Source organism: Bradyrhizobium cedriense (assembly GCF_054602315.1).
In genome coordinates, this window is record NZ_JBTSWB010000001.1 from 619,678 (window position 1) to 677,348 (window position 57,671).

A 57,671-nucleotide genomic window follows, 5' to 3' on the forward strand; every position below is an offset into this window, starting at 1 on the left:
TGGCTTGAAAAAGCGTATCATCACGACCGGCGGCTCGCAGAACCCGGACCAGATCATCGCACAGGCAGGAGCTGCCGCCAACGGCACCATGCATCTGACCACGTTCCTGCCCTGGTTCCCCGACAAGACGCCGAACCCGGAAGCGACCAACTATTTCGTCTCCGAATGGAAAAAGCGCGGTTTCGCCTTCGCCGGCTGCACCGAGAGTTTTCGCGGTTATGATGGCATCCGCACCGTGGCCGCTGCGATCGAGAAGGCCGGCAAGGCCGATCCCGCGGCGATCAAGGCCGCGCTCTGGCAGATCAACATCAAGGGGCTCAACGGCGACATCGTGTTCCGCAAGTCCGGCCCCGAGGGCAAGGAGAGCGGGCAGAGCCAGCCGAACGTCTATCTCATCGAGATCAACGACGGCAAGATCGAGATGAAGACGCTTTGACAAGCATGATCCGGAAAAGCGTGAAGCGGTTTTCCGATCAGATCATGCTCGAACAGTAGCGTCGTTTGGGCGAGGGCGGCACACTGCCGCTCTCGCCGGATCGCGGGTCATACGGGAACGGCTTTGAGCGAATTCCTCCAGCATCTGATCAACATGCTCGTGCTCGGCGGCACCTATGCGCTGCTCGGCATCGGGCTGACGCTGATCTTCGGCATCATGAACGTCGTCAACTTCACGCACGGCGTGCTCTACACGTTCGGCGCCTACGTCATGTTCATCGTGGTGCAACAGCTCGGGCTGAATTTCTTCCTCGCATTGCCTGTTGCAGTGCTGGCGGGATGGCTGCTTGGCGCAGCGATCGAGCTGACCCTGCTGCGACCCTTACGCGGCTCCGACATCGACACCACGATGCTGGTGATGATCGGTGCCTGGATCGCGATGCAGTCGAGCACGCTGTGGATCTGGGGCGGCGTCGCCAAATCGGTGGCAACGCCGTTTCCGGAGGCGCCGCTGGTGCTCGGACCGGTGTCCGTATCCTGGCTGCGCCTGTTCGTTCTCGCCGCCGCGGCGCTGCTGATCCTGGTGACGTATCTGCTGATCAACAAGACGAGCCTCGGCCGCGCCATGCGGGCGACGTTCCAGGACCGGGATACGGCCTCGCTGATGGGCGTCAACGTCGACCTGATCTATACCTCGACCTTCGCGATCGGCTCCAGCCTTGCCGCCGCCGCAGGCGCTCTGCTCGGGCCGGTCTACGTCATCTTCCCGCAAATGGGCGATCTCGCCGCCGTCAAGGCCTTCGCCATCGTCATCCTGGGCGGGCTCGGCAACATCACGGGCGCGGTGATCGGCGGCTTCATCCTCGCGCTCGCCGAGGAGCTTGGGGCCGGTTACGTCTCCTCGGGCTATCGGGACGCCATGGGCTTTCTGATCATCATCGCGGTCCTGATCTTCAGGCCGACCGGCCTGTTCGCGCGCGCGGAGCGCGTCGGATGAAGATCATCATCACCCTTCTTTCGGTCGCAGCCCTTGCCTCGGTGCCGCTCTGGCTGCGCGATCCCTATCTCCTGAATGCGCTGATTACGACGGGAATCTTCGTCATCGGTGCGATGAGCCTCAATTTGCTACTCGGTTTCACCGGCCAGCTCAGCCTCGGTCACATCGCCTTCTTCGGCATCGGAGCCTATGTCAGTGCGCTGACGTCGCTCGGCTTCGATATCGGCCTGCCCGGAGGCGTGCGCCTGGTTCACGAACCCTGGCCGCCGATCGCAGGCTTCGTGCTTGCGATTATCCTTGCCGGATTGTGTGGCTATTTCGTCGGGCTGCTCTCGTTCCGCGTCCGCGGCGCCTATTTCGTCATCGTCACGATCTCCTTTGCCGAGGTGGTCCGGCTGGTCGCGCTGAACTGGGTCGAGCTGACGCAAGGCCCGCTCGCGCTGACCAGTATTCCCTCGATCGCGCTGCCTTTGCCGGGCTTTGGCGAGCTGACGCTGCGCACCAAGCTGCAGAACTATTATCTCGTGCTGGTCGTGGCGCTCGTCGCCTATCTCCTGATCGCGCGTCTCGTTCACTCGCATTTCGGTCGAGCCATGCGCGGGCTGATGGAGAACGAGACGCTCGCTGTCTCCGTCGGCATCGACGTGACCAGGACGCTGACGCTCGCGGCGGTGATCTCCGCCGCGATCGCGGGTGCGGCCGGTAGCCTCTATGCGCATTACATCCGCATCATCGATCCCGAAGTGTTTGCCTTCATCAACACCGTCACCATGGTGATCATGGTCGTGAGTGGCGGCAAGGGTTCGCTCGCCGGCCCTGTCGTCGGCGGTCTGATCTTCGGGCTGTTGCCGGTCGCGCTGCGTCCCGTCATGGCGCCAGAGGCGCAATGGATCGCCTATGGCGGCGTGCTGATCGCGATCCTGTTCGTGCTGCCGCGCGGCATCGTTCCCTCGCTGGTGCAGCGATTTGCCAGACGGCGAAGTGCCACGGCGGAGCGTCCGCCGGTGGCTCTCGCCGACACCGGTGCCAAGGAGCCGGCGTGATGACAGCGCGCAGCATTGCCATGACCATCGAGCAGGTTGCGGTCCGCTTCGGCGGGCTGGTTGCGATCTCCGACATGAGCTTCACCGTCGGTGAGGGCGAGATCGTCAGCCTGATCGGTCCGAACGGGGCCGGCAAGACCACCGCCTTCAACGTGATGACAGGTTTCCTGACGCCGAGCGCGGGCCGGGTCATCTATCAGGGCACCACGCTCACCGGGTTGAAGCCGCACGAGATCGCCGATCTCGGCCTGATCCGCACGTTCCAGCGCACCAGCGTTTTCCCCAACGACACCGTCTACGACAATCTCCTGATCGGGCTGCATCGCCAGGGCAAGGTACGGTTGCTCGATGCGATCCTCGGGCTGCCCGGCGCGCGCGCCTCGGAGCGCCGACTCCGGCAGCGGGCGGGTGAGCTGCTGGAATGGGTTGGGCTCGAACGCCGCGCGCACGATGCAGCGGGCTCGCTGTCCTACGGCGAGCAGCGGCTGGTCGGCGTCGCCCTGGCTCTCGCGGCAGAACCCTCGATGCTGCTGCTCGACGAGCCGGTCTCGGGCATGAATGCCTCGGAGACGCATCGGTTCGTCGAACTGATCCGCAGTATCCGCGACCGCGGCATCACGATCCTCCTCGTCGAGCACGATATGCCGATGGTGATGACGGTTTCGGATCGCATCGTTGTGCTCAATTACGGCCGCATCATCGCGGAAGGGACACCGGAGGTGATCCGCAACGATCCCGCGGTGATCGAGGCCTATCTCGGACATGGAGCTGCCCGTGCTTGAGATCCGCGATATGGTGTGCGGCTACGGCGGCGTCACCGCGCTGCGCGGCATTTCGCTGGACGTGAAGGCCGGCCAACTGGTCGCCCTGATCGGCGCCAATGGCGCCGGCAAGAGCACGACGTTACGCGCGATTTCCGGGCTCGTGCCGCCGCGCTCCGGGCACATGCGCTTCGAGGGTATCGACATCACCGGCGCCGGGCCTCCGCGCGTGCTGGCGAGCGGGATCGCGCATTGTCCGGAAGGAAGGCGGGTGTTCCCGCACATGAGCGTCGAGGAGAATCTCGACATGGGGGCTTACCTCCGCCGCGGTTCGGCCGAGATCGCCGCCGATCGCGACCGCATCTACGCGGAGTTTCCGCGGCTCGCCGAGCGGCGCCGGCAGGCCGCGGGCACGCTGTCCGGCGGTGAGCAGCAGATGCTGGCGATCGGGCGTGCGCTGATGTCGCGACCGCGGCTCATCATGTTCGACGAGCCGTCGCTCGGGCTCGCGCCAAACATCGTCGAGCGCACCTTTGCGATCATCCGCGGCATCCGCGATGCCGGCACCACGGTGCTGCTGGTCGAGCAGAACGCCTTCGCCGCGCTCGAGATGTGCGACCACGCCTATCTGCTCGAGAATGGCCGTATCGTGCTGTCCGGCGCCGGCGCGGAGCTGATTGAGAACGAGCATGTGCGGAAGGCCTATCTCGGTGGATGATGGGGCCGGATGGACTCCGGTCTGCGACCTCGGCCGGCTGAAGGCAGAAGCGATCGTCCGCGTCGCCGGGCGCGACCTGCTCGTGATCTGGAACGAGGGCAACGTTGTCGCCTGCGATCGTGCGTGCCCGCACGAACAGGCGGATTTGGCTCGAGGGCAGGTGACGGCGGGGCGGCTCCGTTGCCCCCGCCACGCGGCGTCATTCGATTTGCGCGATGGCGCAATCACTATGGGATGGCCGAGCCCGCCATTGCGGCTCTATCCGGCGCGGATCACGGGCGGGCAAGTCTGGATTGAGATGCAGGAGCGGCAGCCGGGGCGATGATGGCATCATGCCCCTGTTTTGCCCGACAAGTCAAAGCGGTGGCGGGATTGATCTGCCGTCGGACATTTGCCTTTTGAAAACAACGGCATCTCTACTGTGCATGGGGTTGTTTTCGCACTTTTTAGTCCAGCAACCGCCGGGCGGCGTCGACCAGCATGCCGTTCGGCCGGCGCAGTGCCTCGAGAATGGTGAAATGGTCGGCGCCTTCGACCGAGATGAGCCCGCCCGGAGCTCCGGCCGCCGCGCGCTTCTCGTGGAAATCGATTGAATCGTTCACGAGAGCCGGCAGCTCGCTGCTGCCATAGGCAATGTCGAGCCGCTTCTGCGTCACGGGCAGACGAAGCGGTGACAGCGTGGCGACCTCCTCATCCGTCAGCTTCAGTGCGTTGTTCAACCCGGTATCGCGGATCGGCGCGAGATCATAGACGCCTGATATCGCCAGTCCGGCATGGACCCGTGGATGGTCCAGCGCCATCGCAACGAGGTGCGCGCCGGCGGACCAGCCCGACAGCACGACCGGCCCGGCGATGCCGTAGGAGGTGCCGTGCGCAGAGAGCCAGTCGAGTGCGAGCGGGACTTCGGCGACGATATCGGTCAGGGACACTTCGGGCGCCAGCGAATAGCCGGGAATCGCAACCGACCAGCCATGTGCAGCGACGCCTTCGACCAGCATGGCGAACAATTCGCGCGAATTGCGCTGCCAATAGCCGCCATGCAGGAACACCAGGCAGGGCGCATCAGGCCTTGCGGCCGGGTAGAGGTCGATCTTGTTGTTGACCCGCTGGCCGTAAGGCAGATCGAGATGGGATCTCAGCGTGCCCCGCAGCCGGCCCGAAGCTTCATTCCGCTCCGCGATCAAGGCCGCGCTGTTCTTGACGGCCGCGTTGTTGTCATAGGCAGCATCGCGCTCGGCCTGGGACAGCTCGGACCACTGGGTCCGTGGATCGAGCGGCCGAGCTGTCGAATGAGCATTCTCAACCATAGACTCTCCAATGCGACCCTGGATGGCACCTTTGTCCGATCGGACACCCTTATTAATTACTGCTTCCTCTTGTCTGCAACACTTTGTTGCAGGTGTTGTTGCAGGTGTTGGCGCAGCTTCGCGCTGCGCTCCAGCCGGGGTCAGTTCATCATCGCGAGCGTCGGTCGCTGGCTTTCGCTGGACTCGATGATGCCCGGGAGATCGGTCGGCTGGCTGGCGATCATGGCTGACATCTGCCAGAACAGGTGAGCGAGGCGGGAGAACACCAGCCGCTCCCGTTGGGCGGCAACGGTGCCATCGGGGATCGTCACGGTTTCCAGGCCGACGATCTTCCTGGAGTCCGGCCATATCGTCATCGACTGCGCGATCACCGAATAGCAGCGTGGGGCGTCTTCGCTCTCGTCCGGCGCCGGTGGCAAGCCGGGATATTGCACGGGCGCTGCATAGAACTTGTAGGCGCCGTAGCCGAGTTGCAGCAGGATCTTTTCGGAGACTGCCGCTTCGGCAGCGAAGGACACCAGCCGCGCTTCGCTCAGCAGACCCGGTTCAATCGCGCTGAGGTCTCGGCCGCGCAGCGCCGAGCAGAAGGCGAGTTCACGATTGTGCTCGCGAAGCAGATTGGCGAGCGGTTGCTGCTGCTGCGCGGTGTCGGTGAGAAGGATGATGGTTTTCAGCATCTGGGATGTCCGTCAGGGGAACAAATGGCGCGCGGTCATGACCGCGTCGTCGGAGGCATGGGCGGCGAAGAAATCGTTGGCGATGCGCTGTCCCGGCGCGATCTCCAGGATACGGTAGCGGGCCTGCGCTGCGGCCTCGCGAGCGGCGCCGACGTCGTCCTGCCAGGCGCAGAGCGACAACTCGAGCCGGCCGTAGCCGCCGCAATCGGCAGCATAGGCGCCGGTGACGGCCTCCACGGTCGCGGCAAGCGCGCCCGCATCACTGGCCGTGATATCGCGCAGGATCACGGCGATGCCGTTGCCGGTCTCGGCTTTCGACGTCATCACCATGAAAGCGTCGCGGGCGCCGGTGCGTCCGGCCCGACGGGCCGTGCGCACCATGCCTGCAAAGCCGGGATCGGGGCCGAGCTCGAGCGTCGTGGTCTGCTGGTCATGCAGGATCGTCGCGCGCATCGCGCCGAGGTCGCCCTTCAGCGCGTGATAGGAGCGCGGCAGCCATACGGTGTCGAGCGGCACCTGTGACGAGGTCAGGCTCCAGGCCTGGTCGAGCAGATAGCCCTCCCAGATTGCAGGATGGCAGGCGGCGAGCTGTTGCCAGGTGCGGAGCAACTGTTCCGCGCGACTGCTGCGGCCGAGATAGAGCGTGCGCGCGGACATCTCCCAGCGATTCCACTTGTGGAGCGCGACATCGCAACCGAGAAACGACGGCAGCAGTGGTGCTTCGCGCAGCACGGCACCAGCTTCGACAAACAGCAGGGGCTCTCGATATCTGTTCCACATCCGCATCATGAACTCCGCCTTCTCGAAACAGAGAAGGCGGTCGCTGAGCTGGGTCTCGATCGCTTCGATATGGCAATCGAGCCGCAAGCGTTCGAGCGACTGGCGGAGACCGAGAGACGAGGTCTCGTCGGCGCCGCGCGGATAGCAGGAGACGATCCGCGGCCGGAGAGCGGAGGCATTTGCCGCGGTAAGGAACTTCGACCAGCCGATGCCGCCCCACCACATCTCATGCGGACCGTCCGCGCCGCAGGGGCCGACGGTGCCGAACTCGGTCAGCTTGGACTTGAGAAAGTCGAAGCCCGGATTTTCGCTGAAGGGAATGACGACGGCGCAGCCAGGATTGAGCGAGCGGTAGAGCAGCTCGGCCGCAGCTCCGCTCGGCGGCTCCCTGAGGATGACGACACCGTTCCGCCGGTCGTTGCCGACGTCGTCGAGCGCGGGCGCACCGTACTGGCTGACCAGCCAGTCCAGGCGCTCGCGCTGGGCCCGGCCGAGCCTCACGCCGCCGGATTGCAGCAGCCGATCAAGATTTGCGTGCGTCTCGTCCGTCAATTCCGTGCCCCTCACGTCGCCAGCCCTGGACTTCAACGTCCCAAGCGGCGGGATCAGGCGCACTATTTGAAACTGGAGCCGAGCGGCGTGATTGCGACGGAGTAGACCGCGATGGCCATCGTCATAGGAGCGACCGGAATCAGCAGGCAGCCATCGTCGCTCTCGGCGCGATAATGCGCGCCGTTCCGCTGCAGGCCGGCATAGACGAGGCTATCGGCCGCGATGCCCGCGACATCCTGGCTCTCGGCAGCGCTGCGAACGTCTTCGCCTTGCTGCATGGTCACGCCATGAAGAAGGCCGTCCGGCGCGAATTTCCCCAGCGGCAGCGCGATCGTGGCGATGCCCATGGTGCGCGACAGGGGAATGCGCAGGCGCAGCTCGCCGAGCCCGGTGCGATGAACGGTCACGTTCTCCAGCATCGCATCGCCCCCCGCGCGGAACAGGCCAACCTGGACCGGGCCGCAGGGCCGTTCCTCAAAGACGTCGGCCGGCAGGCGGTTGGCGCCGAACAGCACATAGAGATAGCCATAGGAGGGTGACAGGCCGGCAAAGCTGCCAGCGAGCCACATCGGCGGTGCGGCTGCGGTGCAAGCGGCGGAGAGGCCGCGGGCGGTGATCTGGTCGCGTACGAACCTTTGGTCGAGCAGCGGCGCGAGTGCGTGGGTACCGAGATTGACGTCGTGCTTCAACGTGCCGAGCAGTGCCAGCTCGTCATCGTCTGGCAGCAACAGCAGTCGCGCCAGCGTCGCCGCACACCAGCGCGCGGCGATATCGGGCGCGGCGTGGAGATCGAGACCAAAATCGCGCGCGACGTCGCCTGCGCTCTGCGCGAAAGCCTGTACGCCGGCCTGGATCTCTGCGGCAAGCGCGATTTGCTCCGCGGGACGCGGATTGATCTCGCGCAGAACCACGCCGCCGTCGTAATCTCGAACCGAGCCATCGGCGGAGCAGCAGACCTGCTCCAGCAAGGCCACGTTGCGGATCAGCATGCGCTTGACATGCGGCGTGACCACGAGGTCGGAGACGAAGCCCTCCGCGCTGTCCTGCTCGGCGAGATCGTCGAAGGCATCGTCGAGCGACATCAGATAGGCGCCGTGGATGCGGATATCGATGCCTTCAAGGTCGAAGATTCGGCGCAGTGCCTTCTGCACGCTGCCGGAATAGCCGAGATCGACGAGTACGAGATCGGTGCAGTCGTCGAGGCCGGGCATGGCTTGGCGGAGATAGACGAGCAGCCGGGCCCGCAGGCCGGCGGCGAGCGCAGCGATTTCAGCCGGATCCATCAATCCGGGAAGCGCCTCGGCGAGCTCTTCACCGGAGGCGATACCGCCGGGGCAGGCGGCAAAGAACGCCGCGACCTTCGGCGGCATGATCTTCACCATGTCGCTGAAGGTCGGCGCGTCGATCCTGAAGACCTTGCCGAGGAGATCGACCAGCGGCTGCATCGTATCTGCCGAGGCGATCAGGCTGACCCTGCGGTTGATCTCGACATAGGCCGACGATAGATCGTGCAGGTCCTGCCAGACCCGGTGCGACAGGAAGCCGTCGCGGCCGAGGAAGCCGAGAGCGACCTTCCGGCCGTGGACTGCGACCTCTTCGCATCGCCTTGCGACGAAGGCATCGAATGCCGTCAGCGCCGGACCAAGCACGTTGACACCCAGATTGAAGGCCGGCGATCTCTCGGCGCTGCGCGCGGCGACCATGCGCCGCAAGGTGCGTGCGCCGTTGTCGAGCCGCGACGGCGCCCCTTGGCACAGCAGCTCGAACATCGCCGTCTCGCGCTGAAACTTCGACGCGAGCTGGGCGGTGGCCTGCGGATAGTAACGCGGACGAATGCCGTGCCGTCTGGCTCCCTCGATGTCGGCCTTGTCATTGTCGCCGACGTGAAAGGATGCGCCGGCGTCGATGCCCTCGTGGACGAGGTATTTCGCGAACAGCAGCTCGCTCTTGCTGCTGCCGTGGTCGCAGGAGGCGTAGAGAAAGTCCCAGGTCAGTCCGGGGCGACACGCTTGCAGCAGTCGCGCCAGCCGATCGGAATCCCAATAGGTGTCGGAGATGAAACCGACGCGGTGGCCGGCGCGAACCATGTCCATGTATTGCCGAAGCATGTCTGGATTGGCGCGGCAGAGATCGAGTTCCGCAGCGAACTCTGATTCGACCAGGAGGCTCAGATCGCGGCGCGTGAGGCCGAACAGGTTGAACGGAAAACAGGAATAGATTTCGTCGATGTGAACTTCGCTCGTGCCGCGCTTGTCCTTGGCGGTCCTGCGCGCTCGCGCTTCAGCCTGAATGCGATGCTGAACGAAACTCGCAGAAACATTCGGACGAGTTCTTGAAATGTCGGATAGCTCGTAAGTCCTTTCAAATACACCATCTGGCGTGGTGCAGGCACGAAGCAGAAATGTATCGAAAACATCGAACGACCAAGCAGAAGCAGTTTGCGCGCGGCGCTCTGCGCCCGCCGTAGCGACAGCCATGAAAATTCCCCCGCCAATCAGAGCGATTAACGTGCGCACGCGCGAGTTCAGGCGCGACGACGGCGAAAAAAGTCCATCCATGATTCAAAATCGCACTCGTTGCGACTGACAGAATGAAAAAAACCGCTAGGTTCAAACAGGTGATTCGGAAAAAACTGCCGAGTGCGGAAGTAGTCCCGCATTGCTTCACACGCGGAAACAATTGCTGCTTCATGCGCGGCACGCGTGTCGCGTTCGAACACCTAGTGCCGCGTAGTGTCAGCGTTTTCTCCCGGATGCATCTGTTCAGGATGGATGATCAGTCATGGCCCGAGACGATGTGACGATTGCAGGTTCGACGCGCGGGTGTTGCACTTCCTCGGCAATTATTGCCCGATGCCCGGCAAAAGATACCTGGTAACGTCTTGAAAAAACACAAAAAAGCGCCGCCTGAATTGTTCTCGCCCTGCGTTCAACGCCTGGAAGCCATGTGGCATGTGCGCCGCCGGCATAGCGGGTTGGAGATTGCGGGATGAGTTACGCTGCTGATGTCTGGGCTCCCGCCGGGGCCGGGATCACGACGACGGTGCCGCCTGACGAAGCCGTGCCGCTCGCGCCAGACAGCGTTACGGTCGCAGCCAACGTCGTCCTCGATGAGGACAGCGAACTCCTGGACAGACTTGCGGCAAACGATGAGGCTGCGTTCCGCATGCTGGTCGAGCGTCATATCGATCGCGCCTATGCGATAGCCCTGCGCATCGTCGGCAATGCGGCGGATGCCGAGGACGTCGTGCAGGACACCATGCTGAAGATCTGGAGCCATCGCGGCCGCTGGCAGCACGGCCGCGCCAAATTCTCGACCTGGCTCTATCGTGTCGTTTCCAATGGCTGCATCGATCTGCGCCGCAAGCCGCGCACCGAGAATGTCGAGACGGTGCCGGAAGTCGCCGACGGACAGCCCGACGCCGCAAGTGTCATCGAGCGCAACGAATTGAACGGCATGCTGGAGTTCGCGATGGAACGTCTGCCCGAGCAGCAGCGCATTGCGGTGATCCTGTCCTACCATGAGAGCATGAGCAACGGCGAGATCGCTCAGGTGATGGACACTACGGTGGCCGCAGTGGAGTCCTTGCTCAAGCGCGGCCGCCAGCAGCTTCGCCAGCTCCTGCGCAAGCACGAGCACGACATCCGAACCGCGTTTACCGACTGCTAACCATAAAACCGGCCCCTCCAAGGTTTCGCGCCTGATTTGCTCTCGCTCCGTCGTTTGAGCGAACGGACGGGGCTGCGGTCCGCGTCGTCGTAAGTCGATCTCCACGAAGCGGCACGCCGTGTCCGTCAATACAGGAGCTTTCAATGCCCGCAATCAACACCAACACTGCCGCCAACGCCGCGGTCCGCTACCTCAACATCAACTCCGCGCAGGAAACCAGCTCGCTATCGAAGTTGTCGAGCGGCTCGCGCATCACGTCGGCATCCGATGACGCCGCCGGCCTCGCGATCTCCACGCGTATCTCCTCGGACGTCACCACACTGCAGCAGGCGGCGACCAACGCCTCGCAGGCCACCGCCATCCTGCAGACCGCGGACGGTGGCGCGTCGAACATCTCGGACATTCTCGCCCGTATGAAGTCGCTGGCGTCCGAATCCGCGTCGGGCACCACGACCGACTCCAGCCGCGCCTATATCCAATCTGAATTCTCGCAGCTCAACTCCGAAATCGACTCGATCGCGACCGGCACCCGCTATTCCGGCCAGAGCTTGCTCGACGGATCCAGCGTGTTCTCGTCCGGCGTATCCGTGCTGGTCGGCTCTGACGGCTCCGACACGATCACCATCACGCTGGCCAGCCTGACGGCGTCCTCGCTCGCTGTCTCCTCGCTCGACGTCAGCACCCAGTCCGGCGCGACATCGGCGCTCGACGCCCTCGATACCGCGATCGACACCGTGTCTGCCGCGCGCGCCTCGATCGGCGCTCAGGAATCGCGGTTCAACTTCTCGTCGGATTCGATCTCGACCCAGACGCAGAACCTCCAGGCGGCAAACTCCGCGATCAGGGACGTGGATATCGCGGCCGAGCAATCCAAGCTGTCTTCGGCCGAGGTGAAGACACAGGCTGCCGTGTCGGCCCTTGCTGCTGCCAATCAGATGCCCCAGTACCTGCTCAAGCTCCTGGGCTGATGATCAACCGAGCGGGCCGGCATAAGGCCGGCCCGCTTCCGATCAGGGAATAGTCAACCAAGTGGCCAGCGTCAGCTCAACCAGCAGCGCAAGCTCGGGTGTCACCGTCACCACGAGCGGGACGACCAATTCGAGCAGTATCGACTGGTCAGCGCTGATCCAGTCCGCCGTGGACGCGAAGACCGCGCAGGCGGACACGATCTCGACCACCATCACGAACAACGAGGCCAAGATCTCGGCCTATCAGACGCTTCAGAGCGATCTGCAGACGCTGTATTCGGGCTTGTCGTCACTGTCCACCGCGGTGGTCAATTCGCTCTCCACCAGCGCATTCGCAACGCGCGCGGCGAGCATCAGCTCGACCGGAGACGTGAGTGCCTCCTCGGCGCTCTCCATGACGATCAAGAACGGAGCTGCGATCGGAGACCACACGCTGACGATTGGTCAGCTCGCCACTGCACACAAGGTTTCCGGCACTGCGCAATCGAGCCAGACCGATGAGCTCGGTTACTCCGGCACGTTTACCATTGGTCTGGAGGGCGGCAGCACGGCCGATATCACCGTTACCGACACGATGTCGCTCCAGGATGTCGTCGATGCCATCAATGCGCAGACCTCGACGACGAATGTCCAGGCCTCGATCGTGCAGGTGTCGAGCACGTCGTATCAGATGGTGTTGACGGGCACGGAGGATGCCGCCGACATCGCTTATTCGAGCGCGTCCGGCGACGATATCATGAACGAGCTCGGCGTGACCGACAGCTCGGGCAGCTTCACCAACGTGATCCAGGAGGCGCAGTCGGCCGAGTTCACGCTCGACGGCATCGCCATGAGTCGCGACACCAACGACATCTCAGACGTCCTGAGCGGGGTCACCTTCAGCCTGCTCCAGGCAACCCCGGACGGAACGTCTCTGAACATCAGCATAGAGACCGACACCAGCCAGATCCAGTCGGCGCTGGAGACGTTCGTCACCAACTACAATGCGTTTCGCGACGAGGTCATCGCTCAGCAGGCGACGGCAACCGACGGCACGGCGGATTCCACTGCCGTGCTGTTCGGCGACGGAACCATGCGCAACATCATGGATGCGCTTCAAAATGCTCTGAACACGACCGTGAATGGCATGACCATGGCCGATCTCGGTCTTTCCTTCAACGAAAAGAACGAGCTCGAGCTGGATACCAGCACGCTGTCGGATATCCTGAGCACGAATTTGAGCGGCGTGACCACGCTGCTCTCGGCGCAGACGACGACGTCGTCGAGCCAGCTCAGCGTGGTCAACACCGGAACGTCGCCGCAATCCTTGACCCTTGATCTGGCGGTCGATGCCGATGGCAACCTCACCTCGGCGTCGGTCGGCGGCGACACCTCGCTATTCACCATCAGCGGCACCACGATCATCGGTGCTTCCGGCTCGATCTACGCCGGCATGGCCTTCACCTATAGCGGGTCGACGTCGCAGTCGATCGCGGTCACGTCGACCTCGGGCATTGCAACGCAGCTCTATAAGATCGCGAAGGACAGCTCGTCGTCAACCGGGGCGCTGCAGACGCAGATCGATCGTCTGACGACCCGCGACGATGAGCTTCAGCAGCGGGTCGACGACATCAACAGCGCGGCCTCCACGCTGCAGTCGCGGCTGGAGACGCAATACGCGAAGTACCAGGCGGCGATCGAGAGCGCCAACAGCACGCTCGACTATCTCAAGGCCCTGCTCAATTCCAGCTCGAGTGATTGATGATGCATAATCCGACGGCATACTTGGCCAATCAGGCCTATCGGGGAACGGCAACGAATGTGCCGCCGCTCAAGGCGGTGTCGTTGCTGCTTGGCGGCACCATCACCTGCCTCCAGAAATCGCTGAACGCCCAGGAGGGACGGCGCTTCGAGGAGGCGCACGAGCACCTCATGACGGCGACAGCGATCCTGCGCGGGCTGAGTCACAATCTCGACTTTGCCAAGGGCGGGGCGGTGGCGGAGCGGATGTTCCGGACCTACAACGCGTTGATCCTTGCGAGCCTCAAGGCCTACGGCCGGCCGCACGCCCACGAGAGTTTTCGGCGAATCATCGTCGCGCTGACCGAGTTGCGGGAGGCCTGGGAGTTCGTCGATGCCACCTTGCGGAGCAGTAAGGCCGGTCCATCCGATTCGGCCCGCGCGGGCTGAAGCGGGTGCGCCTCCGCAAGGGGGAGGGGGCGTCGAGGGACGTTGTTCGGCCAATTTCCGTATGCCTACGGTAGCTTTTGGCGCCCGAAGCCGCTGAAATCCAGTTTCCGCCTCGCTTGCAATGCTTTATGACGGCCTGATTGAGGCAGGACCGGCAGGCGATGGACGTCACCGAGTTTGAGGAACTGATCGACCGGCTGGGCGAGGATCTCTCCCTCTGGCCCGACGATCGGCGCTTGCTTGCCGAAGAGCTGCTGGCGCACTCGTCGGCTGCGCAAGCCGTGTTGGAAGAGGCGCGCACCTTGCGCCAGGCGCTCGCCTCGCCCGTGGTCCGCGCGCCCAAAGGACTCGCCGACCGCATCGTCGCCGCCGCCGCGAAAATGAAAGGCGACACCGCCGAGCCGCGCACGGAAGGCGAGACGGCGGAGAGCTGAAGAGCTTCCTTTCCATCCTCGCATATTCCGATCGCCCGTGGGCGATGAAGCCCCAGGATTGTCGTGGCCGGGCCCTGACCCGGCGATCCATGTCTTGCTTCGCGCGACAAGGAACATGGATGCCCGAGACAAGTCCGGGCGTGACGACGTCTCGGAGCGGGGCTCGATCACCGCAGCGGATCAGCACGAGACCATCGTATCACTAGCGCGGACACGGCAGATTTTGCCGTGTCGAAAGCCGTTTTCGCGCGAGTGAATCTGCGCCTGAATCCGTGCGCCCACCCGTTTCATCAGCACACAGATTTCAAGCTCCGCCGACGACATCTCGTCGAGGCGGCGCGGGAAAGCCGGAGTTTCTGATGACCGTTTCCGCAACGAGTTCTGCGTCGACAGCCGCCACGACGACATCGTCGTCGTCGAGCACGTCGTCCAACTCGACGCTGACATCCAGCGACTTTCTGACGCTGCTCGTCAGCGAGCTCCAGAACCAGAACCCGCTGGATGCGACCTCGACTACCGATCTCGTCAATCAGCTCACGTCCTACGCGAATTTCACCTCCCAGCAGTCGATCAACTCCAATCTCAGTTCGCTCGCGAGCTCGTTCTCGAGCCTGGTGACGCTGAACTCGGTGAACTACATCGGCCACACCGTCGAGGCGAAGACGGACACCTCGACCCTGACCAACGGCTCGGCGACCTTCGGCTACTCGCTATCCTCGGCCGCGTCCGACGTGTCGATCAGCATTCAGGATTCCGCCGGCAACACGGTGTGGACCGGCACCGGAACCGGCAATGCCGGATCGAACAGTTTCACCTGGGACGGCAAGGACTCCAGCGGCAACCAGCTCTCCGACGGCGGCCAGTACACGATCTCCGTGACCGCGACGAATTCCACCGGCAATTCGGTCCTCAACTACACGACCGTGACCGGCACCGTGACGGGCATCGACACCTCGACCTCAACACCCTCGCTCACGGTCAACGGAATTTCCGTCAGCGCAGCCAACATCATCGGCGTCACATCCTGACTTCTTCCGGAGTTCCATCATGAGTCTCAGCGGTGCATTATCCTCGGCGATCTCGGCGCTCAGTGCGCAGAGCCGGTCCCTGTCGATGATCAGCGACAACATCGCCAATTCCGACACGACCGCCTACAAGACGACGTCCGGGATGTTCGACGCGCTCGTGACGGCGTCGAGCAACACGACCTCTTATGCCTCGGGCGGCGTCACCATCTCGGGCCGCGCCAACATAACTCAGCAGGGCCTGCTGGCCGCGACTTCCAACGCCACAGACGTCGCGATTCAGGGCTCCGGCTTCTTCGTTGTGACCGACGCCAAGTCGGGCGGAACCGTCGCCTACACTCGCAACGGTGCCTTCACCACCGACAACGCCGGCTATCTTCAGAACAACGGCTATTACCTGGAGGGTTGGCGCACCGACGCGGACGGCAACGTCGTCGGCAACGAATCGGCAGGCAATCTCGAGCCCATCAACACCCAGGTCGCCTCGACCAGCGGCAGCGCCACCACCAAGTCCACGATCGCCGCCAATTTGCCATCGGACGCCGCGACGGGCGACACCTATACCAGCTCGATGACGGTCTACGATTCGCTTGGCGCCGCAAATTCGATGCAGATCACCTGGTCCAAGACCGGCACCAACACCTGGAGCGCGAGCTTCGCCAACCCGACCTCGGCCTCGGACACGACGACCGCGACCGGTACGGCTTCCGGCACGATCGACATCACCTTCAACAGCGATGGCTCGCTGGCCAGCACCAGCCCGGACCCGGCGACCGTCTCGATTACCGGCTGGACCGACGGCGCGGCCGACAGCATCATCACCCTGTCGCTCGGCACCGCCGGAAAGACCGACGGACTGACCCAATACGCGTCCGGCGAGACCACGCCGTCCGTCAACGTCACCAGCATCGACTCGGATGGTCTGTCCTACGGCAAGCTGTCCAGCATCTCGATCGGCAAGAACGGCGTGGTCAATGCGACCTATTCCAACGGCGAGACGATCGCGATCTACAAGATCGCGGTGGCGACGTTCGCCGACCCTAATGGGCTCGCCGCTTCGAGCAACGGGATCTATTCGGCGACCGTGACGTCGGGAAATGCCTCCTTGCAGGGCTCCGGCGAGAACGGGGCGGGCACGATCTACGGCAGCGAGCTGGAATCCTCCACCACCGACACCAGCAGCCAGTTCTCGAGCATGATCTCGGCACAGCAGGCCTATTCAGCGGCCTCCCAGGTGATCTCGACCGTCAACGAGATGTACGACACCCTGATTTCGGCGATGAGGTGAGTGATGCGCAGTGAGGAAGCCAGGGCGGCGGGAGAGGCGTTGCTGCGTCGGCTGCAACGGCTGGTCGGGCGGGCAGCGACCGTCGACGGCCGCGACCGCAAGCAATTGCTCGCACTTATCGACGACGTCGGAATGACCCGTCTTGGCCTGTTGCGGGAATGCGCGGAGGTCGAGGACGAGATGAGGCAAGCAACTGTCAGGAAGACCGCGATCGGCGCATACCTGCGCAGCTCGCTGGTCGGACGCGGCAAACGGAATAGCTAGAAGGCGATGACCATGACTGTAGCCAAAGCCACGAGGACGAGCGCCGTAATCGGCGACACACGGATCAAGTCGCTGATCGCGCTCATCGACGTCCTGACCGCGCTGGTCGCCGAGGAGAACATGGAGCTCGCCAAGGGCCTGCCGGCCTCGCGCCTGAAGCAGGTCGACGAGAAGAACCGCCTGGCTGAAACGTTCGAACGCACCGTTGCCGAGTGTGCGGCGGGCACAACCAGCTTGAACGTACCGGACCGGATTCTGCGCGAGCAGCTCATGGAGCGAATCCTGAAGCTGCGCGCCGCGATGGACGAGAATCTGGTGCGCCTGCGCGCTGCGATCGAGGCCAGCAATCGTCGCATCGAGGCCGTCATGCAGGCGATCCGCGAGCAGATTGCGACGGTGTCGCCCTATGGCGCCTCCGGCCGGGTTTCCGCACGCCCCGTCTCCAGCGGCACCAGCCGCAGCGCCTGACGAAAGGTCCGCCGTGTCACTCAACATCGCACGATCGGTCGCCTTCAGCGGGCTGTCGGCCACGTCGGTGCAGATCAGCGTGACGTCGTCGAACATCTCGAACGCGGACACGACGGGGTACACCAAGAAGACTGCGAGTCAGTCGAGCAGCGTCACCAACGGCGTCGGCACCGGCGTCACGGTGACCGGCATCACCTCGACGGTCGACAAGCTGCTGCTGAAGTCACTGGTCGGGGCGATCTCCGACCTCGGCTCGGCCGAGACGACCAACAGCTATCTGACCTCGCTCGAAAGGCTCTACGGCTCGACCAGCAGCACCGATGGTAACTCCACGGGAACCTCGCTTGCGAACAGCGTTGCCGCGCTGGAATCGGCCTTGTTGTCGCTGGAGAACTCGCCGAGCAGCGCCTCCCTGCAATCCAACGTCGTCGGTACACTCGACGACGTCGCGAGCCAGTTGCGGGAGACATCGAGCGGGATCCAGAAGCTCCGCGGCAACGCCGATCAGGACATCGCGTCCTCGATCGACGAGGTCAACGTCGACCTGCAGCAGATCGCGGACCTGAACGCGCAAATCAAGCAAACGGCGGCAGCCGGCCAGTCCACCGCGGACCTGGAAGACCAGCGCAACACCGCGCTCCAGGACCTCGCCTCCAAGATGAACGTCAGCTACTTCACCGCGTCGAACGGCGATCTCCAGATCTACACCACGTCCGGCCAGGCGCTGGTCGACAGTTCCGCCCACGCGATCAGCTATACGACCGCCTCCAGCGTCACGGCATCGACGACCTACACTGCCGGTTCCTCCACCAGCGGCTTCAGTGCCATCACGGTGAACGGGGTCGACATCACCTCCCAGATCACCGGCGGTGATATCGGCGCGCTCATTACGCTTCGCGACGAGACGCTGCCGGCTGCACAGTCCCAGCTCGACCAGCTGGCGCAGCAGCTCGCCTCCGCAATGAACAGCGTCTCGAACGGCGCGTCCTCGGTGCCGGCGCCGACGAGCCTGACCGGCACGACCAGTGTCACCCACGGCACGGCGCTCTCGGCCAGCGGCACGGTGCGTATTGCGGTCACCGACCAGGGCGGCAGTCTGGTCTCCTACAGCGATCTCGATCTGTCGTCCTATTCCACGGTCGGCGATCTCGTCACCGCCGTCAACGGCATCTCTGGATTATCGGCCTCGGTCGATTCGGAGGGCCATTTCTCGATCACGGCGACCGCTGCCGGCAACGGCGTCGCGATCAACGAGATGACGAGCTCGGTGGGAAGCACCAACGAAGGATTCTCGGAGTATTTCGGGCTCAACGACCTCGTGACCGGAACGAGCGCGTCGGATATCGCCGTCGATAGCAAGATTCTGTCCGGAACGAGGGAGTTGCAGCTGGCGACGCTGGATTCGTCGTCGAGCCTGACCGTTGGCAGCACGGTGCTGTCGTCGGGTTCGGCCACGGTGATCAATACTTTCTACGATGCGCTCACGAACGCACGGACATTTGCCTCGACGGGTGGGCTTGCCGCGACCACCGGTTCCCTTGCCGATTACGCATCCACCATCGTGGCCGATGTCGCGAGCAAATCCTCGCAGGCCTCCACCAGCTACACGGCCAAGGAGACCGCGCAGTCGACCTACGCGAACTCGCTGTCGTCGCAATCGGGAGTCAACCTCGACGAGGAATCGGCGACGCTAAGCACGCTCCAGAACAAATATGCGGCGGCCTCTGCGCTGATCGAGACCATCAACTCCATGTACTCGGCATTGCTCTCCGCGGTACAGTCGGCATAGGAGGGGATTGGAGCATGGTGGCGATGCGGGTCGCGACCTTCGCGCAGTCGAGCAAGATGATCTCCGACGCGCTGCGCGTGCAGGCGGTCATGGCGGAGAAGCAGGTCCAGGAATCGTCGGGCATCATCTCGAGCGATCTCGGCGGCTACGGCTCGGACGCACAGCACGTCGTCAACCTCCAGGTCTCTGTAACGCGCGCGCAGTCCTATATCGATGCCGCGACGCTCGCCGGCAGCAAGGTGCAGGTGATGTACTCGGCGGTCGGTTCGATGACCGACATCATCACTCAACTTCGGTCCCAGCTCAGCGCGGCCTCGACCGGGAGCTCGACCGAGACGGACTCGGTGATCAGCTCCGCCCGGCAGATGCTCGAGCAGATGGCGTCGATCATGAACACGCAATATGACGGCCAATACGTCTTTGCCGGCGGCAAGACGGACACGGCCCCGGTCGATCTTACGGGCTTTTCGTCTGGAACGGGGTCCCTTACCACCGCGGACACCAGCTATTACGGGGGTGACGACGAGATTGCCTCGGTGCGTGTCGCCGCTGGTGAAGCCGTTTCCTATGGTGTCACCGCCGACAATTCGGCGTTCGAAAAGGTGATGCGTGCGCTGAAATTCGTCGCCAACAGCACCTCGCTATCATCCGCGGACATCTCCAGCGCGCTCGATCTCGCGAGCGCGGCGCTCGATGACACAGCTGCCGTGCAGGCGAAGCTTTCCATGGCGGCGTCCTCGATCGAGACGGCGAGCGCCCGCCAGACCGACTACAAGAGCTACGCCGAGACGTTGTCGAGCGATCTCACCAGCGTCGACGTCGCCGCTATTACCGCGGAGCTCTCGACCTACGAGTCGCAACTCACCGCGTCCTATTCAGCGCTGGGCAAGATCCTGAGCTTGAATCTGGCGAGCTATTTGAAATAAGTGCTCGACTGCAATGAAGCCGTCGTCTCTTCGACGGACAATTTAGCGTATGGGATGTTTGTTTCACCCGGTCGCTTAGCTCCCCAATATTCTATCCGGGGAATTTAATGTGCAAATTGAAGTGTTATTATCAGTCCGGTACGGCTCCTCGGCAGATCTACTTCCTGGTGTGCCGCAGGCAAAAGTCCGCTCTTTCGCTTCGGCTGTTCCCGCATGGATTCAACGTCGTGTGGACGCCGGCGGCTCGGCTTTTCGTTCGGTTCAAATATGAGAAAGATTTTTATTGTACGGTTAATATCTAAAACCCGTTGTCAATTACTGCCGATCACGTAAGCTAACTCATCCAAGTTCGTTCGGCTGGAGGACGCGATGTTGGATTTAATTCTCAGCAAGTACGACGTCATTTCGGATGAGCAGCAGCTGGCTCAGCTGGTCGCGGAATTGGTAAGCATTGGCGAGAAGGAACGGATCCTGAGAGAACGGAGTGCCGATCGGGAGGCTTGTCGGTACCTCTTGGATGCTCATCGGTCGATCGAGAAAGCGAGCCTTTTTCGAGAGCAGGGATCGAACATATTTCCGCAAGGAGGGAGCAAGGAAGGTCAGCTGGCAGCATAACTGACCCGATTGTCTTCCATACGAGCTTGGTCGGCTGGTGTGCGCCTGCCTGAACGGGAGCTGCAGCATCGCAGGCTGGGCGATTTTTCAACTTCGTAGGCGCGGTCGTCCATCGGTCGAGTGCCGCGAGAATGGTGCACCGGACTGCGCTGTCTCCGTCCGTCCATACGGGCAGACAGAACTGGATCATATTGGCTGGGCCGTGCTGGAAAGATCGTCGGCAGAGATGGTGTTGAGACCGGCTCCGGATGCGGTGTTCGCGCTGCTGGACGGTCGATCGGTGCTTTTCAGCGAAGCCGGCCAGCAGGTCTTTGAGCTGGACCGAGTAGGGGCGTTTGTTTGGTGCAAGTTGGCGCAGGGCGCTTCTTTGGAGACTGTCTATGAGGAGCTTGGCAAGCTAGGCATTGACGAGACAGCGGCGCGCCAGTTCACGCGACAGCTTGTAGATGCCTGGACCGATCGAGGGTTGATCGAAGTCGATTGGCGGATGCCGATTGATTGTGCCTTCTCGGCGCTTCTGGGCGGGCACAAAATAGCCGTCCGGACTGCAAACCGGGATCTCCTGAGTCGGCTGCTTTCGCCATTCTGTGTCGCGGACCAGGGCACCGCCGGCGACGGCGACATTGCAATCGAGGCAATGATGCTGGACGAGGAAGTGTTTCTGCGAGGGGAGGATTCCAGCATCTCCAGATGTGGAATCGAGGCGCTGGCCCCCACGATCAAAGCTCACATCACCGAACGGCTCATTCGGAGTCATCGCGGGGTCTTCGCTCTTCATGCCGCCACTCTCGTGACAGACGGCGTGGGCCTGCTGTTATGCGGCCAACCGGGAGCTGGAAAGTCTACCCTCACACTGCAGCTGGTGGACGGCGGATTTCGGTATGCCGGCGACGATGTTGCGCTGGTTGGAACTGACGGAACGATCTGCGGAGTTCCGTTTGCACTCACTCTCAAGGAAGGATCGTGGGACTTGCTCTCGCGACTGCATGGCGGCCGGTACGAGACGACGCATTGCCGCTCCGACGGCGTTCGGGTGCGGTACGTACCCATTCCGGATGCGCAAGACCAGTGCGTTTCCGCAGGCTGGATCATCTTCTTGAACCGGGTCGCTGCAGGTCCGGCTGAACTCACCGCGATAGATCAATTGGACTCGATGAAACGGCTCATCGAGAACTCGTTTGCTGCTGACGGAAGACTTTCGCAGGCCGGCTTCCTTGCTCTCAAGCGGATTGTCCTGGGCGCGCGATCGTTTCGCCTCACCTACTGCGAAGCGGTCGAGGCCCGGCGTTTGTTGATGGATTTGTGCAATGGCAAGGCATAGCGCCGCGCTGACGAGCCTCTGCAGTTGCCTGCGAGGCATGCCGCCTGTCGATGTCGAGTGGACGTCCGTAATCGGGCTCGCAAACCAGACTCTGACGACGCCTGCGCTCATCGACTTTGTCGACCAATTTGCATCGATGCTGCCGGAAGACGTCCGCACGTATATCAGCCAGATCCATCGCCGAAACGTGCTGCGCAACAATCGGCTTCTCGCTCAACTCGAAGAAGCTGTCGTTGCGATGAACGGCCAGGGAATTACGCCGATCGTGCTCAAGGGGGCGTCGACACTGGCGACGGCGCCCGAGGAGCGGCGAGGCGTCCGGATAATGTCCGATCTGGATATCATGGTGAAGCCAGACGAGGCCAGAACGGCAGTCGCCGCTCTATGTGCAATTGGCTACGGCATTGGCGACCAGGCCACTCCCGGGAGCCAGAGATGGCACGTCGAACTGAGTCGGTCGCAGGATGTCGGGACCATCGACCTGCAGCAGGCGGCCCCGGGTCCTGCGTACCTCTACCAGAGCTTGGGGCCTGCGCTGAACCACTGCGTCCCTGCGCCGCTGGGTCGGGGACGCGTTTATATTCCCACGCCGACCTACCAAGCGCTCATCTTGATCATCCATGATCAGTTTCAAGACTATGGTTACTGGCTCGGCGAACTCGACTTGCGGCACCTTGTCGAATTACGCGATCTGAACAATTCCGCCGAGGGCCTCGATTGGAGCAAGCTTGCCTCTCTTGTCTCGGGCGAGTTGATGACAAACGCGGTCGAGACCCAGATGCTCGCTCTCGCCGAGTTGCTTGGCGTCGAGATTCCGCATGGATTTCGTCCCCGGCTGGTTCCGCGCCTGCAATTCAAGCGACAGTTGATGCAAGCGCGCTTTCCAGCCACGCGTCTGCCCCTTCTCGCAATGACGGTTCTGGATCTCAAAAATTATCGGAGGGTGACGACCACTGCGGCCGTGCAAGACAGCGCGCGCCGTGGATTGTGGTCGATGCCGAGAGCGGAGACCTTACGGTTTCTTGTGAGTGCGGCTACCGGCAGTCGTGCGGGAAAGGTCTAGGGCCGGCGACGGTTAGGCCGGCGTCTGCGAGAGAGGGGCGTGACCTTCGCGAAATCGGGCAGAGCTAGGAATGCTCTTGACCACCAGCATTCCGGTCGGACGTGTCGCCATTCTCGCGGATCCTGAACTCCTCCAGCGTGTGTCCTGATCGGAGGGCGGCTACCAGCCAGCGGGGCTGCTTACCACGTCCCGACCAAGTCTCTGTCGGCTGAAGTGGGTTGTAGTATTTGGGTGCGACCTTCGGGTACTTGCGGCGGGGCGGCTGGCCTGTCCCCGCCTCAGCCGCCCCGCTTTCAATTCCACCGAACTGATCTGGCTGATTCAGTTGCGCAAGACGTTTTTCCAGTTCCCGCTTTTCGGCGGTGATCTTTTCGGCGAGAATCTTTGTCAGCTCCTCGTGGAGGAGCCAAAGTTCCTCGAAATCCATGGCTTCGAGATCTTGCCTGCGCATAGCATTCTCGTCACCGTTCGACTGACCCGTTATCCATCTGTCCATTCTTCACATCCAGCGATGAATGAATGACCGAGCGCAGCCAGTACACAAATTGACGCCCCAATAAATATATTATATATTAACTAGTAATTATTGCGATGATTATTTTTAAATAAGTCTCGGCGGGCGGAGGAGCCTGCTGAAGGCGTGTAGGGGAGAAATTGTCTTGATAGAGTGCCCTCTTGAACGTCTTCAGGATTCAATGAGCCGGCTTATCGTTCCCTCGACGGCTCTGCTGGACATCCAGGCCCTGGGGGCCCAGATCGAGCTCAGACGGCGTGCGCTGAGGGATATCGAGGTCATCCGCTCCCGTTTGCGGATATGGGGCGGCTATACGGCAATCGGGCTGCCCAGACGACGAAAGGAGCGCCCCGCGCGCCAGGCCTGCCCGTCCAGTCTGCGGCGTGGCAAGTTGTTTAAGCGGCCCGCCTGATCTCTTCCGTTCGCGTCCAGCTTGTCGCGCGAGCGGATTCCCGGCTACAATTCCAACGTGTGATGCTCGCTGTTCGCGGTTAGATCCTGCGGATAGCCCGTTTTTCCGTCTTGATTGGGAACCACGACCCAGTTATCTGGAGCGCGAGTTTCATTTCGGTTCCCCACATTTTTTGGGATAATTCGACATTCTTTTCTTGATTAACATCGACAGGGAGCAATATTAGATGGGCTCGACTACACGGTGAGAGCATGTCAGCTAAAAAACTCGAACTAGAATCAATGTCCCTTGACGATCTCTGGTCGCTTCATGAGGAAATTAGCGGGATTTTGTCTGACCGGATCAAAGCAGAAAAACACGAGCTGGAGAAGCGCCTGGCAGCTCTCGGGGGCGGGATGGCTGTTTTGGCGGACGCGAGCGTGGCAGGCGTGTCTTCAACCGGCAAGCCGAGACGCAAGTATCCCCGGGTGCTGCCGAAATATCGGAATCCGCAGACGTCCGAGACTTGGTCAGGGCGTGGCAAGCGGCCGAGATGGTTGGTTGCCGCAATGAAGTCTGGCCGAAGAATTGAGGAGTTTCGCATTGGCGAAGCGAGCGCGAAGCTTCGTCAGCGCACGTGACTGGATTTGCTCGATTGGCAGGTTTGTGGCGGCCAACGAAACGGCGTAGCCCATAGATCTGTGCGTCAATAGGCGTTGCGTCCTAGCAGCACCTCAAGGGGGGTTCGCAGCAGGATTGCGAGATCCAGTCGAAGGCTCCAGTTGTCGATGTACCAGAGATCATACTGAACACGTGCTTCGATCATGGCCGCTGTTGGCGTTGGCCCGCGGCAGCCATGGACTTGAGCCCACCCGGTCAATCCTGGCCTGACCCGGTGGCGAAAGGCGTATTTTCGCACCAGCTTGTCAAATTCTCCGTCATGAGCCAAGGCATGAGGACGCGGGCCCACCAGCGACATGGTGCCGTCGAGAACATTCAGCAGCTGCGGCAGTTCATCGAAACTTGTCCGGCGCAGCCATTTGCCGACGCGGGTGACGCGCTGATCGGCGCGCTTGGCTTGTGGGATCACGGGCCCGTCCTCTAGCACATGCATGGTGCGGAATTTGCGGATCGAGAAGATCCGACCGTTGAAGCCACAGCGTTGTTGCCGAAAGAATATCGGGCCGGGAGAATCCAGCTTGATTGCGGCTGCGGCTAGCGCAAGCAGGGGGGAGAGCATGGCCAAGGCGAGGCCCGCGCCGATGAGGTCAATCGTCCGCTTGGTCGCGCATTCCAGCGGCGTAAGGGGACCACGCTGGAGCTCCACACAAACGGCACTTCCAAGACTCCGCGCAGGATGTCGAAGCAATTCGGATGTTGTTCCGACCGGCACGAACATGATCGGCAACGGCAATACTCGCAAATCGGCAATGAAGGCTCGCAGTTCGGGCCATCGCTCCGGGGCAGCTTCCAACACCACCTGGTCGAGCTGGCAATTGCGAATGTAGTGAATCACGCGGACCGCGAGCCGCCTTCGACTGGCAGGACCGAAGCCAAATGGAGGCAAGCTGAAGCGTCCCTTCACGCAGTAACCGTGCATTGACAGGGTTTCGGACAACCCGGCGCCCTTCGACAATGGTTGATCGCTGATGACGACAATGTTCGTACTGGCGAACTTTCTGCCGCTCAGGCCCCTTCCGAGCAGCGCCTTGACTCCCCACCGCTCGGCCATAAGCAAACCGAGGCTCAAGACAGCGAAAAGCAGCGTTGCCTGCTGAGAAATCCCCACGCGAAATTCAAAGCCGTGCACCGCCCAAATGAAGACCAGCAAAGACCCCCAAGCCATACAGACGGCGCGCATCTGGTTTCGGAGGACGAGGAGCTCAACCGGCTGATAAAGCCCATGGATCTTCAGCAGGCAGACAAGACAAGCTGCGCTGACCAGCGCCAGGCCAAGCGCGTCACTCAGTTCCGCAGCGGTTTGCCCGTGCTGAGCTCGGCACAGCAATGTAGAAACGACGCTCGCAAATAGAATGATCGCAATATCGGCACAGAGCGCCACGTATTCGACTGCGTCATAACGGAAGGGCCATTTGTGCTGTCGGGATACCGCCGGCTCGAGGCTGATGCGCTCTGTGACGTCTAGATCAGGGAAATGTCGGTTCACGAAATTCATGGTCGTGGCCCTGCAATTCAATATTTAATTATTAGTTAATTAATAGAATAAATTCAAGTTAAAAATCTGTTTTCAGCGCGTCTGTTATCGCCGGATCAATAACGCCCGTGACACCAAGGACCTCCGGTCTTTGGTTTATCGTGAACCCTGTCGGGAGTTCGATGTGCGCACTTGGTCGAGATACGTCGGATCCTGCTTCGCAATCAGGTCCTCCAGATAGGTCCTCCCGTCAGCCGAAGCCAACCGGTAGGCGGACACGAGCGCTGGCCTGAGCGCGGGCCGAAGCGTAACGACGAGGCTCACGTCGCGTTTGATCAGGTCGCGAAGTTCGGCATCCCCTACCACGGCATCTGTAGCGAGCGCGACGGACAGGCGTAACGGAAGCAGATCCCAATCATTGGGCGCGGTATAGTATGACATCTTGAGCAGCGCTGCCGTGCTGGACTGGGATGAACTGCGTTTGGACGCCGTCGCGAGCATCAGCCAAAGGTCGCCGCGAAGCGGCGAAGATCGCAATGCATGAGCAAACTCGTTCGCAGTCGTTGGAAGATCCGCCTTTTGCTCGTCCGCGGCCTGGGCCGAATTACCGCTGGGCCTCGATATCCACGAGCCCTCACGTGTTGCTGCAACCGAAACCGGTTTCGAGATCCCGTTCGGCCATGCTGCTGCGGTCGACACGGCTGTCGAAAGAGAGAGCCGACCGCCGAGATACCACTCGGGAAAGATCATCCATAGTGCCTGCATATTCAGCGTGATCCCAAGCGCGACAAGGGCAACGCGGGGCCAAACGGTGACAAACGCCGACGCGAACTTTGGGCTTGGCGCCGGAACTGGATCGGCTGCACGGTCGGAGGCCTCTTTCGATTCCCAGGATAGAGCGTCATGGCCGGCGGAGCCGATGCTTTGTCCGAACGCCAGCCCGAAAAGCACGGCGACCGAGAGCGATGCGCCCAGACCCAGGACTCCATGGTCGGCAAAGGCGAGGATCGTCAGTGCTATTGAAGCTCCGGCTCCCAGGGCTGGGTACACGTAGTCGTAGGCTCGCGAAAGAGAGCGCTTGATCAGAATACAAGCGCCCAGCATTGCAATGACCACGAGGCCGCAGAAAAAGGGCCATCCCATGTCGATGACGATGGCGGCGGCGGCGGTTGGCCGCTCTCGCGAGGCGCCGTTTCCGGCGTCCCGGTAGATCGGCAAGAGGATCGACGAAGCGCCCGCACCGGAGCCGGCCGGCCTGACGTCCTGTAGTATTCGTTCTGTTGCGATCTGACTGCTCGACGACAAGGCAATCGTCGGGTCGGTGTCCGTCCTGAACGGAATGATCGTTACGGTGCCGATGAAGATGATGGCCACGGTCGCGAGAACGCCAGCGGTACCCCACAGACCCAAGAACCACCTGCGGATAGCGAAAATCGAGAGCAACAGCCCTGATCCGAGCAGAGCGGCAATGATGGCGGCGGAGTCGGCTCGAATGAGCAGGGCCGCCGCGCAGACAAACATTGCGATGATCCCGGCGAACAGTGCAGGGAGCGGGGCTGGCGCAATTGCTCCTGGCCGACTGTGTCGCCGTATCTGATCGATCGCGCGTATCGCCGTCGCGCAGGAGAGCAACATGCCCAGCACTGCGACGGTTGAGCCGTCGGACCCGGCGAGACCTGGCGCTTTCTGGCCGAACCACATAGCCGTAGCAATAGTGACTATCGACAGCAGGATATGCAGGATTTGCGCTGCACGGCGGCGGTCAAGCGCGAGGACGGCAGTAACGAGCGCAGCACAGAGGACGGCGCAGTACTGTGCGAGCGAGACCATGGTCGCCCGGGTGTCGACTGTGATGATTTCGGCGAGGGGCTCGTTCAGGGCCGCCGATGCAGCTGTCCAGATGGGATTGCCCAGTGTGCCCATAGGCATCGGCACTGCCTGCATGGCCATCCAGAGCGCCGGAGCGGCAAGCACGGCGACGAGCCCGGGGCGAAGCAGCTTGGCGAACCCGAGGGGGACGGGCATCGCCGCCAACATCAGCGTCGCCGTCGCAAGCACGAAGGCTGCCAATACCCAGCTCTGCAAGCTATCCGGTATTGTGAGCGCCGCGGCGACCGCCGCTAGCTCGGCCCACATGGCAAGACGGAAAATCATGTAAACACCATGCTGTGGTCCGGCCACTCCGCTGATGCATTCGCCGGAGAACGTGCGTGCCGCTAAGAGAGAGCCTCAAGAGCCAGAAAGACCGTAACGAATGTAGTGACTGTCATGATAGTAGTAGCTGCGATGACCGTCATATCGAGCCATTGCTTTGGTATCCGTCTTGCTGAGAACTGCCCCAATCAGCGCTTCGTGAATGTTGGGAGCCGTATGCAGTGCGTGCTGCACCACATCGATTTTGGTCCGGCCCCATTCGACGACGAGGATGTAGCAATCTATCAGCGACGAGGTGGCTCGCACATCAACCAGCGGGGTCAGCGGAGGAAGGTCGACGATGACGTAGTCATAGTCGGCCCGCAAACGGTCGAACAGCTTGCTTATCGCGTCGGCACAGAGAATTTCGCTGGTGTGAAGCAAAGGCCCCCGCCGCACGGCGGGTAGAAATGCAAGATTGGTGGTCGGATCCCGCCAGATCGCCTCGGACAGCGATCGGGTGCCGTTTGCAACTTCGATGATTCCGCTGGCCGCTCTGGGGGCGAGGATGGAAGACAGTGAGGGATTCCTGAGGTCGCAATCGACTATGATGACTTTTTTGCCGGTGTGTCCGATCAATTGTGCGAGCGAGGCGGCGATCGTCGTCTTTCCCTCGTTGGGCAGGGCCGAGGTAATACCGACGACCTGCGAGGAGATTTTCGCCGGGTTGTGGTCGATTGCCAGCTTGATGGAACGGATTGCCTCGGTATATCGAGAAAGTGGCATCCCGACCACGGTCCGATGGATTGCGGTTGAGGGCGAAACTATCCGTTGCTGAACATCGTCATCGGTCTTCTGGGGACGAAGTGCCGGCTTCGGGGACTTGCGGGCCGGCAACAACGGGACCAAGGACAGGCAAGGCAGTTCGAGCACGGTTTCCACCTGTGAAGAGGTACGAAAGACGCGGTCCATGAGGTCTCTGAGGAGCGCCAAGCCGATGCCGAGCGCGAGACCGCCGACGATGCCGAGCGCCAGCACCAGCCTCGACTTTGGCTTGCTCTTGCTCGACGGTGGCGAGGCGGGGAAAAGCACCCGCGTCTCCGAGATGGGAAATGTTTCCTGCTGTGCGGAGCTCATGTAGCGCTGCAGGAAGGTCTCGTACAAGCTACGCAAGCCCTTTGCCCGGCTCTCGAGATCCTTGATGGTCAGCTCGGCATAGTTGACTGAGCGGGATTGCGTGACGGCCTTGGACAGTTGCTTCTCGATTTCTTCCTGACGCTGCTTGGCGAGTTCGAATTCGCTGCGGCTGACTTCCGCAAGTCTCCTGATCTCCTCGAGAATGGAGACCCGAAACTCCCGCGCGCGGTTCCGGACATTGACGACCGCCAAGTGATCGCGACCGACCCTCGCCGTCAATTCGGCCTCGCGTCGGGTGAGTTCCAGATACTGTTGACGTAAGCCCGTAATGATCGTGCTGTTCAGCCCATCGCTGCCGATGGCATCCAGATCGACCATCGTGGACGAGTTCCTCGGGGCGGAGGCAAGGAGGCTTTCATAGCGAGCCAGCTTGGCTGTCGCCTCGGAGGTCTGGGCACGGGAGAGGGCCAGTCGATTGTTGATTTCCGTGATCTGCTGCTCGTCGATGGGTTTTCCATCCAAAGACACGATATTGTTCTGGGTCTTGTAGACGTCGACGGCCCGCTGTGCCGCGAGGGCCTGGTCCCCGAGATCGCGCAGCCTGTCCTGCAGCCAACTCGTCGCCTTGCGATTGGCGTCGAATTTTGCATTGAGCTGATCTGCGACATAGGTGTTGGCTATTGCATTGACGATCTCCGCGGCCCGGACTGAGCTTCTCGAACTGAAGCTGATGTCAATGACGGTGCTGTACCCCACGCGCAAAGCGGAAAGCCGGCTGAGAAATGCGTCTACGACGCCGTCTGGGATAGCGTCCGATGGTTGGTCATGCTTGTCGGATGGCGCATCTTTCTTCGATCCAATCGAGGCCCATGACCGAATTCGTTGCGAGACCGACTGCAGGGTTAGCCCTGAGGCAATGAAGTCCGGATCGTCCATGAGTTTCAGCTGGTTGATTACGGCGACCGCCGTGGCCCTCGATCTCACGAGTTGAAGTTGGGTCTCGATTTGATTGAGATCGAAAGGCGGCTCGGCCAGGAGTGACTGTTGCTGGACAAATTGGGCCCTTGGATTGGCCAACAATATCTGAACCTGCGCCGTGTAGGTTGGAGACGCCACCCGGAGATAGATCAGGCTGGCTGCAATGACGAGTGCAGCAGTGACAAGGATTACGAGATATTGACGTCGTAGAAGCCCGATCCCGAGATGAATGATGTCGGTGATCCCGCCGCCGTCCGTCTGGGCGGGCTGGGCCAAGTTCACCGGCAGCCGTAGTCTATCCGTGTCTTTGAGATTGTTCTGGAGCATCACGTACCTGTCCCGACGGTGGGTCACGTTGCGGCCGCCTGCTCGCAGGCCGGCATTCAAGCGGGCCGAGCGAGCAGTTGGAGATTATATACATTATAAAAATCTTCTTGCCAAATTAAATAGAGCATATATTAATCTGTTGGTGGATAAAACAGCGAGTCGGCGACCGTTTCGGAATTAATTGTAGGAAAAACATAAGTATATCAGGTCGTTAATCCCGGACCGCCGGTTCCGTCGAAAGTAATGAGGGTGTTTGGGGTGGGGTTTTGGAAGGGGCGGAGGAATAATTCAGTCGCATTATGGCCACCTCATCGAAACCGGGTCTGTATTTAGGCTGACAAGAGAGTACTCAATGCTGGAGCTGCGATCCTTGGCGATCCCTGATGTCAAAGTAATTCGCACAGACCGGTTTTCCGACGCCCGCGGTTACTTCTCCGAGACCTTCCAGCGATCGGCTTTCGCGGAGAAGGGAATTCTCCATGACTTCGTTCAGGATAATCAATCCAGCTCGGATCGTATCGGCACGGTGCGCGGCTTGCATTTCCAGCGACCGCCTTTCGCGCAGGCGAAGCTGATACGGGTGTTGAGCGGCGCCATTCTCGACATCGCAGTGGATCTCCGGCGTTCATCGCCCAGCTTCGGCAAGCACATCGCCATCCAGTTGGACAGCGAAAGCGGAGAACAGGTGTTCATTCCGAAGGGGTTCGCGCATGGCTTCTGTACACTGCAGCCCAAGACGGTGGTCCTGTACAAGGTGGATCAGGTCTATGCCCCGAGCCATGACGGCGGCATCCATTGGGCTGATCCAGCACTAAAGATTGAGTGGCCCGTGACGCCCTCAGAGGCTCGGTTGTCGCCGAAGGACCAGCTCCTTCCTGCGCTCAACCAGCTTGGTTGCGTTTTCGACTAGTGGAGACGAGTAGATGCGTATCCTGGTGACCGGCGGAGCGGGCTTTATCGGTTCTGCGGTGTGTCGTCGTTTGGTGCTGCAGACCGGCGCGGCGGTGATCAACGTCGACAAGTTGACCTACGCAGCCAATCTGGCATCGCTCGCGAGCCTCGAGAGACTGGAGCCCTATGCGTTCCTGCAGTCCGACATCTGCGATCGCGAGGTTATGGATGTCGTGTTTGCCGACTACGAGCCGGATGCGGTCATACATCTGGCGGCCGAAAGCCACGTCGACCGCTCGATCAACGGGCCCGGCGCCTTCGTCAATACCAATATAGTCGGTACCTACACTCTATTGGAGGCTGCCAGGACCTACTACGAAGGACTGCCGCTTCCGAGGCGGAAGAGATTCCGCTTCGTCCACGTATCGACAGACGAAGTTTACGGTTCATTGGGAAAAGACGACTTTTTCCGCGAGGACACGCCCTACCGGCCGAGCTCGCCGTATTCGGCGAGCAAGGCCGCATCGGACCACCTCGCACTTGCATGGTTTCGAACCTACGGTTTGCCCGTCATCGTATCGAACTGCTCGAACAACTACGGGCCATACCAGTTTCCGGAAAAGCTCATTCCGCTGTCGATCCTCAATGCGATCGACCGCAAGCCTCTACCGGTCTATGGCGACGGCAGGAATATTCGCGACTGGCTCCACGTCGACGATCACGCCGCCGGCCTGATCAGACTGCTGCACGAAGGCAAACCGGGCGAGAAGTACAATTTCGGCGGAGATGCCGAGCGCTCCAATCTGGATGTCGTCACCTGGGTTTGCGACGTGCTGGATCGACTATCTCCATGTGCCGGAGCAAGACGGTCTCTCATCACGTTCGTGCCGGATCGTCCGGGACATGATGCGCGCTACGCAATCGATGCCTCGAAGGCGCGTCGCGAACTCGGCTGGGAACCGACGAGGACCTTCGAGCAGGGGTTGGCCGAAACGGTCGGATGGTATCTCGAAAATCGTGCATGGTGGGAGCGCACTCGCCGCGGTGTCTATGATGGCACGCGTCTCGGTCTCCTGGCCTCCCAACACTGAGGTGAAGATGACAGATCGCCCCATCCTGATTGCCGGACGCAATGGTCAAGTGGCAAGGTGCATCCGTGATCTGGCTGCAATGCGCGGTCTGCCCGCGGTGTCTCTCGGACGCCCAGAACTCGATCTAGACAGCCGCGACGGCATCGACAAGCTCATCGCGTCAATCGCGCCCTCCGCAATCGTCAACGCGGCCGCATATACAGCGGTAGATCGGGCCGAATCTGAACCAGCGAAAGCGTTCAGCGTCAATCGAGATGGCGCGGCAACGCTGGCTGATATCGCCTGGCAGATGAATATTCCACTCATTCATCTCTCGACCGATTACGTGTTCGACGGTACGAAGCCCGATGCATACGACGAGAGTGACATCCCCGCACCGTTGAACGTCTATGGCGCGTCCAAGCTGGCCGGCGAAGCTGCCGTATTGGCCGCGCACCCGCTCGCGACGGTGATCAGATGCTCGTGGCTTTACAGCCCCTACGGCAGCAACTTCGTTCGAACGATGCTGCGGCTATGTGAGACGCAGCAGGTCGTTAGGGTTGTCCGAGACCAGCATGGCAATCCGACCTATGCATTCGACGTCGCGGAGGCCGTCCTTCGGATCGCGGAACGGTCGGCAGCGAATGATCGCAGGGCCACGGCTGGCATCTTCCATCTCGCCGGCCAAGGCGAAACGAGCTGGCACGATTTTGCGCAGGCGATCTTCTGCGAGCGTTCTCGTCATGGTGTCCGGATTCCGGCGCTCGAGTCGATCACGACCGAGGAGTTTCCAACTGCTGCGCGCCGGCCTCGGAACTCGCGCTTGGACTCATCCAAGGCCGAACGCGTGTTCGGAATTCGACTGGCGCCTTGGCGCCATTCGCTCAAAGTTTGTCTGGAGCAGCTGCTCGAAGGAGAAACCGATGCTGAAGGGAATCGTGCTGGCGGGCGGCAGCGGAACGCGCCTCTATCCGATCACGCGCGTGGTCAGCAAACAGTTGCTCCCGATCTATGACAAGCCGATGATCTATTATCCCTTGTCGACGCTGATGTTGGCAGGGATTCGCGAGATTCTGATCATTACCACGCCCTCGGACAGGTGCCAGTTCGAGCGGCTGCTGGGCGACGGCAGCCAATGGGGCATTCGACTGAGCTACGCGGAACAAACCCGCCCCGCCGGTCTCGCGGACGCCTTCATCGTTGGTGCCGATTTCATAGGAACTGATCGGGTTGCGATGGTGCTTGGAGACAATATCTTCTTCGGCGATGGCCTGAGCGAGTTGCTTGCCAGGGCAGCAGGACGCGAGGAAGGCGCAACCGTTTTTGCCTATCACGTGCGGGATCCAGAACGATATGGCGTGGTCGCGTTCGATGAGGCGGATCGCCCAGTATCGATCGAGGAAAAACCCAAGCGGCCAGCTTCGAACTGGGCAATTACGGGCTTGTATTTCTTCGACAATCGCGTCGTCCGCCACGCTCGTCGCGTCGAGCCATCATCGCGCGGCGAACTCGAGATTACCGATCTTCAAATGCGTTACCTTTCGGCAAATGCGCTCCACGTTGAGCGCATGGGGCGGGGGTTTGCCTGGCTGGACACCGGCACGGTGGAGTCTCTCATCGATGCAGGGACGTTCGTGCAGACCCTGGAAAAGCGACAGGGAATGAAGATCGCGTGTCTCGAGGAGGTCGCCTTCAGGCTCGGCTTCATCAATCGTGATCAACTTGTCGCGCTGGCCCAGCCTCTGGAGAAGAGCGGCTACGGCAAATATCTGACCGAGATCACTGCGCTTCCGCAATTCGCCTCGCAATAAGGGCTGCTCAGCCGATAGCAGAATCTTGGTCGACGATTCAGATAAAAAATTGACCGCGCATTTAAATTGATTTAAAATATATATCGACGATACATTTAATTGGTGCGGCCATGCTGGATCAAAAGGCGAGCCTCTTCGGCCGGGCAGCTCGGACCGCTCCCCCGACGATCCGTCAGAGTTGCGCTGCGGTACGCCGCGCCTCTTCTCAGTGTCCATCCAGTCGCGATTGGCCGCTCTGTTCTCCAGATCAGCAGGCCTGCTGGCGTGGTGGGGCCTCGGCGACTCGCGCTTCGATCGGAGGCGACGATGTGTTTGCGTAAGGGACAGATCGCCTGTTTCCGGCCAACACCTACAACTCAACGAGCTATGGCGTTGACGTTGTGTTCAGGCCGCAGCCAGCGGCATAGGAGGACTTAGGATGCATGCCGAACTCTATACCGATGGAATCGAGGAAATTACCGTCAGCGGAAGCATCGTCCGCGTCGATCTGGTCAGTCTTTCCCCGACCGAGCGTGACGCCAACAATGCCCCCAAGCGAGTGTTCTCTCAGCGGCTGATCTTCTCGGTCGAATCCTTCGCCAATTCGGTCGATGTGATGCAGAAGGCGCTTCAAGGCCTGGTTGACGCAGGCGCGATCCGGCGGAATCAGCCATCTGAGGCGCACAACGCTGCGTCGGGGGTGCGCGATGCGCTCGCGCCGAACACACGGTCTTTGAATGTCTCTTCAAATTTCCGCTGAGATCGATGCCGTCGACGGCGCGAAGGACCGGGACGCGGATGCGGCTGGATCGGCGGCGCAGACGGCGTTGGAGTGCCTGTCCAAGATTTCCAGTCATCATGGCATCGATCTGCCGGTCGAGCGCTTGAAGCATGCCTACGCCGTCGCTGGCCCGCTCTCGTTGAATTTGCTGTTGCGCATGGCAAATGATTCCGGCCTGCGCGCGAGAAGCACGAAATTGGATTGGGGCGCCCTGGTTCGTCTTGGAGAAGCCTATCCGGCGCTGGCTCGGCTCGCCAATGGCAACTGGATCGTTGTTCTTGGTCCGGGGCTGGGAGCTGATGGCAGCGAGATCGTCCGCGTCTTCGACCCGCTTGCTGACCGCAAGGACGAAGTCTTGGTCGTCGATCGGGACCGGTTCTGTGCTCAATGGGCCGGTGAAGCGATCCTGATCAAGCGCGAGCAGTCGACGAAGGATGATCAGAGAAGCTTCGGCCTCCGGTGGTTCGTACCGGAATTGCTTCGCCAATGGCGGCTGTTCAGGGACGTGGCGATCGCTGCCATCCTGCTCTATGCGTTGGGCCTGGTCATCCCGATCTTCTTCCAGCTCGTCATCGACAAAGTGCTGGTTCACGAGAGCTTCACCACGCTCTATGTGCTCGCGGCAGGGGCGGCCGTAGCGCTCGTCTTTGACGCGATATTCGGCTTTCTGCGGCGCTACCTGCTGCTCTATGCGACCAACAAGGTCGACATTCGCGTTGCGACAAAGACGTTTGGTCATCTCCTCGGTCTGCCCGTCACGTTTTTCGAGCATATGGCGGCAGGTGTGCTCGTCAAGCACATGCAGCAAGCGGCGCGGATTCGCGAGTTTCTGACCGGACGACTGTTCTTGACCACGCTTGACGCGCTTTCGTTGTTCGTCTTCCTGCCGGTACTTGCGCTCTACAGCGTCAAATTGACCCTCATGGTTCTGGCGTTCACAGCGGCCAGTGCGGCTGTCGTCGGCCTGCTGATGGGTCCTTTCCGGCGGCGTCTTTACGATCTTTACCAGGCGGAGGGTGCGCGGCAGGCGCTGCTCGTCGAAACAGTTCACGGTATGCGCACTGTGAAGTCGCTCGGCATGGAGCCGCTGCAGGGCGGGATCTGGGATAGCCGCTGTGCGCAGTCGGTGACCATGCGATTTGGCGTCGAGAAGATTTCGGCAGGGGCCCAGGCACTCACCGGGTTTCTCGAGAAGATCATGACACTTGGGATCATCGCCGTCGGAGCGCTCGATGTCTTTGCCGGAGAGATGACAATCGGCGCGCTGGTCGCCTTCAATATGCTGGCCGGAAGAGTGTCCGGACCGCTGGTCCAGCTCGTGACCATGGTGCATGAGTACCAGGAAGTCGCTCTTGCCGTGAAGATGCTCGGCGAAGTGATGAGCCAGAAGCCCGAGCGCGACGGCAGGAAAGATGGGCTGCGGCCCGACCTCGCGGGAAAGATCGAGTTCGAGAGCGTTTCGTTTCGCTACGGAGCCGAGGGCTCGCCGGCCCTTGATGACGTCTCCCTTACCATCGAGCCAGGTTCGATATTCGGGATCGTGGGCAGGAGCGGCTCCGGCAAGACAACGCTCACGAGGCTGATTTCGGGCATGTATCCGGTGCAGCAGGGGCTGCTGCGCATCGACGGGTATGATTCGAGGGAGCTCGACCTGGCGCATCTGCGCCGAAGCCTTGGAATCGTCCTACAGGATAATTTCCTGTTTCGCGGAACGGTCCGTGACAATATCGCCTGCGTGAAACGTGACGCGACCTTTGCCGAGATCGTCGCGGCGGCGCAGCTTGCAGGCGCCGACGAGTTCATCGAGCGACTACCCCGCGGCTTCGACACCATGCTGGAGGAAGACGCCTCGAATCTGTCCGGCGGCCAGAAGCAGCGGCTCGCGATCGCGAGGGCCCTGATCGTCAATCCGCGGATCGTGATTTTCGATGAAGCGACGAGCGCCCTCGACTCCGAAAGCGAAATGATCATCAGGCGCAATCTCCGCCGTTTGGCGGCAGGGCGTACCGTCATCATCGTCTCGCATCGGCTCTCGATGCTGACCGAAGCAACCCAGATCCTGGTGATGGACCGCGGCCGGATCGTCGACCTGGATCGCCACGATCACCTCCTGTCGAAATGCACCATCTACAGGCATTTGTGGAACCAACAGATGAAGCAGACTGCATGAAGCAGACAAGGCCATCACCCGCGGATGCGAAACCGGACGGTCTGGTCGTGGCCAGAACGGTCGGGCGACGGCGAAAGCCCGGGCCGTTGCCGGGACGAGCGCGGGTGATCGCCGAATTCCAGCGCGATGCCACGGAGGTGGAGCAGCAGACGCCGCCGCGGCTGGCGCGTCTTACTCTCTACGGCATACTTGCACTAATCGCCTTTGCGGTGACTTGGGCGTCCGTCTCGCAAGTGGAGATGATCGTTACGGCGCAGGGAAAACTGACCACGACGCGCCCCAACCTCGTCGTGCAGCCGTTGGAAACGTCGGTCATACGCGAGATCCACGTCAAGGCCGGTGATCGCGTTAACCGCGGCGACGTTCTGGTGACCCTCGATCCGACGTTCTCGCAGGCGGACTTCGATCAGCTGCGCGGCAGGCTGGCTGGATTCGAAGCATCGATCGATCGCCTGGGCGCAGAACTGAACGGAACGGAGTATACGGTCAAGGAGCCCACGAACGCGGACCAGATCCTGCAGGGCAAGATGTTCCTGCAGAGGAGGGCTGCCTACGAGGCGCAGATCCAGAACTACGGCACGCAGATCGCCTCCGCACAAGCCAATCTCAGGACGGCGCAGAACGAAGAGGCGGTTCTCCTGCAACGGCTCGACACGATGCGTTCAATAGAGGCCATGCGCTCCGCACTGATGGACAAGGAGGTCGGTTCGAGGCTGAACTTCCTGCTTTCTCGCGATGCACGGCTCGAGGTCGAGAGCAATCTGGCGCGTGTTCGTGGCCATATCGCCGACAGTGCGCATCGGCTGGACAAGGCCAACGCTGACCAGAAGGTCTTCGCCGAGGAATTTCGTCGCACCAGCTATCAGGAACTGGTGGAGACGCTGCCGAAGCGGAATAGCGCGGCAGAGGAAATGAAGAAAGCCGAGCTTCGTCGACAGTTGATCGTCCTGCAGGCGCCAGCCGATGCCGTGGTGCTGGAAATTGCAAACCGCACGGTCGGCTCGGTGGTTCGTGAAGCGGAAACACTGTTCGTGCTGGTTCCGCGCGACGTGCCTCTTCAGGCGGAGGTCAATGTCGAGGGGCGGGATATCGGTCAGGTGTCGCTTGGACAACCGGTCCGCATCAAGTTCGAAGCGTTTCCCTTCCAGAAGTACGGAACCGCCACGGGAGAAGTCCGCGTCATCAGTCAGGACACGTTCTCTCCGGATCCGAAAGCCGAAGGTGCGCGCCGCGCGCCAGCTCCCTATTACCGCGTACTGGTCGATTTGTCCGACACGCACCTTCGGCTGCCGCCTGAGCGTACTCAGCTGATCCCGGGCATGGCAGTGACGGCCGAATTGAAGGTCGGCAAGCGTACGGTGATTTCCTACTTCCTCTATCCATTGCTGCGCGGACTGGATGAAGGCATCCGAGAATACTGACCCGGCTTGAGATGGCGATTGAACATGATCATTAGTTCGAATCTTGGGGTGAAGCTCGTGGTGCCCACAGCTGCGAGTAAGCTCTCGCAAAATGCTCCATTGGTGAATTACGCGCTCAACGGGCTGGAACGTTGTTGGCTGCCTGAGCACCGCCGGTGGTCGCATATCTACCACCTCGATGGACGCTCTTCGCCTAACGAGTCGGTCCCGAGCAGCGACGTATTCTACACCCTCAACGTTCTTCTCGGGATGTCCCGCGTTGCCGAAATTCCAGATGGCATCGATATCCCCGAGATATTCCGTCGCAACGTCCTGCAACTCACGAAGCTTCCCGTACGAAAGTATGCCTTTGGTATGGCGCTATGGTGCGCCGCCGAGCTGGGGCTGGAAATGCCGGAGCCGGTCAAATGCGAGCTCAGATCCATTCTTGCCGATGAAGGCCAATGGAAGAGCTTCCGTGCGCAGGATCTTGGCATGCTGCTCACGGGCGTCGTTGCCCAGGCGAGAGCGGGTGAGAACGAGTGGTGGCACTACGCCAGGCCGCTTTATCGCTTCCTGACGGAGCGCTTTCACAGCGAATCGGGATTGTTCTTCGATGCGCCGTTTGGCCTTCGTCGCCGTTTCTCGTCGTTTGCAACGCAGACCTATCTCTCGATCGCCTGTTATCACTATGGTGAATTCGCCGGCGATGCGTCCGCGCTCGTTATGGCCGATACATGCGTGCGCAATCTTATGGCGCTTCAGGGCCCACAAGGCGAATGGCCGTGGTTTTTCGACGCGTTGAGCGGCCGCGTCGTTGATTTCTACGAAGTCTATTCAGTCCATCAGTATGGCATGGCTCCGGCGCTGCTGGAGTGGGCCGAGCGTTTCGGGCAGATGCAATCGCGGGACGCCTTGATCAAGGGATTCAACTGGGTTCTCGGCCATAACCAGCTGGGCCGTGCCATGCTGGTACCTGAACTGAGTCTGACCCTGCGCTCGCAGGTTCGAAAGGGTGAACTGGCAACAAGGTTCCCGCGCGTGTTGCGTGCAGTCAAGAACGCCTGGCTGAGCAACGAGGAGCGGCTCATCGATGGCGCCAATGTGGAGCTGCGGCTTGAGTGTCGCAGCTACGAACTAGGTTGGATCCTGTGGTCGTTCGGCCGGCGTACCGACTTGCCGGAGCTGACCCACAATGCTGCCTTCCGCGGCGCCTGACGGAATGGTCGTTTCGCTATCGATTCCAAGCGACCGCTCGCTGGCCTCGTAGATGCGAGAGCATCGTCAGTGCACGGTGCGTTCGGACCGCACACAATACCGCAATGGCCTTGAGGCGGACTCGGGTACCATGCAGCCGCTCGCTGCTCAGCACGGTCACGGCGTTTGGCACGAGTGATGCGAAAACCAGCAGCGCCTGGGCGGTCCAGCGCAACTGCCAAGCAGGTCTACCTTCCGCCATCTTGCGATAATGCGCGATATGCCGATCCCATTTGGTGTAGAGCTCCTGGAGAGAGCCCCGAGCCGGATGGAAGACCACCATCTCAGGCGCGTATCGAAATTGAAGTCCGGCGCGCAGCGCACGCTGTCCCCACTCCATGTCTTCGGCTACGTCAATGCCGGCAAAAGGGCCGACGCGATCGAAGTCTCGGCGAAACACCGCCATATTGCCGGTGCCTGAATAGCCGTGGCGCTCGATATAGAGCTTGAAGCGGTAAGCGAACACGCTCTCGTAGGCCGCGATGGCGTCAAGCTCTGCATTGTCCGGTCGCCAGATGCGGACGTCGCCCCCGAGAACCGTGCCCGCCGGCGACGAGTAGCACCGCTCCATCACGCTGCTCAACCAGTCCGGATGAGCTCTGCAATCGGCGTCGATGAAGGCGAGGATCTCGCCTTTGGCAGCGGCAACACCTGCGTTTCGCGCCGGCCCTGGACCGGGATGCGGTTCGTATTTCAGGCTGACGTCAGGATGGCCGGCAACCACGTCGACCGGGGAAACCGCAGAGCCGTTGTCCACCACGATGACCTCGAACAGGTCCCGGGCGAGGGTCTGTGCATCCAGGCTTCTCAAACAGGTCTCCAGCGCACCGGCCTGGTTGAGGTGGGGAATAATGACCGAGATCATTCGAAATAATCCTATTTAATTCAGGCTGGAATGCTGCGTGGCGCAAGCGCGGCGTTACGCATTCTGCCGTGCGACAAGGCCAATTTAATCCTTGCAATTAAATATTAGCAGATTATTATTGTTATTATAATCTTAAATGCAGCTTAAACCAAGTTGGATTTTCGGAGTTCGTTTCAAATGCGTGCATCGTTCCTGGCGTGTCCTGTCGACCTGCTGACGATGGCAGAGACTGTCGAGTTGGCGCGAAGCGCCATACGTAGCCGCCGACGGCTACAGCATGTCGCGTTAAACGTCGCCAAGTTCGTCAATATGCGATCCGATCCTGTACTCGCCGCCGACGTCGCCAACAGTGACATTGTCGGCATCGACGGCATGGGGATTCTTTGGGGCGCTCGAGCATTGGGGCTTCCAGCGACCTCGCGAGTGGCCGGCGTCGATCTTCTGGCGGAGTTGCTCGCGGAATGTGCGCGGGAAGGCTTCAAACCGTATTTCCTAGGAGCCACCCCCGCCGTACTGCAGCAGGCTGTGCAACGCGCGAGCGAGCGGCATCCCTCACTCGTCTTCGCCGGTTGGCATGACGGCTACTTCAAACCCGAGCAGGAGAATGACGTCGTTCGGGACATCCAGTCCAGCGCGGCCGATTGTCTCTTCATCGGCATGCCGACACCACGGAAGGAGCGCTTTCTCGCCGCTCATCGTGACGCTCTCGGCGTACCGTTCATCATGGGCGTGGGTGGCGCATTCGATGTTCTTGCGGGCACTGTGCGGCGCGCACCGGTGCAGATCCAGAGACTGGGCCTCGAATGGCTGTACCGCGTTTATCAGGAGCCCCGGCGGATGTGGCGGCGATACGCCGCGACCAACGCGCTGTTTGCGGGCATCCTGGCGCAAGCGCTCATCAAGCAGGCGATTCGTCACACGCTTCACGGACCCGGCACCGTGCCGCCTGGCCCGCGTCGGATTGGAGGGTGAGACGTGCACAAGCATTTCTTCATCCTTCTGGGTACCCGGCCCGAAGCAATCAAGCTCTTCCCAGTCATCAACCGCCTCAAGGCCGAGCAAGGTAAAGACATCTCCGTCACGATCTGCGCGACAGCACAGCATCGACAGCTGCTTGATCAGGTCCTCAAGCTCGCCAAAGTGGTCCCGGATTTCGATCTGAACGTCATGACGGCCAATCAGACGCTGGATGATCTGACCGCTCGGCTGCTCGGACAGATTGGCGAACTCCTCGAGAAAGTGAAGCCGACCAGGGTCATCGTCCAGGGCGACACGGCGACCGCCATGGCTGGCGCACTGGCGTCCTACTATCACCGGATACCGGTCTCTCACATCGAGGCGGGACTGCGCAGTGGCGACATCTTTTCCCCGTGGCCCGAAGAGGTGAACCGCAAGATCGTCGGCTCGATCGCCGATCAGCATTTTGCCCCGACAGAGCGCGCGGCACGCGCGTTGCGCTCGGAGAACGTCTCGCATGACCGCATCCACGTCACGGGAAACACGGTGGTGGATGCTCTCATCCTGGCGAAAGCCATGGTCGAATCCGATCCCGGACTCTCGTGCCGCTGGGACGGCATCAAGAAGCGCCACGGTAACCGGCGCATCATCCTGGTGACTTGCCATCGTCGGGAGAACTTCGGCGGCGGCGTCGTCAACATCGTGAACGCGCTGGAAACGATCCTGCGCAGGGAAGACGTTGCCGTGGTGCTCCCTGTGCATCCAAATCCGAATGTTCGCGACCTGTTTGCGTCCCGGTTGGCGGATCACCCGAGGGTCGTCCTCATCTCCCCCCAGGAATACACGGACTTCGTGAGCCTGCTCTCGCTATCGCACCTGGTTCTGACCGATTCGGGCGGCGTCCAGGAGGAGGCCCCCACTTTCGGCAAACCGGTCCTGGTGATGCGCGATACGACCGAGCGCCCCGAGGGGGTGGAGGCCGGGACGGCGCGCCTCGTCGGTGCGAACCACGACAAGATCGTTGCGGAGACATTTCGCCTGCTCGACGATGACGAGACTTATGCGGCCATGGCCCGTTCGCACAACCCGTTTGGCGACGGGCACGCGAGCGAGCGTATCGTGAAGGTTCTTCTCGATGCCTGAATTCCAGAAGATCAACGTCATTGGACTTGGTTATATCGGACTGCCGACCGCGGCGCTGATTGCGAGCCGGGGTCTTCAGGTGCTCGGTATCGACACCAACGAACGCATCGTCGATACGGTTGCATCCGGAAAAATTCACATTGCGGAGCCCGATCTCGATGGCCTGGTTTCCAAGGTCGTGTCGAGCGGTGCCCTGACGACGTCGACCAAACCACAGCCGGCCGACGTCTTCATCATCGCAGTGCCGACGCCGATCGACCGCGAAAATCATCCAGATCTGTCGAGCGTGAATGCGGCAGTGGACCATATCGTCGATATCCTCGCGCCAGGAAATCTCGTCATCCTCGAATCGACGTCGCCGATCGGGACCACCGAGGCCATCGCCAAGCGGATCATTGAACGCAGGCCGGATCTGCACATAGGCGTCAACGGCAAGGAAGACGGAGCGATCTACGTCGCCTATTGCCCGGAGCGGGTGTTGCCGGGCCGGATCCTCACCGAGCTCATCAACAACGACAGGTGCATCGGGGGGATTACGCCAACCTGCACGCGGCGCGCTCAACGCTTCTACAAGATGTTCGTTCGCGGCGCCTGCGTTGGCACGACGGCGCGCGCGGCCGAATTGGTCAAGCTGACGGAAAACGCGTTCCGCGACACCAACATAGCGTTTGCAAACGAGCTCTCGCTGATCTGCGAGAGGTTCGACATCAATGTCTGGGAGGTGATCGACATCGCCAACCGCCACCCTCGCGTAAACGTGTTGCGGCCGGGACCGGGAGTAGGCGGGCACTGCATCGCGGTCGATCCCTGGTTCATCATCGACTCCGCGCCGGATCTCGCGCGCGTGATGAGAACGAGCCGGGAAGTCAACAACGCCAAGACGCAGAAGATCATCGAGCGCACTGAGGCGCTGATCGACGACCATCCCTATGCAAGCGTCGCGTGTTGCGGATTGACCTTCAAGGCCAACGTCGACGACCTGCGTGAAAGCCCGGCCATGGAGATAGCCACGCATCTCGCGGCGAAATACGGAGAACGGATCAAGGTCGTTGAGCCGAATCTGCGCCGTCTACCGCCTCAGTTGGCCGATCATCGCGTCGCATTCGTGAGCATTGATGAAGCTCTGCGCAGTTGCGAAATCGCGATTCTCCTCGTCGACCATGATGAGTTCAAGATGGTGCCCCTCTCGGATCGTCGGCATCTCGACGTCATCGATACACGGGGCATATGGCAGGACATGCCGGCACGAACCTGATGCCCGGCGTGCAGTGATTCGTCGGCGGCGGGATGATTGGAAGTGTTTCTCTCTGGATTGCATCGAGGTCAGCATGCGAGATAGTCAACTGGGAATCGGTGTTGTGGGCTACGGTTATTGGGGCCCCAATCTCGTTCGCAATTTTTCGGTCAATCCTGCCACACGCGTCGTCAGCGTCAGCGACCTGAGCCCGGGCAGGCTCGCCGCGATGAAGCAGCTCTACCCGGCGGTGGAAACGACCACTCGCTACGAAGACCTGTTGAAGGACGGCAGCATCGATGCAATCGCCATCGCTACGCCGGTGCATACGCACTATGAGCTGGCGATGGCAGCACTGAGGGCCGGTAAGCATGTGCTGGTCGAGAAGCCCCTTGCGTCGAGTGCCGAGCTCGTGACCCGCCTGATTGACGAGGCAGATCGGCGCGGACTGACGCTCATGGTCGATCATACCTTCCTCTACACGCCGGCGGTCCAGAAGATTCGGGAGCTCCTGCTGAACCGGGAACTCGGAGACATCTATTATTACGACAGCACACGCGCGAGTCTCGGGTTGTTCCAGAAGGACGTCAATGTGATCTGGGACCTTGCCGTGCACGACATCTCGATCATCCACCATATCCTCGATGAAGCGCCGGTTGCCGTCTCGGCAACCGGATCGTGCCATGTCGCCGGCTCGCCGGAGAATATGGCTCACATCACCTTGTTTTTCGCCAACGCGTGCGTGGCCCATGTCAGCGTCAACTGGCTCTCGCCCGTCAAGGTACGCCAGACCTTCATCGGTGGCAGCAAGAAGATGATCGTCTACGACGATCTCGAACCGACCGAAAAGATCAAGCTCTATGACAAGGGAATTACGCTCGATGCGCCTCCCGAGGATGCACATCAATTTCGGATTGGATATCGCGCAGGCGACATGTGGGCTCCGCATATTGCGCCCACCGAGGCGCTGCAGACCGAGGTGGAGCATTTCGTTGATTGCGTGCGCACCGGAAGCCAGCCGATCTCCGGTGGCATCTCCGCCTTGCGCGTGATTGAGGTGCTGGAGGCGGCTTCGCGCTCGATAGCCGCGCAGGGGAAGCCGGTCCTCCTCAAGCAACCGCATCCGGTCCGGGAACGCGCCCGGGCCACGGCCTAGGTGTGATGCCGGCGGGCATTGCTAGCAGCCGAAAGGCGACGGTTTCGCGATGAATTCGGTCGAACGTTCCATTCTGTTCTCGGCGGCCGACCGCTATGGCAGCCTCGTCCTGTTCTTTGTCGCCACCGCCGTGCTTTCCCGTTTGTTGTCGCCAGCGGAGTTCGGAGTCTTTGCGGTCGTCAACGCCATCTCGCTTGTCATTGCGTCCTCCTTTCAGGAGTTCGGAGGCGGAAACTATCTGATCCAGAAGCGTGATTTGTCGGCAGAGGATGTCCGCTCGGCCTTCACCTTGACGTTCGGCATTTCGGCCGCGATTGCCGCTCTTCTGTTCGTCTTCGCTGACAGCCTGTCGCAATTGTTTGCACAGGACAGCTTGAAGCGAGCCATCGAGGTCTCAGCGCTCAATTTTCTGCTCCTGCCGATCTCCGGGACGATATCTGCCTTGCTGCGAAGGGACATGAAGTTCGGAACGTTGGCCGCGTGCAACTTTGCGTCTGGTGTGGCGGTCGCTCTGGTCTCGATCGGGCTTGCGATGGCAGGATGGAGCTATATGGCCCCGATCTGGGGGGGGCTGGCAGGAAACGTGATCTTGACCCTGGCGCTGCTGGTAGGCCATCGGGATCCTGGCGTGCTGCGTCCTTCGCTTTCCGCATGCCGCGACATCGTCAGCTTCGGGCTTTATTCCAGCGGGGTCAGCGTCATCAATGTCTTCTACAATTTGGCGCCCCAGCTGTTTCTTGCCAGAATTCTCGACTTGGCGTCCGTCGGTCTGTATAGCCGCGCGATCAATTTGACGCAGGTGTTTGACAGGCTTGTCACCCAGGTCCTGAACCCCGTCATCATGCCGGCGGTTGTCGCAAGGCGCCAGGCCGGGGAGGACTTGAAGGCTGTTTACCTTGACGCCATCCAACTGCTTTCCGTCGCGCAATGGCCCTTCCTGGTGTTCGTGGCCTTCATGGCCCAGCCGATCATTGCGATCTGGCTCGGTCCGACCTGGCTCGAGATCGTTCCGCTCGTGCGCCTGTTGTGCATCGCGAACATGGCACTCTTTGCGGCGTGCTTGAGTTTTCCGGTACTCGTAGCCGTTGGAAGCGTCCGGGATGCGCTGATCTCCTCCCTCATCTCGCTACCGCCGTCGCTTCTCCTCATTCTAGGCGCATCCTTCTTCGGTGTGGAGGCCGTCGCCGCATCCGCACTGTTGACGCTGCCCTTTCAGGCTGCGGTCGCGATCTACTTCATCGGGCGGCACCTACGCTTCGGGCCGAGGGACCTCGTAGGGGCGCTCAGGAGGAGCGTACTCGTGACGGCAGCAACTGGATTGGGCGTCGGCGGCTGCGCGGCGTTGATGGAAGCCGGATTGCTGGCGCCCCTCGCCGGGCTCGCCTTGGCAACGTGTGCTGCGGTGCTGTGCTGGTGGCTGGGGCTGCTGCTGACTGGCCACCCCCTGCTCCATCACCTTAATGAGGCGGTGGCGGGTCTTGCCCGCATTGCGCCAAGGTTTCGAATGTCGCGCACGGCCCTGTAAAGCCTCGTGGCTATAGTGGAGACGAAGATGCCGATTACCGATGATGTACGGCTTGGCCGCGATGTCAGAATCTTTCATCCGGAACTGGTCAATCTCTATGGCTGCACGGTGGGTGACGAGACCGGGATCGGCACTTTCGTCGAAATCCAGGCGGGCGCCACGATCGGAGCGCGCTGCAAAATCTCCTCCCATAGCTTCATCTGCGAGGGCGTCACGATCGAGGACGAGGTGTTCGTGGGCCATGGGGTCATGTTTACGAATGACAAGCATCCGCGCGCAACAACCGCGGATGGCCGGCCTCAAGGCGCCTCGGATTGGACGTTGCAGCGCACCCGTGTCGGCAGAGGAGCTTCCATCGGCTCGAATGCAACCGTTCTGTGCGGTGTGACGATAGGCGCCGGTGCCTCGGTTGGAGCCGGGGCGGTGGTGACCAAGGACGTCCCGCCGGGCGCAGTCGTGGCGGGAGTGCCAGCTCGATGTTTGTTCGCCGAGGAACAACCTGTTCCTAGACGCGAGCGCGGTGGGAGAACGCCATAAACCATTTAAACGACGTGTGCATATTTAGTCTTGAATTAATTCGATAATGATATTTTAATATTTAAATCATAACGCCGGCCACCCGAGGTTTTTCACCTTGATACCTTTCCTGGATTTGAAGGCCCAATACACCCAGATCAAGCCGGAGATCGACGCAGCGGTGGCGCGAGTCATCGGAAGCGCGAATTTTATCCTCGGCCCCGAGGTGACGGCGTTCGAGGAACGCTTCGCCGAGTATTGCCGGACCGCTCATTGCCGTGCGGTGAACAGCGGTACGTCGGCGATTCACCTCGCGCTGCTCGCCGCCGGCATCGGCCCGGGCGATGAAGTCATCACCGTCTCGATGACGTTCGTCGCGACGACGGCGGCCATTCTCTATAGCGGCGCCAAGCCGGTGTTCGTCGACGTCGATCCCGTTACTTGGACGATGAATCCCTCCTTGATCGAGGCTGCGATCACGCCGCGGACGAAGGCGATCATGCCGGTTCACCTGCATGGACTGATGGCCGACATGGATCCGATCATGGCGATTGCCCGCCGTCATGGCCTGGTCGTCATCGAGGATGCCGCACAGGCCCACGGCGCGGAGTACAAGGGCCATCGCGCCGGCTCGGTCGGCGATCTCGGGTGCTTTAGCTTCTATCCCGGCAAGAATCTCGGCGCGTTTGGCGAGGGTGGGGCAGTCGTAACCGACCGACCGGACCTCGCGCGCCGCGTGTCGCTGTTGCGGGACTGGGGGCAGGAGGCCAAGTACAAGCACGTTATCGCTGGATACAATTACCGCATGGACGGCATCCAGGGCGCGGTGCTGAACGTCAAGATGAATCATATCGAATCCTGGACGGAGGCGCGCCGGTCGCTCGCCGAGCGATACGACCAATTGTTGTCGGATCTTCAATTGGCTTGCCCTCGACCGCCTTGGTACAGCCGCCACGTCTACCACGTGTATGCCGTCAGGTTATCGCGGCGCGACGAGGCGCTCAGATCGCTGCGGGATGCCAGCATCGACGTCGGAATTCACTATCCGGTTCCGGTTCATCTGCAAGAGGCATATGCGGAGCTTGGCTATCGACCTGGCGATCTTCCCGTCACGGAGATGCTCGCCAACGAGTTTCTCTCGCTTCCCATCTATCCGGAGCTGTTGCCGGAGCAGGTGGCCGAAGTCGCCTCTACGCTGAAGACCGCGGCGCCGCTGGAGTTCGCTCGGGGTATTGGCCGAGAAGGGAATCACATTTCAGTGGAGCCCAGCAATAGGAGGGCGTCTTGATCGATCTCAAGGGCAAACGCATCTTGGTTACGGGCGGAGCGGGGTTCATCGGCTCCCATATTGTCGACCTGTTGTGCGACGAAGGCTGCATCGAGATCGTGGCCCTCGACAACATGGTGCGAGGACGGCCGGCGAATCTCCGGCGAGCGCTGGGGCGCGGCCCGGTGCGGCTGGTCCACGGCGATATACGTGATGGCAAGCTGATGGGGGCACTGGTTAAGGCGGCCGACATCGTGTTTCATCAGGCCGCACTGCGCATCACGCACTGCGCCGCTGAGCCCCGCCTGGCCAAGGAAGTCATGGTGGACGCCACGTTCGATCTGCTCGAGCTTTGCGTCAGGCACGACGTCGAGAAGGTGATCGCAGCGTCTTCCGCATCCGTGTACGGCATGGCGGAGGAGTTCCCCACGACTGAGCGACAGAATCCCTACGACAACCGAACTCTCTATGGCGCCGCGAAGGCGTTCAACGAAGGCCTGTTTCGTACCTTCAACGACATGTACGGTCTCGACTACGTGGCGTTCCGTTACTTCAACGTATACGGCAGCCGCATGGACATTCACGGGCGTTACACCGAGGTGTTGATCCGCTGGATGGAGCGGCTCGAAGCCGGTCTGCCACCGGTCATTTTTGGCGATGGCCAACAGACGATGGATTTCGTGCATGTGCGTGACGTCGCCCGTGCAAACATCTTGGCAGCTCGGGCAAAGGTGACCGACGAAGTGTTCAACGTGGGGAGCGGTACCGAAACGAGCCTGGCGCAGCTCGCTCAAGTCCTTGCCTCGGTGATGGGCCACCCCAGAATGGCGCCCGAGTTCGCGCCGGAGCGCTCGATCAATCCGGTGCCGCGCCGGTTGGCTTCGACCGGAAAAGCCGAGCGTCTGCTGGGCTTCCGCACCACCGTCTCGCTTGAGCAGGGACTTGCAGATCTCGTGAAATGGTGGCTCGCCGAACGCGAGGTCGGCGCCGTCGACCGGGAACAGGCGGCGGCGTCATGATCCCGATCGCAATGCCGGTCCTTGCCGAGGAAGAGGCCGAGGCAGCGCGAGCGGCCGTCCTCTCCGGCTGGGTGTCGCAAGGTCCGCAAGTGGCCGCCTTCGAGCGTGAATTTGCCGCTCTCGTGGGGGCGCCCTTCGCATGCGCCGTGTCCAACTGCACGACGGCCCTGCAACTCGCTCTGGCGGCTCTCGACATCGGACCAGGTGACGAGGTCATCACGGCCAGTCATTCCTTCATTGCAACGGCCAATTCGATCCGAAATCAAGGCGCCGTTCCCGTCTTTGTAGACGTCGATCCGGAGACCTACAACATAGACCCCCGCCGGCTGGAGGACGCAATTACTCCGCGCACCCGCGCGATTATTGCGGTTCACCAAATGGGCATGCCCTGCGATCTTGAAGCCCTGACCATGCTGGCGGATCGCCATGGCATTCCCCTGATCGAGGACGCAGCCTGCGCGGCCGGAAGCGAGATCCTGGTCAAGGAGAACTGGGAACGGATCGGCAGGCCGCACGGACGGATCGCCTGCTTTTCCTTTCACCCCCGCAAGGTGATCACGACCGGCGAGGGCGGAATGCTCACCACTTCGGATGTCGAGCTTGACCGCAAGTTCAGGCTCCTGCGCCAGCACGGGATGAGCGTTCCCGACACGGTGCGGCATGGCTCGTCCCAGGTGATCTTCGAAGAGTACCTCGTTTCCGGCTACAACTATCGGATGACCGACATGCAGGCTGCGATCGGGCGCAAGCAGCTGGAGCGGCTTCCGGAACTTGTGGCACGCCGCCGCGCTGTGGCGGCGAGATACACTGAACTGCTTGGCAACCTCGAAGGTTTGCGGCTGCCCGCAGAGCCGGAATGGGCCAGGTCCAACTGGCAAAGCTATTGCGTTCGCCTCCCCAACCGTCTCGATCAGCGTTCGGTCATGCAAAGTCTGCTTGACCAGGGGATTGCTACGCGTCGCGGCATCATGTGCTCGCATCGCGAACCGCCTTACGCGAAGGCGGAGCAGCGGCATGACCTTCGCCACTCGGAAGTCGCACAGGATCGTTCGATCCTGCTGCCGATCTACGCGCAGATGAGCGAGTCGGAGCAGCTTCGCGTCGCGGAGTGTCTTAGAGCGGAACTGGCCCGGGGATAGCTGGTGCGGGGCAGACATTCGGCGGACACTTGCTCGTTGGACGCGATCCCGCTTTCGTCCTGTCGCAGATGGACGACGATGACCGGGAAAGAGCCACAACGGGAGAAATCAAAGCGATGGCCAAGTTCGACGTCGTTGTCCCCTGCCACAATTACGGGCGCTTCCTGACGGACTGCGTGCGAAGCGTTCTCGATCAATCCATCTCGGATGTTCGTGTCCTCATCATCGATGACGCGTCCTCGGATTCCTCCGTCGAAATCGCGCGGGGCCTTGCGGATGGCGATTCGCGTGTACGGGTTGTGGCGCACGCAACCAACAAGGGGCACATCGCAACATACAACGAGGGAATCGCCTGGGCGGACAGCGACTACTTTCTGCTGCTTTCCGCGGATGATCTGCTGGTGCCGGGGGCCCTGGAACGCGCGGCACAAGTCATGGATACCTGCCCTGAAGTCGGCCTGACCTTTGGCGAATGCCCGGTGTGGCGTCGGGACACTCCTCGGCCGCTCGTCGAGCCGGACCAGGAGTTGCGATGGACCAAGCAAGATCTGGTGGCGGACATGTGCCGGACCGGTTCCTGCTTCGTGGCCACGGCGACTGCGATTGCGCGAACATCTGTCCAGAAGGCTGTCGGCGGCTATAGACCATCCCTTCCGCACAGCGGCGATCTGGAGATGTGGCTCCGGTTTGGCGCACATGCGGAGGTCGCCAGAATCGATGCGGTGCAGGCGATCTATCGAAAGCATGATTCCGCGATGTCGAACGCCTATCTCGCGGAAATGAGGGCGGAGTATGGACAGAGGAAAGCGGCGTTCGACAGCTTCTTCGAGACCTGTCGCGACCGACTGCGGGACATACAGTTGTTGCAGCAGCAGGTGGCGCGCTCGCTCGCCGATCAGGCCTTCGACACCGGGATCAGTTACATCCGACAGGGGCGCATCGAGAGCGGCTTGGAGCTCCTGCGGTGGGCCATGAGCCTCGACTCGCGAATGCGCTATCTTCCGCCGATCTGGCGGCTTCTGCGGATGCCTGGGTTAAAGGGGCGCCAAAGACTCCTGTCCCTGGCGAGCAAGTCGAACGGGCGATGGCGGAAGGCGTTGCAGGCTTCAGCCGCTATTCCCTTTCTGCGCGTCGACAAGGATCGGCAGAGCTAGATATGACGAATAGGGTGCTCTTCCTCAGCCATGAGGCGTCGCGGACGGGAGCGCCAATCATGCTCCTCAGCGTACAACGCTGGCTTCGTCGCAACGATTCCGTTTCCTTCCGTACGGTGACAGCCAGTCCGGGCGAACTCACCGGTGAATTCGCCATGCTTGGCAGGGTCGACTCCGCCGAACCCGGCGACGTGCTTTATCGTGTGACAAGACGCGTCGGTATGCATCGTTTCTTGCGATCCGTTCATCTGGCCCGCTTGCAAGAGAGTCTTTCGAGGGAGCGCTTCGGTCTCGTTTACGTCAATTCGATCGCTTCCGGGCGGCTGCTCGAACGATTGCCTGTCGGGGATTGCGAAGTCCTCTGTCACGTCCACGAACTGGCGGGAGCCATTCGAAGCGTCGGATTGAACAATCTCGCAGCGCTTGAACGGCGGCGGCCCCGATACATTGCGGTGTCCGACGCTGTGCGGGATTGCCTGATCGGGGAATTCGACATCGCACCGCACCGGATCCACGTTGTCGAGCCGTTCATTCCCGAGCTCGAAGACGGTTGCGCTGACGCAGAGGATGCGCGTATCAGCCTTGCGCATGAGTTGAATATCTCGCCGGACGCGAGCATCGTGTGCGGTTGCGGTACGATCGAGGCGCGAAAGGGCACGGACCTGTTCATAGAGGTCGCGCGGCAGGTCGCCGGCGGCGTCAGTGGACGGAATGTCCAGTTCTTGTGGGTCGGCGGCACGTCGGACAAAGTCAAAACCATGCAGGACAGGCTCAAAAGTGAGGCGCCGACCGCACGGGTGCGCTTCGTTGGCCGAAAGGCCGACGTCGATAGATATTTTGCTGCATCGGACGTCTTTCTCCTGACCTCACGGGAGGAGGCGTTCGGCCTCGTGGTTCTGGAAGCTGCCCGACGCAGCACGCCGACCATCTGCTTCGATGCGAGCGATGCAGCGCGGAGATTTGTCGAGCCGGACGCGGGCTTTAGCGTAGCGAGATTCGATGTCGGGGAGATGAGCAGGAGGGTCATAGAGTTCCTCTCGTCCCCTTCGCTGAGGGAACAAATGGGGCGCGCGGCGAGACGCAAATTTGAGACGCGTCACACTCCTGCGCAGGGCGGACGAGCGATAGCATCGCTCATCCAGGAGGCGATGGGACGAAGGAGTAGCGTAACTTCAGTGAATGCACCGCCTGGCAAGCGCGAAGTGAGAGCGGAGTAACAGCGGCGCCATGTCCGGACCGTCGATGTTCGGGTTGCGACAGCGGGAGACTGCCCCGGCCATTATCTTTGTGCCGATATAAATAGTTGTCGAGGCTTGATAGCGAGCGGGCGCGCTGGTTAATATAGAGGTAGATTTAATTATTATAGTGAGGCGGCAATCGCGATGTCTTCCGGCACTAGTTTCCATGTGTATACCTGTGCTCGATCGACGGACGTCAGCACGCTCGATCGCGACCTTCGGCGTTCGCCGGCGATTGCCAGAGGTGACGTCAATCTCACGATCCTGTGGAATCAGCCTAGCGCTTCCAGCGCCTATGCGCGGGCGATCGCAGGGGCGAGAGAAGATATCCTCATCTTCGCTCATTGCGATGTTTACTTCCCCGAATACTGGTTTGAGCGGCTCGATTGGGAAATCCGACGGCTCACGCAACAAGACGGCCGTTGGGCCGTCGCTGGAACGAGCAGCGTCACAGCAGCGGGGGATGTGGTCGGTCGTGCGTGGGATCCCTCGCTCGCCCCGTTGTTTCCGGAAACCGGAGGCATTCATGGAGGGGAACTGAAGGTACCTGTACCAGTGGTCAGCGTGGATGAATTGGCGATCATTGTTCGCCGCGACTCGGGCGTATCCTTCGATCCCTTGCTGCCGGAATTTCATCTCTACGGGGCAGACATCGTCCTCGAAGCACAGAGGCTTGGCAGGTCCTGCTACGGTCTGGACATGCCGTTGATCCACAACGCCAAGGCGCAGCTATCGCTGGGCCCCGACTATGTTCGATCCTATCGCTACATGGTGCGGAAGTGGCGAGATCGCCTCCCTGTCCAGACCACATGCGGTACCATCAGCCGAAATCCGCTGGTTTTGCCGATGCGGCGCATGCGGATGCGCTATAAGGCGATTTTCCGACGGTCAACGTATTCGACTCAGCGGGCGTCAGATCCCGGCGCGAAGTCGAGGGAATTGGGAATGGACCGGATGCTGGCTGCTTCCTTGCCGGAGATACGCCGCCTGACGCCAGCGTGATGCAGGCGGGGGGCTTGGGGCACGTCAGTGACCTCCCGAGATCGTTAATCGTCAATTATCTCGATGCATTTAATTGCTTGCCAAATATAATAATGAAGCGTATTAATTTCTAATATTCGGGTGGTCGTCCAAGGGGCGCGGCACTCGAGGGCTGTCATTGATCATATTCAACTCAATGGCTTCGGCATAGTGAAAGTCCGCTCTCGGGCGGGCACTGCGAGCCCGTCGGTGCAACAGGTGGGGTTAATGTCGTTGAGGAACCGCCCCAACGTTGCGGTAGCGAAGGGTCCAGCGGAGCTGGAGCCCAGGCTGATTGCGAGTGCCGGTGCATCTCCGCAACGCGCCCATCCATTCGCCATCTGGCTGTTCTTTCTCGGTGTCGTATTGCCCGGCGACATGAGCTTTCTGCTCGGGGGGGCAAAGTTTAATCCCGAACGGTTCGTCATCGCTCTGCTCCTGATTCCGGGCCTCTGTCTGTTGCTGCAGAAGGGGCGGCGGTTCGTTGCATGCGATCTGTTCGTCTTTCTGGCGTCAATGTGGATGCTGGGAGTATCGGCACAGGAGAGCCGTTCCGCCGAACTGTCGTCGGCAGGAGCGGTGACGCTCGAACTCCTGGGCGGCTATATTGTCGCGCGCGCATACATTTTCGGGCACCTGGCCGTCGCCGAGTTCGTCAAGGCCTTGAAGGTCGCTGTAGCGTTGATCGTTGCAGTCGCGATGCTCGACCAGATGTCGGGAAAGCTCGTGGTCAACGGCTTTCTGGGGCTAAACAGCGATCCGGAGTACAGGAGCGGACTGATGAGGGCGGCGTCCGTTTTTCCGCACGCGATTTCTTACGGGACATTCTGCACCGCTGCCGCAGCCATATTTGCATACTCGGAGCAACGCCGGTTGGCGCAAATAGGCTGGGTCGGCGTTGCTTTCGTCGGATGCTTCCTGGCGATGTCTTCAGCCCCCATGTTGATGTTCTTCGTGGTCCTGTCGGTCTATAGCTACGACCGGCTCATGAAATCGTCTCCATGGCGATGGAAGGCGCTGGCAGCGGTCATCGGAGCCGGGCTCGTCTTCATCTACGCGACTACCAACAATCCGACGTCTTGGATCGTCGCGCACCTCACTCTCGATCCCTCGACCGGCTACTTTCGCCAGGCCACATGGGATCGAGCGTTCTACAACATCGGTTTCTCTCCCCTGGTGGGCTTTGGGTTCGGCGATATCGGCGAAGGCCTGGAATTCTTCGACAATGCTTCGGTGGATGCCGTCTGGCTGGTCATCGCGCTTCGGTTTGGTGTTCCGATCGTCGTCTTCATGCTGTTAGCCAATGTGACCTCCTTTTTCGTCGGGTTTGGACGAAAGACCGTTGGCCCGACGCTCGATCCCTACATGGACAGCGTGCGATCGGGCTTTACGCTTGCGGTGATGACGTTCGTGCTGGTCGGGCTGACCGTGCACTATTGGAACACCATGTGGATGCTCTGGGGCGCGTATATCGGAGTGCGAGCCTCTCTATACGAACACTTTCTGGGAACGAGACACATCGGTGAACTTTACTCCGCCTGGTACGCTCCGCCGGTCTATGTTCCAGCAACCGAGCGTCGGTGGTAGGTACCCATGCAGTCGTCTTTGAGAGCTGCCGTTCGGAGTTTCCTTGCCTGCTCATTTGCTGCGGGGTTGGCGTTCCACGCAGCCCACTCTTTCGCTAGGGCGGCCGACGACGCGGGGGCGCCGCAGGCATCCAGCGAGCAAGGCGACGGGTCGTCCGGCGCGCCCCGTTGCGACATTCAGTATCCCGAACTGCTGAGCCGATATCGCGCTCGTCCTTCCTGGTCTGTTGCCGGGGTCGATTATTGCGTGGGCCGCCCAACGGCGATCGAGCTCAAGGATCCTGCCGCGATCTCGATGAGCGGGGTATCGGTGGATCGCAAGATGCGCATCGTCACCGTAACGGGAAACGGCATCACGCTGGATGGCTATGACTTCTCTCTCGATGGCGGCTGGGGCGTCGTTGTTCAGGGTGAGGATACGAAGATTCAGAACTCCAACTTCATTGTTGGTGCCAACGGCAACAAGCCCGTCCTTGCGGCCGTGTCGTCGTCGAACGTGACGGTCGCCTACAGCACGATTGACGGCCGCAACAACCCCGACGTCAGCGGCCTTATCGAGAGTCGTGGTTCAGGATCGTTGACGGTGCAGTACTGCTGGCTGAAGAACGCTGGCGGCGACATGGTTCAAATGCACAATGGCGGCCGGGCGGCAGGTCTCGTTCTTCGATATAATCTCATTCAGAATGCTGGCATGGCGCGCGGCGCACACGGCGATTACACCGAGTTCATCGATGGGCCGTTTACGGTGACCATCTTGTACAATACGACCGCCCAGAATGGAGGCGCGAGTCAGGGGTTCATGGTGGAGCCTGATATCGGCTCCAGCCCTGGCAGGATCGTCTCGGGCGAAATCGGCAACAACACGTTCACCGGCACAGTCAACGCATTCACTGGAGTCACTGTCGCCGATATCGTGAACACGTTTACGGTGCGCGACAATTATTTCGATCCTTCGAGGACCTCGTCGGGGCTGGCATTTGGCGGTCCTATCCGCGGCGGACCAAACGACAACAGCGCCAAGTCGATCTATCTGCGCAACGTGAACATGCTCACGGGCGCCATCGTGCAGGATGCCAGGACAGGTGGGATATCTCATCGCTGATCGCGCGCGGCCGTGTATCGGTTTGGCTCCGCCGGCGTCGTGCAGGACAGGAAAGAGAGCCAAGGGAGTTTTCGTCAGGTCAACGCCATGAATGAAATCACTGCGCGCCGGCAAATCAGGGTTCTCAGAACGAGCTCCGAGATCGAGCCGCTTCGAGAGTTCTGGAATTCGTGCAATCCGCCTCGAGACGCGGATTTCGACTTTTTTCTGTTCATCCTGGACACATATCCGCAGGTTCAACGGCCGCACGTCGTGGTCCTCTACGAAGGAGGGCTTCCCAGCGCGCTTCTCGTCGGTCGATTGGAGGTGAGCCATGTGCCGGTCAAGCTCGGGTATTTTGCTCTCCCCGTTCCCGAGTTGAGAGTGCTGCAGATCGTGCACGGCGGCTGGTTGGGCGAGATCTCCGAGCAGAACGCCAGGATGCTGCTCGAGAGCATCATGGATTCGCTGGCAGCCGGGGAGGCCGATGCAGCCTCATTTCATTCTC

The 57,671-nt window shown here is 61.1% G+C and carries 53 protein-coding genes (2 of these 53 only partly in view); 44 read left to right on the forward strand and 9 right to left on the reverse strand.

The window, feature by feature from the left end; translation table 11 throughout:
- The 6 genes from ACYCVF_RS02975 to ACYCVF_RS03000 all read left to right on the forward strand — a co-directional run.
- Window positions 1-436: the end of an ABC transporter substrate-binding protein gene (locus tag ACYCVF_RS02975; protein WP_459597050.1), read on the forward strand. It extends 719 nt beyond the left edge of the window; only the last 436 of its 1,155 coding nucleotides appear in the window; its start codon lies beyond the left edge, outside the window; it ends in the stop codon at window positions 434-436.
- Between the two features lie 123 nt (window positions 437-559).
- Window positions 560-1,432 carry a branched-chain amino acid ABC transporter permease gene (locus ACYCVF_RS02980; RefSeq protein WP_459597051.1) on the forward strand — a complete coding sequence of 291 codons (873 nt, stop codon included), beginning with the start codon at window positions 560-562 and terminating at the stop codon, window positions 1,430-1,432.
- On the forward strand, window positions 1,429-2,475 hold the full coding sequence (locus ACYCVF_RS02985) for a branched-chain amino acid ABC transporter permease (protein ID WP_459597052.1): 1,047 nt from the start codon (window positions 1,429-1,431) through the stop codon (window positions 2,473-2,475). The genes ACYCVF_RS02980 and ACYCVF_RS02985 overlap by 4 nt, the downstream gene beginning before the upstream one ends.
- Window positions 2,475-3,257 carry an ABC transporter ATP-binding protein gene (locus tag ACYCVF_RS02990; RefSeq protein ID WP_459597053.1) on the forward strand — a complete coding sequence of 261 codons (783 nt, stop codon included), beginning with the start codon at window positions 2,475-2,477 and terminating at the stop codon, window positions 3,255-3,257. Before ACYCVF_RS02985 ends, ACYCVF_RS02990 begins: the two co-directional genes overlap by 1 nt.
- The gene (locus ACYCVF_RS02995; protein ID WP_459597054.1) at window positions 3,250-3,954 is read left to right on the forward strand and encodes an ABC transporter ATP-binding protein; all 705 of its coding nucleotides are present in this window, start codon (window positions 3,250-3,252) and stop codon (window positions 3,952-3,954) included. Before ACYCVF_RS02990 ends, ACYCVF_RS02995 begins: the two co-directional genes overlap by 8 nt.
- Entirely contained in the window at window positions 3,926-4,279 is a 354-nt protein-coding gene (locus ACYCVF_RS03000; RefSeq protein WP_459597055.1) for a Rieske (2Fe-2S) protein, read from the forward strand. The genes ACYCVF_RS02995 and ACYCVF_RS03000 overlap by 29 nt, the downstream gene beginning before the upstream one ends.
- Window positions 4,280-4,400: 121 nt before the next feature.
- On the opposite strand, the gene ACYCVF_RS03005 is transcribed toward ACYCVF_RS03000, so the two are convergent.
- The 4 genes from ACYCVF_RS03005 to ACYCVF_RS03020 all read right to left on the reverse strand — a co-directional run bounded on the left by ACYCVF_RS03005 (window position 4,401) and on the right by ACYCVF_RS03020 (window position 9,747).
- The gene (locus ACYCVF_RS03005; RefSeq protein ID WP_459597056.1) at window positions 4,401-5,261 is read right to left on the reverse strand and encodes an alpha/beta hydrolase; all 861 of its coding nucleotides are present in this window, start codon (window positions 5,259-5,261) and stop codon (window positions 4,401-4,403) included.
- 140 nt (window positions 5,262-5,401) lie between these two features.
- Complete coding sequence (locus ACYCVF_RS03010; RefSeq protein ID WP_459597057.1) at window positions 5,402-5,938, reverse strand: hypothetical protein; 537 nt, start codon at window positions 5,936-5,938, stop codon at window positions 5,402-5,404.
- 12 nt (window positions 5,939-5,950) lie between these two features.
- A complete protein-coding gene (locus tag ACYCVF_RS03015) occupies window positions 5,951-7,270 on the reverse strand; it encodes a hypothetical protein (RefSeq protein ID WP_459597058.1) in 1,320 nt (439 codons plus the stop codon).
- A 62-nt stretch (window positions 7,271-7,332) separates the two neighbouring features.
- Window positions 7,333-9,747 (reverse strand): hypothetical protein, encoded by a 2,415-nt coding sequence (locus tag ACYCVF_RS03020; RefSeq protein ID WP_459597059.1) that lies wholly within the window; start codon window positions 9,745-9,747, stop codon window positions 7,333-7,335.
- Between the two features lie 511 nt (window positions 9,748-10,258).
- Between ACYCVF_RS03020 and ACYCVF_RS03025 the strand changes: the two genes are divergently transcribed.
- From ACYCVF_RS03025 to ACYCVF_RS03090, 14 genes are all read left to right on the forward strand, one after another.
- Window positions 10,259-10,939 (forward strand): RNA polymerase sigma factor, encoded by a 681-nt coding sequence (locus tag ACYCVF_RS03025; protein WP_459597060.1) that lies wholly within the window; start codon window positions 10,259-10,261, stop codon window positions 10,937-10,939.
- A 143-nt stretch (window positions 10,940-11,082) separates the two neighbouring features.
- Window positions 11,083-11,907: a flagellin gene (locus ACYCVF_RS03030; RefSeq protein ID WP_459597061.1), complete on the forward strand. Its 825-nt coding sequence runs from the start codon at window positions 11,083-11,085 to the stop codon at window positions 11,905-11,907.
- Window positions 11,908-11,968: 61 nt separating this feature from the next.
- Window positions 11,969-13,648, forward strand: a complete 1,680-nt coding sequence (gene fliD / locus ACYCVF_RS03035) for a flagellar filament capping protein FliD (protein WP_459597062.1) — start codon at window positions 11,969-11,971, stop codon at window positions 13,646-13,648.
- On the forward strand, window positions 13,648-14,076 hold the full coding sequence (locus ACYCVF_RS03040; protein WP_459597063.1) for a flagellar export chaperone FliS: 429 nt from the start codon (window positions 13,648-13,650) through the stop codon (window positions 14,074-14,076). Before fliD ends, ACYCVF_RS03040 begins: the two co-directional genes overlap by 1 nt.
- Before the next feature lie 161 nt (window positions 14,077-14,237).
- On the forward strand, window positions 14,238-14,510 hold the full coding sequence (locus ACYCVF_RS03045; protein ID WP_459597064.1) for a hypothetical protein: 273 nt from the start codon (window positions 14,238-14,240) through the stop codon (window positions 14,508-14,510).
- Window positions 14,511-14,869: 359 nt separating this feature from the next.
- Entirely contained in the window at window positions 14,870-15,538 is a 669-nt protein-coding gene (locus tag ACYCVF_RS03050) for a flagellar hook assembly protein FlgD (protein WP_459597065.1), read from the forward strand.
- Between the two features lie 19 nt (window positions 15,539-15,557).
- Window positions 15,558-16,823, forward strand: coding sequence for a flagellar hook protein FlgE (gene flgE, locus ACYCVF_RS03055; protein WP_459597066.1), 1,266 nt, complete (start codon window positions 15,558-15,560; stop codon window positions 16,821-16,823).
- A gap of 3 nt (window positions 16,824-16,826) precedes the next feature.
- The gene (locus ACYCVF_RS03060; protein ID WP_459597067.1) at window positions 16,827-17,087 is read left to right on the forward strand and encodes a hypothetical protein; all 261 of its coding nucleotides are present in this window, start codon (window positions 16,827-16,829) and stop codon (window positions 17,085-17,087) included.
- A 6-nt stretch (window positions 17,088-17,093) separates the two neighbouring features.
- The gene (locus tag ACYCVF_RS03065) at window positions 17,094-17,555 is read left to right on the forward strand and encodes a flagellar protein FlgN (RefSeq protein ID WP_459597068.1); all 462 of its coding nucleotides are present in this window, start codon (window positions 17,094-17,096) and stop codon (window positions 17,553-17,555) included.
- Window positions 17,556-17,568: 13 nt separating this feature from the next.
- A complete protein-coding gene (flgK, locus tag ACYCVF_RS03070; protein WP_459597069.1) occupies window positions 17,569-19,344 on the forward strand; it encodes a flagellar hook-associated protein FlgK in 1,776 nt (591 codons plus the stop codon).
- Window positions 19,345-19,358: 14 nt separating this feature from the next.
- Entirely contained in the window at window positions 19,359-20,270 is a 912-nt protein-coding gene (locus tag ACYCVF_RS03075; RefSeq protein WP_459597070.1) for a flagellin, read from the forward strand.
- 369 nt (window positions 20,271-20,639) lie between these two features.
- Window positions 20,640-20,885, forward strand: a complete 246-nt coding sequence (locus tag ACYCVF_RS03080; RefSeq protein ID WP_459597071.1) for a hypothetical protein — start codon at window positions 20,640-20,642, stop codon at window positions 20,883-20,885.
- A 202-nt stretch (window positions 20,886-21,087) separates the two neighbouring features.
- On the forward strand, window positions 21,088-22,206 hold the full coding sequence (locus tag ACYCVF_RS03085; protein WP_459597072.1) for a PqqD family peptide modification chaperone: 1,119 nt from the start codon (window positions 21,088-21,090) through the stop codon (window positions 22,204-22,206).
- Complete coding sequence (locus ACYCVF_RS03090) at window positions 22,193-23,269, forward strand: nucleotidyltransferase family protein (protein ID WP_459597073.1); 1,077 nt, start codon at window positions 22,193-22,195, stop codon at window positions 23,267-23,269. Before ACYCVF_RS03085 ends, ACYCVF_RS03090 begins: the two co-directional genes overlap by 14 nt.
- 64 nt (window positions 23,270-23,333) lie before the next feature.
- On the opposite strand, the gene ACYCVF_RS03095 is transcribed toward ACYCVF_RS03090, so the two are convergent.
- Window positions 23,334-23,720 (reverse strand): H-NS histone family protein, encoded by a 387-nt coding sequence (locus tag ACYCVF_RS03095; protein ID WP_459597074.1) that lies wholly within the window; start codon window positions 23,718-23,720, stop codon window positions 23,334-23,336.
- 726 nt (window positions 23,721-24,446) lie between these two features.
- Between ACYCVF_RS03095 and ACYCVF_RS03100 the strand changes: the two genes are divergently transcribed.
- A complete protein-coding gene (locus ACYCVF_RS03100; protein WP_459597075.1) occupies window positions 24,447-24,815 on the forward strand; it encodes an H-NS histone family protein in 369 nt (122 codons plus the stop codon).
- 65 nt (window positions 24,816-24,880) lie between these two features.
- On the opposite strand, the gene ACYCVF_RS03105 is transcribed toward ACYCVF_RS03100, so the two are convergent.
- The 3 genes from ACYCVF_RS03105 to ACYCVF_RS03115 all read right to left on the reverse strand — a co-directional run bounded on the left by ACYCVF_RS03105 (window position 24,881) and on the right by ACYCVF_RS03115 (window position 30,904).
- Window positions 24,881-26,350 (reverse strand): exopolysaccharide biosynthesis polyprenyl glycosylphosphotransferase, encoded by a 1,470-nt coding sequence (locus tag ACYCVF_RS03105; protein ID WP_459597076.1) that lies wholly within the window; start codon window positions 26,348-26,350, stop codon window positions 24,881-24,883.
- Window positions 26,351-26,485: 135 nt separating this feature from the next.
- Window positions 26,486-28,483, reverse strand: coding sequence for a hypothetical protein (locus ACYCVF_RS03110; protein ID WP_459597077.1), 1,998 nt, complete (start codon window positions 28,481-28,483; stop codon window positions 26,486-26,488).
- Between the two features lie 75 nt (window positions 28,484-28,558).
- Window positions 28,559-30,904, reverse strand: a complete 2,346-nt coding sequence (locus tag ACYCVF_RS03115) for an AAA family ATPase (protein ID WP_459597974.1) — start codon at window positions 30,902-30,904, stop codon at window positions 28,559-28,561.
- 352 nt (window positions 30,905-31,256) lie between these two features.
- Between ACYCVF_RS03115 and rfbC the strand changes: the two genes are divergently transcribed.
- From rfbC to ACYCVF_RS03155, 8 genes are all read left to right on the forward strand, one after another.
- Complete coding sequence (gene rfbC, locus ACYCVF_RS03120; protein ID WP_459597078.1) at window positions 31,257-31,814, forward strand: dTDP-4-dehydrorhamnose 3,5-epimerase; 558 nt, start codon at window positions 31,257-31,259, stop codon at window positions 31,812-31,814.
- A 13-nt stretch (window positions 31,815-31,827) separates the two neighbouring features.
- Window positions 31,828-32,886, forward strand: a complete 1,059-nt coding sequence (gene rfbB, locus ACYCVF_RS03125; RefSeq protein ID WP_459597079.1) for a dTDP-glucose 4,6-dehydratase — start codon at window positions 31,828-31,830, stop codon at window positions 32,884-32,886.
- A gap of 7 nt (window positions 32,887-32,893) precedes the next feature.
- Window positions 32,894-33,880, forward strand: coding sequence for a dTDP-4-dehydrorhamnose reductase (gene rfbD / locus ACYCVF_RS03130; RefSeq protein ID WP_459597080.1), 987 nt, complete (start codon window positions 32,894-32,896; stop codon window positions 33,878-33,880).
- Window positions 33,789-34,676, forward strand: coding sequence for a glucose-1-phosphate thymidylyltransferase RfbA (gene rfbA, locus ACYCVF_RS03135; protein WP_459597081.1), 888 nt, complete (start codon window positions 33,789-33,791; stop codon window positions 34,674-34,676). Before rfbD ends, rfbA begins: the two co-directional genes overlap by 92 nt.
- Before the next feature lie 418 nt (window positions 34,677-35,094).
- Window positions 35,095-35,415: a hypothetical protein gene (locus tag ACYCVF_RS03140; protein ID WP_459597082.1), complete on the forward strand. Its 321-nt coding sequence runs from the start codon at window positions 35,095-35,097 to the stop codon at window positions 35,413-35,415.
- Window positions 35,393-37,606: a peptidase domain-containing ABC transporter gene (locus ACYCVF_RS03145; RefSeq protein WP_459597083.1), complete on the forward strand. Its 2,214-nt coding sequence runs from the start codon at window positions 35,393-35,395 to the stop codon at window positions 37,604-37,606. Before ACYCVF_RS03140 ends, ACYCVF_RS03145 begins: the two co-directional genes overlap by 23 nt.
- A complete protein-coding gene (locus ACYCVF_RS03150) occupies window positions 37,603-39,027 on the forward strand; it encodes an HlyD family type I secretion periplasmic adaptor subunit (RefSeq protein ID WP_459597084.1) in 1,425 nt (474 codons plus the stop codon). The genes ACYCVF_RS03145 and ACYCVF_RS03150 overlap by 4 nt, the downstream gene beginning before the upstream one ends.
- 24 nt (window positions 39,028-39,051) lie before the next feature.
- Window positions 39,052-40,224: a hypothetical protein gene (locus ACYCVF_RS03155; RefSeq protein ID WP_459597976.1), complete on the forward strand. Its 1,173-nt coding sequence runs from the start codon at window positions 39,052-39,054 to the stop codon at window positions 40,222-40,224.
- Between the two features lie 16 nt (window positions 40,225-40,240).
- Here ACYCVF_RS03155 and ACYCVF_RS03160 read toward each other — a convergent pair whose 3' ends face one another.
- On the reverse strand, window positions 40,241-41,128 hold the full coding sequence (locus tag ACYCVF_RS03160) for a glycosyltransferase family 2 protein (protein WP_459597085.1): 888 nt from the start codon (window positions 41,126-41,128) through the stop codon (window positions 40,241-40,243).
- Between the two features lie 177 nt (window positions 41,129-41,305).
- On the opposite strand from ACYCVF_RS03160, the gene ACYCVF_RS03165 reads away from it, so the two are divergent.
- The 15 genes from ACYCVF_RS03165 to ACYCVF_RS03235 all read left to right on the forward strand — a co-directional run.
- On the forward strand, window positions 41,306-42,100 hold the full coding sequence (locus ACYCVF_RS03165; RefSeq protein WP_459597086.1) for a WecB/TagA/CpsF family glycosyltransferase: 795 nt from the start codon (window positions 41,306-41,308) through the stop codon (window positions 42,098-42,100).
- A gap of 3 nt (window positions 42,101-42,103) precedes the next feature.
- Entirely contained in the window at window positions 42,104-43,228 is a 1,125-nt protein-coding gene (gene wecB / locus ACYCVF_RS03170) for a non-hydrolyzing UDP-N-acetylglucosamine 2-epimerase (protein ID WP_459597087.1), read from the forward strand.
- Window positions 43,221-44,483 (forward strand): UDP-N-acetyl-D-mannosamine dehydrogenase, encoded by a 1,263-nt coding sequence (gene wecC / locus ACYCVF_RS03175; RefSeq protein ID WP_459597088.1) that lies wholly within the window; start codon window positions 43,221-43,223, stop codon window positions 44,481-44,483. Before wecB ends, wecC begins: the two co-directional genes overlap by 8 nt.
- Window positions 44,484-44,556: 73 nt before the next feature.
- Window positions 44,557-45,618, forward strand: a complete 1,062-nt coding sequence (locus tag ACYCVF_RS03180; RefSeq protein ID WP_459597978.1) for a Gfo/Idh/MocA family protein — start codon at window positions 44,557-44,559, stop codon at window positions 45,616-45,618.
- Between the two features lie 49 nt (window positions 45,619-45,667).
- The gene (locus ACYCVF_RS03185; RefSeq protein WP_459597089.1) at window positions 45,668-47,143 is read left to right on the forward strand and encodes an oligosaccharide flippase family protein; all 1,476 of its coding nucleotides are present in this window, start codon (window positions 45,668-45,670) and stop codon (window positions 47,141-47,143) included.
- Between the two features lie 27 nt (window positions 47,144-47,170).
- Window positions 47,171-47,680, forward strand: coding sequence for an acyltransferase (locus tag ACYCVF_RS03190; RefSeq protein ID WP_459597090.1), 510 nt, complete (start codon window positions 47,171-47,173; stop codon window positions 47,678-47,680).
- Between the two features lie 97 nt (window positions 47,681-47,777).
- Window positions 47,778-48,947 (forward strand): DegT/DnrJ/EryC1/StrS family aminotransferase, encoded by a 1,170-nt coding sequence (locus ACYCVF_RS03195; protein ID WP_459597091.1) that lies wholly within the window; start codon window positions 47,778-47,780, stop codon window positions 48,945-48,947.
- On the forward strand, window positions 48,944-49,945 hold the full coding sequence (locus tag ACYCVF_RS03200) for an NAD-dependent epimerase/dehydratase family protein (RefSeq protein ID WP_459597092.1): 1,002 nt from the start codon (window positions 48,944-48,946) through the stop codon (window positions 49,943-49,945). The genes ACYCVF_RS03195 and ACYCVF_RS03200 overlap by 4 nt, the downstream gene beginning before the upstream one ends.
- A complete protein-coding gene (locus ACYCVF_RS03205) occupies window positions 49,942-51,084 on the forward strand; it encodes a DegT/DnrJ/EryC1/StrS family aminotransferase (RefSeq protein ID WP_459597093.1) in 1,143 nt (380 codons plus the stop codon). Before ACYCVF_RS03200 ends, ACYCVF_RS03205 begins: the two co-directional genes overlap by 4 nt.
- Before the next feature lie 116 nt (window positions 51,085-51,200).
- Window positions 51,201-52,238 carry a glycosyltransferase family 2 protein gene (locus tag ACYCVF_RS03210; RefSeq protein ID WP_459597094.1) on the forward strand — a complete coding sequence of 346 codons (1,038 nt, stop codon included), beginning with the start codon at window positions 51,201-51,203 and terminating at the stop codon, window positions 52,236-52,238.
- A gap of 59 nt (window positions 52,239-52,297) precedes the next feature.
- Window positions 52,298-53,455 carry a glycosyltransferase family 4 protein gene (locus tag ACYCVF_RS03215; RefSeq protein ID WP_459597095.1) on the forward strand — a complete coding sequence of 386 codons (1,158 nt, stop codon included), beginning with the start codon at window positions 52,298-52,300 and terminating at the stop codon, window positions 53,453-53,455.
- 165 nt (window positions 53,456-53,620) lie between these two features.
- Entirely contained in the window at window positions 53,621-54,478 is an 858-nt protein-coding gene (locus ACYCVF_RS03220; protein WP_459597096.1) for a hypothetical protein, read from the forward strand.
- 246 nt (window positions 54,479-54,724) lie between these two features.
- Window positions 54,725-56,083: a hypothetical protein gene (locus ACYCVF_RS03225; protein ID WP_459597097.1), complete on the forward strand. Its 1,359-nt coding sequence runs from the start codon at window positions 54,725-54,727 to the stop codon at window positions 56,081-56,083.
- Between the two features lie 6 nt (window positions 56,084-56,089).
- Window positions 56,090-57,184 carry a hypothetical protein gene (locus tag ACYCVF_RS03230; RefSeq protein ID WP_459597098.1) on the forward strand — a complete coding sequence of 365 codons (1,095 nt, stop codon included), beginning with the start codon at window positions 56,090-56,092 and terminating at the stop codon, window positions 57,182-57,184.
- An 87-nt stretch (window positions 57,185-57,271) separates the two neighbouring features.
- Window positions 57,272-57,671: the 5' portion of a GNAT family N-acetyltransferase gene (locus ACYCVF_RS03235; protein WP_459597099.1), read on the forward strand. Its footprint extends 791 nt past the window's final position; only the first 400 of its 1,191 coding nucleotides appear in the window; the start codon lies at window positions 57,272-57,274; its stop codon lies off the right edge, out of view.

Excerpts from the sequence above, each read along its gene's own strand:
- ACYCVF_RS03150 (WP_459597084.1), top strand. The coding sequence starts at position 37,603 with ATGAAGCAGACAAGGCCATCACCCGCGGATGCGAAACCGGACGGTCTG.
- rfbB (WP_459597079.1), top strand. The coding sequence starts at position 31,828 with ATGCGTATCCTGGTGACCGGCGGAGCGGGCTTTATCGGTTCTGCGGTG.
- ACYCVF_RS03025 (WP_459597060.1), top strand. The coding sequence starts at position 10,259 with ATGAGTTACGCTGCTGATGTCTGGGCTCCCGCCGGGGCCGGGATCACG.
- flgE (WP_459597066.1), top strand. The coding sequence starts at position 15,558 with ATGAGTCTCAGCGGTGCATTATCCTCGGCGATCTCGGCGCTCAGTGCG.
- ACYCVF_RS03075 (WP_459597070.1), top strand. The coding sequence starts at position 19,359 with ATGGTGGCGATGCGGGTCGCGACCTTCGCGCAGTCGAGCAAGATGATC.
- ACYCVF_RS03145 (WP_459597083.1), top strand. The coding sequence starts at position 35,393 with ATGTCTCTTCAAATTTCCGCTGAGATCGATGCCGTCGACGGCGCGAAG.
- ACYCVF_RS03205 (WP_459597093.1), top strand. The coding sequence starts at position 49,942 with ATGATCCCGATCGCAATGCCGGTCCTTGCCGAGGAAGAGGCCGAGGCA.
- ACYCVF_RS03220 (WP_459597096.1), top strand. The coding sequence starts at position 53,621 with ATGTCTTCCGGCACTAGTTTCCATGTGTATACCTGTGCTCGATCGACG.
- ACYCVF_RS03190 (WP_459597090.1), top strand. The coding sequence starts at position 47,171 with ATGCCGATTACCGATGATGTACGGCTTGGCCGCGATGTCAGAATCTTT.
- ACYCVF_RS03110 (WP_459597077.1), bottom strand. The coding sequence starts at position 28,483 with ATGATTTTCCGTCTTGCCATGTGGGCCGAGCTAGCGGCGGTCGCCGCG.
- ACYCVF_RS03185 (WP_459597089.1), top strand. The coding sequence starts at position 45,668 with ATGAATTCGGTCGAACGTTCCATTCTGTTCTCGGCGGCCGACCGCTAT.
- ACYCVF_RS03100 (WP_459597075.1), top strand. The coding sequence starts at position 24,447 with ATGTCAGCTAAAAAACTCGAACTAGAATCAATGTCCCTTGACGATCTC.
- ACYCVF_RS03215 (WP_459597095.1), top strand. The coding sequence starts at position 52,298 with ATGCTCCTCAGCGTACAACGCTGGCTTCGTCGCAACGATTCCGTTTCC.
- ACYCVF_RS03090 (WP_459597073.1), top strand. The coding sequence starts at position 22,193 with ATGGCAAGGCATAGCGCCGCGCTGACGAGCCTCTGCAGTTGCCTGCGA.
- ACYCVF_RS03045 (WP_459597064.1), top strand. The coding sequence starts at position 14,238 with ATGGACGTCACCGAGTTTGAGGAACTGATCGACCGGCTGGGCGAGGAT.
- ACYCVF_RS03030 (WP_459597061.1), top strand. The coding sequence starts at position 11,083 with ATGCCCGCAATCAACACCAACACTGCCGCCAACGCCGCGGTCCGCTAC.
- ACYCVF_RS03065 (WP_459597068.1), top strand. The coding sequence starts at position 17,094 with ATGACCATGACTGTAGCCAAAGCCACGAGGACGAGCGCCGTAATCGGC.
- ACYCVF_RS03115 (WP_459597974.1), bottom strand. The coding sequence starts at position 30,904 with ATGCTCCAGAACAATCTCAAAGACACGGATAGACTACGGCTGCCGGTG.
- rfbD (WP_459597080.1), top strand. The coding sequence starts at position 32,894 with ATGACAGATCGCCCCATCCTGATTGCCGGACGCAATGGTCAAGTGGCA.
- ACYCVF_RS03155 (WP_459597976.1), top strand. The coding sequence starts at position 39,052 with ATGATCATTAGTTCGAATCTTGGGGTGAAGCTCGTGGTGCCCACAGCT.
- ACYCVF_RS03210 (WP_459597094.1), top strand. The coding sequence starts at position 51,201 with ATGGCCAAGTTCGACGTCGTTGTCCCCTGCCACAATTACGGGCGCTTC.
- rfbC (WP_459597078.1), top strand. The coding sequence starts at position 31,257 with ATGCTGGAGCTGCGATCCTTGGCGATCCCTGATGTCAAAGTAATTCGC.
- ACYCVF_RS03225 (WP_459597097.1), top strand. The coding sequence starts at position 54,725 with ATGTCGTTGAGGAACCGCCCCAACGTTGCGGTAGCGAAGGGTCCAGCG.
- ACYCVF_RS03105 (WP_459597076.1), bottom strand. The coding sequence starts at position 26,350 with ATGAATTTCGTGAACCGACATTTCCCTGATCTAGACGTCACAGAGCGC.
- ACYCVF_RS03095 (WP_459597074.1), bottom strand. The coding sequence starts at position 23,720 with ATGCGCAGGCAAGATCTCGAAGCCATGGATTTCGAGGAACTTTGGCTC.
- ACYCVF_RS03000 (WP_459597055.1), top strand. The coding sequence starts at position 3,926 with ATGTGCGGAAGGCCTATCTCGGTGGATGATGGGGCCGGATGGACTCCG.
- ACYCVF_RS03040 (WP_459597063.1), top strand. The coding sequence starts at position 13,648 with ATGATGCATAATCCGACGGCATACTTGGCCAATCAGGCCTATCGGGGA.
- rfbA (WP_459597081.1), top strand. The coding sequence starts at position 33,789 with ATGCTGAAGGGAATCGTGCTGGCGGGCGGCAGCGGAACGCGCCTCTAT.
- ACYCVF_RS03160 (WP_459597085.1), bottom strand. The coding sequence starts at position 41,128 with ATGATCTCGGTCATTATTCCCCACCTCAACCAGGCCGGTGCGCTGGAG.
- ACYCVF_RS03005 (WP_459597056.1), bottom strand. The coding sequence starts at position 5,261 with ATGGTTGAGAATGCTCATTCGACAGCTCGGCCGCTCGATCCACGGACC.
- ACYCVF_RS03080 (WP_459597071.1), top strand. The coding sequence starts at position 20,640 with ATGTTGGATTTAATTCTCAGCAAGTACGACGTCATTTCGGATGAGCAG.
- ACYCVF_RS03050 (WP_459597065.1), top strand. The coding sequence starts at position 14,870 with ATGACCGTTTCCGCAACGAGTTCTGCGTCGACAGCCGCCACGACGACA.
- ACYCVF_RS03060 (WP_459597067.1), top strand. The coding sequence starts at position 16,827 with ATGCGCAGTGAGGAAGCCAGGGCGGCGGGAGAGGCGTTGCTGCGTCGG.
- ACYCVF_RS02990 (WP_459597053.1), top strand. The coding sequence starts at position 2,475 with ATGACAGCGCGCAGCATTGCCATGACCATCGAGCAGGTTGCGGTCCGC.
- ACYCVF_RS03230 (WP_459597098.1), top strand. The coding sequence starts at position 56,090 with ATGCAGTCGTCTTTGAGAGCTGCCGTTCGGAGTTTCCTTGCCTGCTCA.
- ACYCVF_RS02985 (WP_459597052.1), top strand. The coding sequence starts at position 1,429 with ATGAAGATCATCATCACCCTTCTTTCGGTCGCAGCCCTTGCCTCGGTG.
- ACYCVF_RS03180 (WP_459597978.1), top strand. The coding sequence starts at position 44,557 with ATGCGAGATAGTCAACTGGGAATCGGTGTTGTGGGCTACGGTTATTGG.
- ACYCVF_RS03010 (WP_459597057.1), bottom strand. The coding sequence starts at position 5,938 with ATGCTGAAAACCATCATCCTTCTCACCGACACCGCGCAGCAGCAGCAA.
- ACYCVF_RS03020 (WP_459597059.1), bottom strand. The coding sequence starts at position 9,747 with ATGGCTGTCGCTACGGCGGGCGCAGAGCGCCGCGCGCAAACTGCTTCT.
- ACYCVF_RS03140 (WP_459597082.1), top strand. The coding sequence starts at position 35,095 with ATGCATGCCGAACTCTATACCGATGGAATCGAGGAAATTACCGTCAGC.
- ACYCVF_RS03165 (WP_459597086.1), top strand. The coding sequence starts at position 41,306 with ATGCGTGCATCGTTCCTGGCGTGTCCTGTCGACCTGCTGACGATGGCA.
- wecC (WP_459597088.1), top strand. The coding sequence starts at position 43,221 with ATGCCTGAATTCCAGAAGATCAACGTCATTGGACTTGGTTATATCGGA.